Raw genomic sequence first — 57,671 nt, forward strand, 5'->3', positions numbered from 1 at the left:
CCCACATGACCGCTTTCTGACTGTCTGTATAGTAGATCCGCCGCCTCTGTTTCATTGCAACACTCCTCGCTGCTATGCAGCTTCAAGTGTGTTGCATCGACGGGTTGAATCCGCAGTGGTTGTCGGTCAGTCTCAGCAACCAGTCGGCGATCTGTTCGTTCTCTGCATTGCGCTTTCGCTCAGCGGTAGCACGTCTGGCTTACGCCAAATGCCTCGCATGCAAGCCGGATCGACACCCCCCGGCGTGCTACTGCGTCCCTGGCCATCTCGCGGCGAGAAGATGGCCTCAGTCTTTTTTTGCCAGCGCCTCTGCGACGATCTCCGCCTTGATCTTCTCTTCGACGTACATCTTGCGCAGTCGTGCGTTCTCCGCCTCCAGTTCCTTCATGCGAGCCATCAGCGATACGTCCATGCCGCCGTACTTGCCGCGCCAGTTGTAAAAGGTCGCCGTGCTGATACCCAGCTCCCGACAAATCTCCGGCACCGCCAGCCCGGACTCCGCCCGCTTGAGCTCATCCATGATCTGGCTATCCGTGAACTTCGACTTCTTCATTGCGTAGAACTCCCTTTGCTGGAAATTCTACTTCCGATCCCGCTTACTGGCCGGGGGTATTACCCAAAGATGCCCACCCCAAAAAAAATACCAATAACCAATTGAATTTATTGATTTTTTTAAACCCGCAACGGTCAAACATCCGGATCCGGAATCCGCGCCGACTGGATCACGACCAGCGTATCCCCTGCCTCGATCCTGCACGGCGGATCCTCGTAGAACGAAAAGATCTTCCCGCACCGGTCGAGCCCGACGACGATCGCACCCGGCACGACGTTCGTCATGCAGCCGACCTCTTGCGGCATCGCCTCGCGCTCCAGCAGCGTCGCGCGCCCGCGTGTCGACAGCATGTCGTTCACGAACGGCACGATGTAACGGCTGTGCACGGCGTCCGCGAGCAGCAGCGCGCCGATTTTCGTCGACGAGACGATCACGTCCGCGCCCGCCTGCCGCAGTTGCCGCTGGTACAGGTTCTCCTGGATCCGCACGACGATCTTCGTGTCGGGCGCGATGCTGCGGACCGACAGCGTCAGCAGGATCGCGGTCGGATCGTCGGTCACCGAAATGATCACGGCCTTCGCCGAGCGCACCTGCGCCTGCTGCAGCAGATCCTCGTGGGCGGGATCGCCGAGCAGCCCCGTCACGCCCAGCGACGTCGCGGCCTCGAGCGCCTGCTGCTGCGAATCGATCACGATGACCGTCGCGGGATCGACGCCGCTCTCGAGCAACTCGCGTACGGCGATCGATCCCGACAGCCCGTAACCGCAGACGACGATGTGATCGGACAATTGCTTCTGCAGGCGTTTCATGCGGAATTCCTCGACGACGCGCTGGATCACGAACTGATATGCCGTGCCCAGGAAAATGAACCAGATGACGATGCGGATCGGCACGATGAAGAACGCATCGATCAGGCGCGCCCGCGCGGTGACGGGCACGATATCGCCGTAGCCGACCGTCGCGACCGTGACCATCGTGAAGTACACGAGATCGGCGACGGTCATCGGCGTGCTCTTGGTCGAATCGCGCAATCCGTCGCGATCGAGATACAGCACGAGGAACGCGAGCGTGCACAGCAGCACGACCGCGCCGAGACGGAACAGCAGCGTGCGCCGCGGCGATGTCGCGGGACGCGTGAACAGTGTCTGCGCACGCGGCGCCTGCCACGGGTTGCGGGCGCGACGCAAGCGTGAACGCAACGAGCGGCGCTTGTCGGAAGGCGTGGCCAACGGGGAAATCTCCTGAAGGATGCGGGCTCGATTCTACGATGGGCCGGCCGCGACGGGCCGGCGTTTCTGCGTCGATTGCTCCGTTACAGCATGCTGCGCGGCCGCACCATCGTGCCGTCGACGAAACGCCGCGCACGAAACGCCGACAGGTCGAGCGACGGCGCACCCGTGTCGATCCATTCGGCAAGCAGCCGGCCGACGATCGGCCCCATCGCGAAACCGTGACCGCAAAACCCCGTCGCGATCGCCAGCCCGGACGGCGCGCCCGGCGCGTCGATCACCGGAATGCCGTCGGGCAGCACGTCGATCAGGCCGGCCCACGCCTCGACGATCTGCGCGTCCTTCAGCGCGGGAAAGATCGCCTTGAGCTTCGCAAGCGCGCGCGGCGCATGCGCGCGATTCGGCTGCGGCTGCGGATCGCGCGGCTCGATCGGCCCGCGCGCGCCGCCGATGCGCGCCAGCGCATCGCGCCACGCGGATGCGTCCAGGTGCAGCCGGAACTTGTCGCGCTGCGACCAGAATTCCGGCCAGAACAGGCTCAGCCCGCGCAGGTGGCCGAGCGTGAGGTCGACGTCGACCTGCATGTCGTCGGCAAGATTGATCGTGCCGTTGCTGCGCTGGCGGATACCGAGGCCGTGCCCCCACACCGTCGACGCGGAAACCGGCGGCACCACATTGGTGCGCATGCAGGTGCCGCGCACGGCCTGCTGCGGCAACCGGATGCCGACGCCGTCGAGCAGCCGGAAACTGGTCGCGCCGGCCGCGCAGATCGCGCGCCGCGTGCGAATCGTGCCGCGCTCGGTCACGACGCCGACGACCGCGCCGCCGGCGGTCTCGATCGCGGTCACGCCGCAGCCTTCGAAGAAACGCGCGCCGGCCTCGACGGCACGCGCGGCGAACGCCGCGGCCACGCGGCGCGGCTCGGCCTGCCCGTCGCTCGCGGTGTACAGCCCGCCGAGCGTGCGCGCCTGCGGCGAAAGGCCGCTGACGCGCTCGTCGATCTGAGCGCGCGTCAGCGTGCGCGTGTCGAGCCCGTACTCGCGCGCGACGACGAGCCACGCGTTGAACGACGCCCAGTCCGTTTCGTTGTCCGCAATATAGAGACAGCCGCCCTGCCGCCATTCGAGATCGAAACCGAGCGTTTCCTCTAATGCTTCCCAGATCCGCATGCCGGCCATCATCAACGGCACCTCGGCGGCCTCGCGGCCCTGCTGCCGTACGAAGCCCCACGCGCGCGTCGACTGCTGTCCGGCGATGCGCGACTTGTCCAGCACGACGGCCTTCAGGCCGCGCAGGCCCAGGTAGTACGCGGCCGCGCAGCCCATGATGCCGGCGCCGGCGATCACGACATCGGCTTCGAGCGGGAACGCATCCCCGGCGCGGGTCAAGGTGTCATGCAACGGATAGGTTGTCGTCATTGTTTCCTGTCGGGCGTTAATGCGGGTGGATACGTCCATTACGGTAACGGGATGACACACCTTTCACACAAAACGCACCGTTCTCGACATGGAATAACGACCATTTTGCGGTAAAGTTATCTTTTCCGCGCGTGGCCGGTCGGCTCGCCCCTGGACGTCATGAAGACTGTCCGTCGAGACTGCCGCAAGGCGTCGTTCTGAACGTCACGATCCGTTCCCGTAGCATGACCACTGAAGCAATCACCACGGATTCCCTCGCGGTTGCCGAGCGCGTGCGCGAGCTGATGACCCGCAACGGCATCGGCAAGCGCCAGCAGACCACCGAGCTGTGCCGCATCCTCGACCTGAGTTTCTCGCAAGGCCATCGCAAATTGCGCGGCAGCAGCCCCTGGACGCTCGCGCAGATCAAGAAAGTCGCCGAAGCGTACGGCGAACCCGCCGCGCAGCTGTTCGGCGCACAAACGCTCGACCCCGGCATGGTCGGCGCCTATTCGCAGGAAGCCGTACTTTATGCGGGCGTCGCCGAGATTCCGTGCACCGCATGGATCGGCGCGCCGCTCGAGGCCGGCGCGCGCCCCGAATTCGTCGCGTATGAGCAGAACGGCCGCTGGCGCGTGCTGCGCCATACCGGCGTGCTGTACCAGAACGCGTACGACGTGCACAAGATCGAGATCTATCCTCGCCGCGCGGAGAGCGACAAGCTCGTCGTCGCGGTGATCGACCCCGATGGCGTCAGCGCGACCGAGCTGTGCCGCTATCTCGAACGGCAGGGTTTCGCGACGGCCGCGTTCGACGGCCTCGCGCCGTTCGTCGATGCACTGCAGGGCCAGGCGTTCGACGCGGTCCTGACCGAATGGCTGTTCGACGACGGCACGGCCGCCACGGCCATCAAGGCGGTGCGCACGTCCGACAACCCGGGTGCGCCGATCTTCGTCCTGACGGGCGACCTGCTCACCGGCCGCGCGAGCGAGGCCGACATCAGCGACGTGATCCGCGCGTTCGACGTCGTCTGCTACGAAAAGCCCGCGCGCATGGCGATCCTCAGCGCCGATCTCGCGAAACGGCTCGCACGCGGGTAATCGCCGCCGCGGCGCGTCGACGGCCGCTCGGCATCGCGGCCGTGTCGTAAAACGGGGGCGCGGCTCAGTACAATAGCCGCTCCCGTTCACGCCACGCCGGCTTCCGCCGCCCGACTCCATGGCCCGCCTCATCCCCGACGACTGGAAAAGCCTCGCCGCGACCGGCGCGGCCGAACGCGAGCGCGAAACGCTCGCCGCGCTCGAACACGCGCTGCCCGACGACTACACCGTGTATCACGGCGTGCACTGGACGCGCGCCGAGCACGCGTTCTCGGTGTTCGGCGAGGCCGCGTTCGTCGTCGTGAGCCCGGCCGGCCGCGTGCTGCTGATCGAGCAGAAGGCCGGCTTCCTGCGCGAAACGCCGAAGGGGCTCGTCAAGGTCTATCTGCAGAAGGAGCGCAACGTCCCGATCCAGCTCGCGCGCACGCAGGAAACGCTGCACCGGCGCCTGACGGCCGCGCTCGGCGCGGGCGTCTACGGCGTCGAGGCGCTGCTGTATTGCCCCGATTATTCGATCCGCGACGCATCGATCGCCGGCGTCGCGGCCGACCGCATCGTCGATGCGTCGCGCAAGGCGCAGCTCGCCCAGGTGATCCTGCGGGTGCTGCCAGAGGACGACGAACCCGTTCCGAACGCATCGAAGCTGCACCACTTCCTCGCGGACGAACTGGCGCTCACGCCCGACACCAGCGCGCTCGTCGGGCAGGCCGGGACGCTCGTCACACGGCTGTCGGGCGGGCTCGCCGCGTGGGCGCGCCAGCTCGAATTCGCGCCGTTCCGGCTGCGCGTGACCGGCACGGCCGGCTCGGGCAAAACGCAGCTCGCGGTGCAGGCGATGCGCGACGCGGTCGCGGCCGGCAAGCGCGTGCTCTACGTGTGCTTCAACCGGCCGCTGGCCGACTACATCGCGCGCATCGCGCCGCCGGGCGCGCAGATCGCGAACTACCACCAGCTGTGCGACTGGGTCGCGCGCGACGGCGGTTATACGCCCGACTTCCAGGTGCCCGGCGAGTTCGAACGGCTCGAAACACGTTTCGCCGAAGCGCCGATCCCCGAGCGCTGGCGCTTCGACGTGCTGGTCGTCGACGAAGGACAGGATTTCCATGCGTCGTGGGCGGCGGCGCTGGCGCGTCTGCTCGCGCCGGACGGCGCATGGTGGTGGCTGGAGGATCCGCTGCAGAACCTGTACATGCGCGAGCCCGTCGCGCTGCCGGGCTGGGTCACGCTGAAGGCGCTCACGAACTACCGCAGCCCGCGCGACCTGCTCGAATTCGTGCGCGACGTGGTCGGCCGGGTCGAGCCGCTCGCGGCCGAACTGCGCTCGGGCAGCCCGTTCGACGGGTCCGATCCGGCGGTATCGGTCTACGGGGAGGCCGGCACTTCGGGCGACGCGCTGGCCGAAGCCTGCATCGACGCGACCAAGCGCGCGATCACGCAGGCGCTGTCGCTCGGCTTCCGCAAGCAGGACATCGCGTTGCTGTCGTATCGCGGCCGCGACGGCTCGGTGCTCGCCCCGCTCGACCAGCTGGGCCCGCACCGGCTCAAGCGCTTCACCGGCAAGTACGACCTGTTCGGCAACCCGGAATATCGCGAAGGCGACGTGCTGCTCGATTCGATCTATCGCTTCAAGGGCCAGTCGGCGCCGTGCGTGATCCTCACCGAGGTCGACTTCGACACGCTCGACGCGCGTGCCGCGCGCAAGCTGTTCGTCGGCGCGACGCGCGCGACGATGAAGCTGCTGATCGTCGCGTCGTCACGCGCGGCCGCGCACCTCGCGGCCGGCTGACGCAAAAGGGCGGCTGGCGTGCGCGCCGCCGCCCGCCACCGGTCAGGCGACCCGGAACGCGCCCACCGCGCGGCGCAGCCCGTCGGCCTGCTCTTCCAGCGACGACGCCGCCGCCGCGGCCTGTTCGACGAGCGCCGCGTTCTGCTGCGACACCTGATCCATCTGCGACACCGCGCGGTTCACCTGCTCGATCCCGTCGCGCTGCTCGTTCGACGCGGCCGCGATCTCGGTCATGATGCCCGTCACGCGCCCGATCGCCTGCTGGATGTCCTGCATCGTCGCGCCGGCCATGCCGACGAGCCGCGAGCCGTTCGCGACGCGCTCGACCGATTCGCCGATCAGCGTGCGAATTTCCTTCGCCGCGGACGCCGAACGCTGCGCCAGCGTGCGCACCTCGCCCGCGACCACCGCGAAGCCGCGGCCCTGCTCGCCCGCACGCGCGGCCTCGACGGCCGCGTTCAGCGCCAGGATGTTGGTCTGGAACGCGATGCCCTCGATCGTGCCGATGATGTCGGCGACCTTCTGCGAGCTCTGGTCGATCTCGTTCATCGTGCCGATCACCTCGCCGACCACCGTCGCGCCGCGCGTCGCGATCTCGCTCGCGCTGTCCGCGCACGCCTGCGCCTCGAGCGCATTGTCGGCGTTCTGCTTCACGGTCGCCGTCAGTTGCTCCATGCTCGCGGCCGTTTCCTGCAGCGCGGACGCCTGCTCTTCCGTCCGCTGCGACAGGTCGGTGTTGCCCGCCGCGATCTGGTGCGTCGCGGTCGAGATCGCCTCGGAGCCCTGGCTGACCTGGCGCACCGTGTCGGCGAGGCTGCGCTGCATGCCCGTCACGCCCTTGACCAGCTCGGCCATCTCGTCACGCGACGACCAGCGCACCTCCGACGTCAGGTCGCCGTCCGACAGGCGGCGGAAATGCGACAGCAGCCGGTTCACCGGCTGCGTGATCGCGTAATGCAGGCCGATCGCGCAGCCGAGGCAGGCGGCCAGACCGAACGCGATACCCGCGATCGCGCCCGCGCGCATCCAGCCGTAATAGGTCTGCGCGGTGTCGTAGACGTCCTTGCCGCGCGCGACCTGGTACGCGTCGAGCGCATCGGTCGCCTGCGTGAGCGCGACCGACAGCGACGGCGCCACCGACATCAGCAGCCGGTCGGCCTCGTCGCGCCGGCCGTCGCGGACGGCATCGATCATCGGCTTCAGCGCCTGCCCGATCAGCGCCTGGCGCGCGGCGTCGACACGGCTCGCGAGCGGCGCTTCGTCGCCCTCGTGCGGCATCGACGCGTAGCCGCGCCACGCCGTATCGGCCTTCGCGAGATAGTTCTCGGCCTTCTTGACGAGATCGGGTACTTCCGGCGCTTCCGGGTGCAGCAGCGCGCGATCGATCGTGGTGCGCACGATCGTCAGGTTCAGGCTGGCCGCCGACAGCGCGGTCTTCGCGGCCAGTTGCTGGTTATAGGCCTCGTCGAGTGCGCGGTTCGAGCTCTGCATGCCGGCCAGGCCGATCAGCCCCGACACGACAAGCAGCGCGGCGACGAGGCCGAGCGTGGAGAAGATCCGCGTACGGATCGAGAAACGGGAAAACAGGACGTTCAGGTTCATGTCGGGACGTGAGCGGTGAAGTACGCCGCGGCAATCGGCGCGCGGCACTCTGGATTACGGTTTCCCTGCAGAAAACTTGAGTCCGTCCCCGCTTTTCCGCTGATCCCGGTCAAATTTTCGCGCCGGCAATCTCCTGTTACCTCTGCAACATATCGAGCCTCGGCAGAAGTTGACTGGTCAATCATTGGTCGCTATATTTCGATGCAATTCCCTGCCACGGCAGATATATCGATGACTACCGATACCCTCCCGACCCCGCCGGCCGCCGAAGCGGCCCGCCGCGATGCACCGACCGGGCTGATCATCGCCGCGCTGCTGCTCGTGATGCTGCTGTCCGCACTCGACCAGACGATCGTGTCGACCGCGCTGCCGACGATCGTCGGCGAGCTGGGCGGGCTCGACCAGTTGTCGTGGGTCGTCACCGCCTACCTGCTGTCGTCCACCGTCGTGCTGCCGCTGTACGGCAAGCTCGGCGACCTGTACGGCCGCAAGATCGTGCTGCAGGCCGCGATCGTGCTGTTCCTCGCCGGCTCCGCGCTGTGCGGCGTCGCCCAGGACATGACGCAGCTGATCGTGCTGCGCGCGCTGCAGGGGCTCGGCGGCGGCGGCCTGATGGTTGTCACGATGGCGGCGATCGGCGATCTGATCCCGCCCGATCGCCGGGCGCGCTACCAGGGCATGTTCGGCGGCGTCTACGGGCTGGCGACGATCATCGGCCCGCTGCTCGGCGGCTTCCTGGTCGAGCACCTGTCGTGGCGCTGGATCTTCACGATCAACCTGCCGCTCGGCTTTCTCGCGCTCGCCGTGATCGGCGTCGCGTTCCCGCCGCACGCCGCGCACGTGAAGCACCGGATCGACTACATGGGCGCCGCTTTCCTCGCAACCGCCCTCACCTGCGTGATCCTGTTCACGAGCGAAGGCGGCTCGCTGCTGCCGTGGACCTCGCCGCAACTGTGGATGACGCTCGCGCTCGGCCTCGTGGCGATCGGCGGCTTCATTTATGAAGAGCGGCTCGCGGCCGAGCCGATCATCCCGCTCGAACTGTTCCGCCATCGCACGTTCGTGCTGGTCAGCCTGATCGGCTTCGTGGTCGGCACCGCGCTGTTCGGCTCGGTCACGTTCATCCCGCTCTACCTGCAGGTCGTGAAGGGTTCGACGCCGTCGCAGGCCGGGATGCAGTTGCTGCCGATGATGGGCGGGATGCTCGCGACGTCGGTGGTCAGCGGCCGGCTGATCTCGCGGCTCGGCTCGTACCGGATGTTCCCGATCGCGGGCACGCTGATCGGCGGGATCGCGCTGGCGCTGCTGTCGACGCTGACGCTCGATACGCCGCTGCATACGATGTATGCGTACATGGCGCTGCTCGGGATCGGCCTCGGGATGGTGATGCCCGTGCTCACGCTCGCGGCGCAGAACACGGTCGAGTTCCGGCACATGGGTGTCGCGACGTCGGGCGCGACGCTGTTCCGCTCGATCGGCAGCTCGATCGGCGTCGCGGCGTTCGGCGCGCTGTTCTCGCACGGATTGCAGACGCGGATACTGCAGGCGCTGCCGGCCGGCACGGAACTGCCGCCCGCGCTCGGCCCGGGCGCCGTGCACCAGTTGCCGGATGCCGTGCGCGACGTGTACCTGCATGCGTTCGCGGGCTCGCTGCACGTCGTGTATCTGGCGGCGGCGGTCGTGGTCGCGATCGCATTCGTGCTCGCGTGGTTCGTCGAGGATGCGCCGCTGCGCTCCTCGCGTGCATGATCAGGCAAGCCGCCGGCGCTTGCTCCCTCGGCCGGCGCTGCCCGTTCCGGAATCGGGTGGTCTCGCGGCGCCCCGCCGCGCAGCGTCGCCGCTCGCACCCGCCGATTATTCCGGCTGCGTAAGCCGCCGACGGTGTCATTGGCGCCAGGAATGGCGGGTACAATCCGACCGGCACGAACCGCTTGGCCTGATCCCGAGCACGCGATGACCGCCGCTTTGCGACCGCCGGCAGTCGCGCTCGACCGGACAAGCGCGCTCGACCGGACAAGCGCGCCCGACCCATCAAGACACTGCCGGCCACACCTGCCCACTCATGACATCCCGAGACGACGAAACTGCGAAGGCCCCGGCGCCGACACGTTTTTCACTGGCATACATGGGGTTTTCGAACATTCCGAGCCGCTGCACCATTGCGATGGCGGCGCGCGGCGACGACACGCTGACCATCGTGTGCGGACAACCGAAGGACTACACCGGCACCAGCGTGACGAACGGCGTCGAGATCATCAGCACGCACTTGATCCTGAACGTCTGGAATGGAAAAGACGCCCCCGAGTACCAGGCGTTCTTTCGTCGTTACTTCAAGGACGCGATGCTTCGATCGAAAGCGGAAAAACGGATAGTCAACGAGCACTTCTTCAGCACCAAGGGATTTACCTGGATCGAGTTCTATCCGGCAGGCACCGGGCTGTCCGATAACGACTCGTTTCGCCGCGTGACATTCACGGACAGCAGCCCTGTCTGGCACTCGGCGATGTCCATCGACAAGGTGATCAATCTGATCGGCACGTCCTTGTTCCAGCAAATCCTCGGCAGCGCCGAGTAATCCCGAGCCGCATGGACAACAACCGCCCCGCACCCGTCGCGCTTTCGGTCGACTGGTTTCCGAATCTCACGCTCATTATCGAGTCCTACATGGATGTGCTGCGCTACGAAATGGGCGCAACCCGCTCGAGCGTCCCGACTGGCGAGAACGGCGAGACCACGTCGTCGGAAACGCTCGAAGCGCTGCTGCACGGCGAGATGATCAAGATCCTGAACCGGGACTTCGATACCCGGCATATCGTCAGCGAATTCCAGATCCGGTCGTTTTTCGCGAAACAACAGTATGCCCCCGGCAAGCCGGTCGGCAACATTCGATGCGACATCCTCCTGACCAAGCCGTGGAAAGCCCCATGGCCTCGCGGCAATTCATGGCCGCAGGGAAGCGACCTTGCGCTGGCGGCGATCGAAATCAAGCGATCCGGTGTCAAATCCGGCATCGTCGACGATATTTACCGCCTCGCCGTGCTGTCGAAGAAGCTGGAATGCGCGTGCTATTTCGTCATTGCCGCCCCCACCCGGCAACTGGTCGGCCATGCAACCCGCGTCCAGGAGGTACTCCCCAAGTTGTCGGTCACCGACAACCACATCGTCGCGCTGTCGCATGAAGTCCTGCAAAAGGCAGCCCTGTACGACAGCGCGGACAATATAGACACGTTCCATGTTTCAACGCAGTTCATCAGCGAATCGTTCAAAGAGCTTTACAAGCACTACGACCCCAAGAAAAAAGACGATCCCGATTTCGAAATCCTGTTGAAGCTGCAGGAGCCCAAATACCGCGTCATCATTCTCGGCGTATCGACCGATCGCGACCGGCTCGCCACGGCGAACGGGCATCGGACGTTTTCGCTGGCCGTGTCGCTGGCCGAAGCACCGCCCGCGCCCCCGCAACCCGACATCAGCAGCGTCGAGGTCTGACGCGGCGCGGATGCGATCGACGCGCCGCGCCGCGCGCCGTCACGGCACCAGTATCACCGCCCCCGTCGTCGCGCGCGACTCCAGCAGCCGGTGCGCGTCGGCCGCCTGTTCGAGCGGCAGCCGCGCGCCGATCTCGACGTGCATCCCGCCCGCCAGCCGTTCGAGCGTCACGCGCGCCGCTTCGCGATACCCGGCCACGTCGCGCGCGATGAAGCCGAGCACGCTCGGCCGCGCGAGCGCGATCGAGCGCGCCGGCCCCAGTTCGTCGAGATCGAAGGTCTGCCGCGCACCGATCGCGGCCACCTGCCCGATGCTCGCGACCATGCCGAACGGACGGATCGCGCCAAGCGTGCGCGTCAGCACGTCGCCGCCGATCCCGTCGATCGCGTAGTCGACCCCCGCGCCGCCGCCGAACGCACGGGCCGCCGCGACGAAATCCGCCTCGCGGTAGTCGACCACCTGCTCCGCACCCTGAGCCCGCGCCAGCGCCGCCTTCGCGGCCGACCCGACCGTACCGATCACCCGCGCCCCGAGCGCGCGGGCCCACTGCGTCGCGAGCATTCCGACGCCACCCGCCGCCGCATGCACCAGCACCGTGTCGCCGGCGCCGACCTGCCGGACGCGATGCAGCAGCATGTAAACGGTGATGCCTTTCAGCAGCCCGGCCGCAACGGCATCGTCGCTCAGGCCATCGGGGATCGGCATCACGCGCGCGGCCGGCAGCGTGCGCACGCTCGCATAGCTGCCGGTCGGCATTCCCGCATACGCGACCCGCTGGCCCGGCGCGAGATCCGTCACGCCGGGCCCGACCGCGTCGATCACGCCGGCGGCCTCGACGCCGAGCGCATCCGGCAGCGCAGGCAATGCGTGCGCGCCCGTCCTGAAATAGATGTCGACGAAATTCACGCCGACGGCGGTCTGGCGAATCCGCACCTCGCCCGCGCCGGGCGGCGCAACAGGCGCATCGACGCGGCGCAGCACGCCGGCGTCGCCGTAACGGTCGATCCCGATCCGGACGGCGGTGGTGGTTTGGGTCATGACGTTCCTCGCAATCGAATGATGTGACACGATCATCCCATCGTGCATAATCGATCGGAATTCCCGCTTTCCACCCATCTACTGTGCAAAATTCGACCGACCAGACTCCATTGCCCGCCTCCGTGCCGCCGATGAGCTGGGACGACATCCGCTACTTTCTCGCGGTGATGCGCGGCGGCAGCCTGTCGGCCGCCGCTCGGGCGCTGCAGGTCCAGCATTCGACGGTGGCACGGCGCATCGACGCGCTGGAGTCCGCGCTCGGCATCCGGCTGTTCGACCGGCTGCCGCGCGGCTGGCCGCCGACCGACGAAGGGCTGCACCTCGCCGAGCATGCGGGCCGCCTCGAAGCCGACGCGCATGCGTTCGCGCGCGCCGCGCAAGGCGCGGCCGCGCTGGACGGCGTCGTGCGCGTGTCGGCGTCGCCGGTGTTCGCCAGCCATTTCCTCGCGCCGCGCCTCGCCCGTGCGCAGCGCGCATGGCCGGCGCTGCGGATCGACCTGATGGGCGAGATGCACGCGGCGAACCTGTATGCGCGCGAGGCCGATCTCGCGGTGCGGCTGTCGCGGCCAAGCGAACCGGGGCTCGCCGCGCGCCGGCTCGGCACGATGCGCTTCGCGCTGTGCGCGGCGCCCGAGTGGGCGGACGCGCCGCCCGACACCTGGACCTTCGTCGGCTACGACGATGCGCTCGCGCAAACGCCGCAGCAGCAATGGCTCGAACGTTTCGCGGCCGGGCGCCGCTTCGCGTTCATCGCGAACGACCTCGCCGCGCAGCATCGCGCGTGCGCGGCAGGCGCCGGCGTCGCATTGCTGCCGCGCTTTCTGGTCGACGATCCGGCCGTGCACGCCGGTGCGCCGCTCGTCGAACTGACGGCCGCGCCGCATTGCGACATCGAGCGCGAAATCTGGCTCGTGGTCCACCCGGACGTGCGGCGCTCGCCGCGCGTGCAGCGTGTCGCGGATGCGATCGCCGATGCGGTTCGCGCAGCGGACGGACAACTCTGACGCCACTGCTTCGTCGGAACCGCTTCGACCGTCCGGCCGCGATCCGCGGCGGGTTCCGTCCCGTGCCGACCGCCCCGCCGGCGGCGACCGCGTTCACTGCCGGCGCGCTTTGCGTCGCATGACACCGCGCGGCCCAAGCGCGCGGCGGCGCATGCGACGCGTGCCGAATATGGCCGGCCTGCGTGCGGATTGTCCGGCCCCCGCCCCACGCAGCCGTTAGCCGAAGGCACGGCTGGCCCGGCGGCATGCCGCTCAGGACTGCCGGGCGGCCGACACCGGCCGTTCGGCGGCAGCCGCCGCCGGGCCATGATGCGTCGCCGAGCGCCGATGATCGATCAGGCCGACCGCGACAGCCGCCACCAGCGCGGGCAACCCGATCGCCATGAAGTTCTGCGCCAGCGGCAGGTCGATGCCGACCAGCGCGCCGATGACGATCGGCGCCAGGATCGCGCCGCTGCGGCCCACGCCCAACGTCCAGCCGATCCCGGTCGAACGGATCGCCGCGGGATAGAACTGCCCCGCATACGCGCAGTTGACGATCTGGGTGCCGATCGTCGACGCGCCCGCGAGGCCGACCAGCACGAACAGCAGCGCGGTCGGCATCGGATAGCCGAGCAGCGTGATCGACACGGCGGCGAGGAGATACATCGACACGAGCACCGTCTTGATCGGAAAGCGATCGGCCAGCCAGCCGCCGCCGATCGCGCCGACCATCGCGCCGGCGTTCAGCACCAGCACGAACGTCAGCGCCGAGCCGAGGCTGTGGCCGGCGTCCGCCATCAGCCGCGTCAGCCACGAACTGAGCGCGTACACCATGAACAGGCACATGAAGCACGCGATCCAGAACATCGCGGTGCTGAATCCGCGGCCGTCGTCGAACAGCTGCCGGACCGGCGCGTGGCCCGTGCGGCCCGCATGATCCGCTCGCCCAACGACGTAGCGGTCGCCCGGCTGCCGCCGATAGTCGGGATCGAGCCTCCGTGCAATGCGCGCAAGCTCGTCCGTCCTGCCGTGCCGGATCAGGAACGGCAGCGATTCCGGCATCCATTTCATGAGCAGCGGCACGAGCAGCACCGGCGCGCCCGCGGCAACGAACACGGATTGCCATCCATGGGCGTCGATCATCGCCTTGCCCATGACCGCCGCCAGCATGCCGCCGACCGAATAGCCGCTGAACATCAGCGTCACCAGCGTGCCGCGCACGCGGCGCGGCGCGTATTCGGTCATGTGGGCGATCACGTTCGGCATCACGCCGCCGATGCCGATGCCGGCGAGGAAACGCGCGGCGCCGAACAGCACGGGCGTCGGCGCGAGGCCGGCCGCCGCGGTAAAGACGCTGAACAGCGTCAGGCAGGCCGCGATGGCCCGGCGGCGCCCGATCCGCTCGGCGACGGTCCCGAACACGATGTTGCCGAACATCATGCCGAACAGCGCCGAGCTGACCATGAAACCGGCCTGGGCCGGATTGACGCCCATCTCGCGCATGATCGCCGGCAGCGCGATGCCGGCCACCGCGAGGTCGTAGCCGTCGAACACGACGATCAGCGCGCACCAGAACAGCACGGCGCCTTGCAGCCGGCCCGGCCGCGCATCGTCCGAGAGCGCCTGCAGGTTGATTTCACGCATGGACCTTCCTTGTTTCAGAGGAGACTCGGGGCCGGCGGCAGCCGCCGCATCGCGCGCGTTCGAGACAGTACGATCGACAGGCCGGTCAATTTGGAAGTTGTCCGAAATACTGCCTTCGCGAGATGCACCGCTTTCCGTCCGGATGCCGGCGCAGTGTAGAAAGCCACAATGCGCGTCACTATCCGGTATTTGCGCGCGGCACGCGATTTCAGTCCGTTTTTTCCGGCGCCGCGCGCGGTGCGCTATCCGGATCCTTCCCCGGCCGGATCGCGTTTATCCGATTCTTGCGCGACCTTGGACAAGCCCGGCGAAGATCAATATCATCCGTTCAGGATATTCGGTACCCCATAGAAACCGATGTGGCACGACGCGCATCCGCAGCCAGCCGGATGCGCCGTACGAAAACCGCCGCACTGGAGACGCCCCATGCCCCTCACCCCGAATGCGGAAGTGCTGTCCGCGCTCTATCGGAATTGCGTGTTCCGATCCGGATTGCGCATGGATGCGCACGAGCAGGTCTCCGTGGAGCTGGCCGAGCATGCGCTGCGCTGGAAGCCGGGCGTGCCGGACGCGGCGCTGTTCAAGGGGCAACTGAACCACCTGAGCGTCTACGCGCTGCAGTACGGCGCCGAGGTCGAGGTCGCCCCGCGCCCGTTCGACGGCTTTTCGCTGGTCCATACGTCGCTGGCGGGCGGCGCCGAGATCGAATGCGACGGGCACGTGATGGACGTGTCCGGCGGACGCACCGCCGTGCTCGCGCCGAGGGCGCGCGTGCGCCTGCGCTGGCGGCCCGGCACCCGGCAACTGATCGTCAAGGTGCCCGATGCGCTGCTGCGGGCGGTGGCGGGCCGCCCGCCCGGCGACGCGGCGCCCGGCCTCGCACCGGGTTTCCTGTTGCCGGCCGCGCTCGCGTCGCAATGGGATCTGATCGCCCAGTCGCTGCTCAACGTGCTCGCCGTCGCCGACGACGGCGGCATCCGGGCCGAATGGCGCGACCACTTCGAACGCAGCCTCGCGCTGTTCCTGCTCGCGCATTGCCCCACACCGCCCGCCGCCGCGCACGTCGGCCCGGCACCCCAGGCGCGCGGCGGCACGACGAGAGCCGGATCGCGCGGCGGCATCCGGCAGATGGATGCGTTGCACGAGTTCATCCACGCGCGGCTCTGCGCGCCGATTTCGCTCGAGGATCTCGCCCGCGCGGCCGGCGTCGGCCAGCGCACGCTGAACGTCCTGTGCCGGCGCTACCACGGCGCGACGCCGATGGAGCTGCTGCGCAACATCCGGCTCGACGCCGCGCGCGTGCAATTGCTGACCGACCCGTCGACCAGCATCACCGATACCGCGCTCACGTTCGGCTTCGGGCACCTCGGCCGCTTCTCCGGTTACTACTTCGCCCGTTTCAACGAGCTGCCGCGCGACACGCAGAAGAAGCGGCCGCCGAACTGAGCGCGGCCGCGCCGGGCGCACGTCCGCTTTACGCGACCGGCAATCGCCCGCATAGTAGCGGCTTGCCCGCATCCCCGCCCTGTCGCTTCGCCATCATGTCCGCCCCGCCAGCCGCCTGCGTCGTTCGCGACGCGACCGACGCCGACCTCGCCGCGATCCACGCGATCTATGCACACCACGTGCGCCACAGCGTCGCCTCCTTCGAGGAAACGCCGCCCGACGTCGCCGAATTGCGCGCACGCCGCGACGCGGTGCTGCGCCACGGGCTGCCGTACCTCGTCGCCGAATGCGACGGCCGCGTGGCCGGCTACGCGTATGCGACGCCGTACCGCACGCGCAGCGCGTATCGCTTCACGATCGAGGATTCGATCTACATCGACGACGCGCAACGCGGGCGCGGGATCGGCCGTGCGCTGCTCGCGGCGCTGATCGAGCGCTGCGAGGCCGGCCCGTGGCGGCAAATGATCGCGGTGATCGCCGACGGCGGCGCCGGCGGCTCGACGTCGCTGCACCGCGCGTTCGGCTTCGAGCCGGCCGGCATGCTGAAGGCGGCCGGTTTCAAGCACGGCCGCTGGATCGACACGGCGCTGCTGCAGCGCCCGCTCGGCGACGGCGCGCGCACGCCCCCCGTCTCGCCCGAGCCTGCCGCGTCGCGCTAGAATGGGCGCATGTCAAAACAGACTCCTTCCACCCCCGACGAGGCAGCGCCGGACGCCCGCAACGAGTACACGGTCGACGAGCTGGCGCGCGTGTCCGACACGACCGTGCGCAACGTCCGCGCCTACCAGGATCGCGGGCTGCTCGCGCCGCCGGAGAAGCGCGGCCGCGTCGGCATCTACGACGACACGCACGTCGCGCGCCTGAAGCTGATCAACCACCTGCTCGCGCGCGGCTATACGCTGTCGAACATCCAGGACCTGATCAAGGCGATCGACGAAGGCCACGACCTGCGCTCGATCCTCGGCCTCGAGAACGCGATCGGCGGCCGCTGGTCGCACGAACTGCCGAAAACCTATTCGATCGCCGCGCTCGCGCAGATGTTCGGCCCGCAGGCGACCACCCAGCTGTCGCGCGTGACCGAGCTCGGGCTGCTCGAGCGGCGCGGCCTGTCGTTCGTCGCGAAGAGCCCCGCGCTGCTCGAGGCGGCGGCCGCGATGACGAAGGAAGGCATCCCGCCGCGCGAGCTGCTCGACGTGATCAGCCTCGCCCGGCCGCACTTCGACGCGATCGCGCGGCTGCTGGTGGATCTCGTCGTGAAGCGGCTCGACCGCTACGACGCCGATACGCTGCCGCCCGCCACCGACGTGCCCGAGCTGGTCGACGCGATCTGGCGCCTGCGCCCGCTCGCGGCCGTGTTCGTCGAAGGCGAGACGAACCGCGCGCTCGAAACCGCGGCGAGCGCCTATCTCGGCGGCCGCGTCGCGACGATCCTCGACAGGAAGCTCAGCGACGAGGCCGCGCGGCAGTCGGGCCCGGGCGATTCGTCAGGGCCGCAAGGCGACGGCGACAAAGCGTAGGGCCGCCGCCGTCATATTCATATCGGCAATGCTTCGTTTGCGGGCGCGATCGTCCGTGCGACGATTCTTCCAACCGAGCGGCGCCGGCCGCTCGCCCGAAGACGTTTCGCATGGAGTTCGATCGATGACTCGTTTCACCCGCTGGATCACCCGCACCGCCGCCGTCACGCTTGTTGCGCTTGCCGCAACGTCGGCCTTCGCGCAAGGCGCCGCCGACAAGGTCGTGCGTATCGGCTATCAGAAGGCCGGCCTGCTGTCGATCGTCAGGGCGCAGGGTTCGCTCGAGGCGCGGCTCAAGCCGCTCGGCTACAACGTGCAGTGGTTCGAATTCCCGGCCGGCCCGCAACTGCTCGAAGCGCTGAACGCGAACAGCATCGACTTCGGTTATACGGGCGCGCCGCCGCCGGTGTTCGCGCAGGCGGCCGGCGTGCGCTTCGTGTACGTCGGCGCGGAACCGCCGGCGCCGCACAACGAAGCGGTGTTCGTGAAGGCCGATTCGCCGGTCCGCTCGCTCGCCGACCTGCGCAGCAAGAAGGTCGCGCTGCAGAAGGGTTCCAGCGCGAACTACCTGCTGCTCGAAGCGCTGAAGAAGGCCGGCGTGCGCTACGACGAGATCCGCCCCGTGTACCTGCCGCCCGCCGACGCGCGCGCCGCGTTCGAGAGCGGCAACGTCGACGCGTGGGCCGTCTGGGATCCGTACTACGCAGCCGCGCAAAGCTCGCTGAAGATCCGCACGCTGTCCGACTACACGGGCCTCACGCCCGCGAACAATTTCTACGAGGCGACCCGGGATTTCGCGGAACAGCACGCCGACCTGGTCGGCGCGATCCTGAAGCAGGCCCGCGAAACGGGCCTGTGGGTGAACGGGCATCCGGCCGAAACCGCCGCGCTGATCGCACCGAAGGTCGGCCTGCCGCTGCCGCTCGTCGAGGCCTGGATCAAGCGCGTGCCGTTCGGCGCGGTGCCCATCGACGAGAAGATCGTCGCGGTCCAGCAGGGTGTCGCCGATGCGTTCCATGCCGCGAAGCTGATTCCGCAGAAGCTGAACGTGGCGGACAACGCGTGGAGCGACAAGCGCGTGGCTTCGGCGCTGGCGGCCAAGTAACGCGCGGCGCGCACCTGCTCCGGACGGAGCCGGCGAGCGTCCTGCCCGCCGGCTTTTCCCGCACGCGCCACACATTCGCGGAACGCGCGGCGCGCAGCCCTCGCGCCGCCGCTAACGCCCCCGCTCCGCACCGCCATTGACCTGAACGATCTGCGCGGTCACGTGCCGCGCGGCGGGCGACGCCAGCCAGCCTATGGTGTCGGCGATATCGGCGGGCGTGGCCGCCCGGCCGTTCATCGCCTCGGCCTTCTTCGCGTCGCGCTGCGCGTCCGAAAGCGCCGTGCCGAAGAACGCCGTGTCTTCCACATACCCCGGCGCGACCGCGTTCACGGTGATGCCGCGCGGCCCGAGCGCCTTCGCCAGATCGTGACAATACGGGTGCAGCGCCGCCTTCGCGGCCCCGTAGCAGCCCTGCCCCGAGCCGCGATATGCCGCGATCGAGCTGACGAAAACGATCCGCCCGCCCGGCGCCCTCAACCGGTCGACCAGCGCTTCGGTCAGCAGGACCGCCGACAACGTGTTGAGCGCGAAATTGTCCGTCCATCTGCGTGCGACGCCGGCCAGGCCATCCGCATACGCACTGGCCGGGCGTTGCCGCAGCACATGCCCGCCGGCGGCGTTGACCACGACGTCGAGCGTCCCGAAACGCCGGCCGAGCGTATCCCCGACCCGCTCCACCTGCTCGGGCACGCTCAGGTCGGCGGCCAGCGTCACCACCGGGGGAGCCTCGGGAACCGCGCCGCCGATCGCTCCGGCCGCGTGCGCCAGCACGTCCGCGCGCCGTCCGACGATGACGACCTGCGCCCGGCGCCGGGCGAAATACGTTGCCGTGGCCAGGCCGATTCCGGTCCCGCCGCCACTCACCACCACCACCTGATTCATCGCGCCTCCTCAAAGCCGCTCGTTCGACGGCAACCACTCGGGTTCGAATGCGCCCAGTGCGCGGGCCGAATGGAACCAACGCAGCGGCGCGCCATCGATCCGCACGGGAGAATGCAGCCGGGTCGCGGGCCCCCACGACGTCGGCTCGACAGGCTCCGCGTGATCCTGCGGGCCTTCGGCCGCCAGCGCGACCACCTCGTCGATGGGCGACGACCGCCGTTCCAGCACGGCCGCCGTGCGCGCCAGCGACGCGCGGACTTCGGTGCCGACGCCTTCCCGCATGCGCGTCGTCAGCCCGCGAATGGCGGCCGTCGCCATCAGGTAGCCCGTCGCATGATCGACGGCCTGGACGGGCAGGTTCAGCGGTTCGTCACGCCCCGCGGCGCGCATGCCCGCCTCGGCGATCCCCGTGCTCATTTGAATAAGGGTGTCGAAGCCGCGCCGGCAACGCCACGCGCCGGTCCAGCCGTACGCGTCGAGCGACACGTCGATCAGCGCAGGATTCAGCGCGCGCCGTTGCGCGGCGTCGAGACCGAGGCGCGCCAGCGCATCCGCCCGGTAACCGTGGACGACGATATCCGCGTCGCGCAGCAATTGCCTGAGCGTATCGAGATCCCCGGCCTCCTTCAGGTTCAGCCGCGCGCACCGCTTGCCGAGGACGACTTCGGGCACGACGCCCGGCTCCTCCCAGCCGTACGGATCGATGCGCAGCACGTCGGCGCCCAGGCCCGCGAGAAATCGCGTCGCCACGGGGCCGGCGAGAATGCGCGTCAGATCGAGCACGCGAATGCCGCGCAACGGCCGGTCCCCCGCCGGCCGCCACGCATGCGCGACGCCGTCGGTCGCGGCATGGACGTGCAGCAGCGGTTCGGTGGCGACCGCCTTGCCCTGCGGATGCCCGGCCCATTCCTGCGCCGAGTACATCGCGGCGGCACACCCGCCGCGTTCGACGATCGCCGTTTCGAGCGCACCGGCGTCCCAGCGGCTCACCGCTTGCGCGACCGATTGCGCGTCGGCAGCGCAGTCCAGTACGGACAACGCGGCCAGCCGGTGATGCGGCGCATTGGTGTGCAGCCTGATCCAGCGATCGCGCGCCCGATAGTTGCCGGCCACCGGATCCCATAGAGGCGGCATCGTCCAGCCCTGCGGCCGCAGCGACGTGCCGAACCACAGCGACGCCATGCGCCGGTCGACCCGAACCGCCGGCAACGTTCCGGACGACGCATGCAGCAATTCGGCCACCGCCGTTCCCGCCGCGCCGATCGCCGCGGCGGCCAGGTCGGTGACGTGAAACGCGGAGATCAGCTCTCCCGATCCGCTGAAACCGCACGCGTCGAGGTACGCATCGGGCCCGCCCGCCGCCAGCCAGAAATCCCGCAGATGGCGCGCCACCCGCTCTTCACCGGCCGTGGCCGGCTCTCGCGACAATCGATCGACCGACATGTTTGCCTCGCATGAATTGGGTGCGGCAAAGATCGTCTCGCTCGCCTTTATTGTCAACGTTGATTATCCTGATCAACCTGTCGAACGACTCCCTCCGCGCACGATGTCGAACTACCTGAATTCGACCGAAGCCGCCGCCCGGCTCGGCGTCTCGCGGCAAACCCTTTATGCGTATGTCAGCCGCGGCCTGCTGCGTGCGGAACCCGGCGGCAGCCAGCGCGAAAGCCGCTACCTCGCGGCCGACGTCGACCGGCTCGCGGGCCAGCGCGCACGGGGGCGCAAGCCGAAGGAAGTCGCGAAGGCCGCGCTGCACTGGGGCGCTCCCGTGCTCGAATCGGGCATCACGCTGATCGACGGCGGCCGGCTGTTCTATCGCGGGGTGGATGCGCTCGATCTCGCGGCCCGGGCGAGCCTCGAGGAAGTGGGCGCGCTGCTGTGGCGCTGCGACGAAGGCGCCGCGTTCGGCCGTCGCGTGCCCGCCACGCCCGCGGTGCTGCGCACGCTGTTCCGGCACTACGCCGGCCAGCGCGCCGAACAGGCGCTGCTGCCGCTCTTCGCGGTCGCAAGCGAGGACGCGCCCACGGCGATCTGGCAACAGGCGGCCGATCGCCAGGCGCAGGGCTGCGGCGACCTGGTCCGCATCCTCGCCGCATGCCTGCTGCGCACCCGGATCGATACGGCGCCCATCCATGTGCAATGCGCGCGGGCCTGGGGCGTGGGGCCCGCGGGCGCCGAGCTGATCAGGATGGCGCTCGTGCTGTGCGCGGACCACGAACTGAACGCATCGAGCTTCACGGGCCGATGCATCGCCTCGACGAACGCCAGCGTGCGGGCCGTCGTGGTCGGCGGCCTCGCCGGCCTGTCGGGCGAGCGGCACGGCGCCACCACCGCGCGCGTCGAAGCGCTGTGGGACGAACTCGGCAATAAGGATATCGAACAGAAAATGCGCGAGCGGCTCGCCAGGGGGGACGGCTTGCCGGGCTTCGGACATTCGCTCTACCCCGACGGCGACGTGCGCGCGACGTACCTGTTGTCGCGCATGCTGCCGCGTCATCCTCAATGGAAACGGATGATCGATGCCGGAAGCGCGCTGGTCGGCCAGAAGCCGTCAGTGGATCTCGCGCTGGCGGCGTTGCGCCGGCACTTGCGCCTTCCCGTCGGCGCCGCGTTCGGCCTGTTCGCGCTGGGCCGCTCGATCGGCTGGATCGCGCACGGGCTGGAGCAGCGCGAGCAGGCCGATCTCATCAGGCCGCGCGCGGTCTATACGGGCGCGCGCCCCGAAGGCAACGACGCCGGGCCGGATCGCCCGCAGCCGCGCGGACGATCCGGCAAGCGGCAGACATCGCCGCGTGCGGCGCCGGACGACGACATGCTCGCCGCTTTTTTCAGGCGTCGATAGCATTCCAGACGATGCCGGCACGCGGCACGCGCGAGCCCGCTTACTTCCGCGTCCCCGCCACTTTCCTCTGCCGCCACAGGCACAGCAGGTCGCACGCGACATGCGCGGCGGCGATCGCCGTGATGTCCGCGTGGTCGTACGCGGGCGCGACCTCGACCACGTCCGCGCCGACCAGGTTCACCGCGCCGAGCGCGCGCACGATCGCGAGCGCCTGCGCGGACGACAACCCGCCCGCCACCGGCGTCCCCGTACCCGGCGCGAACGCCGGATCGAGGCAGTCGATATCGAACGTCAGATACGCGGGCCGCGCGCCGACGATATCGACGATCCGCTCGACCGCCGCGCGCGCGCCGTGGTCGTGCACCCACGCCGCGTCCAGCCGCTCGATGCCGAGAAAATCGTCGTTCCACGTCCGGATGCCCACCTGCACCGACGTCGCGGGATCGATCAGCCCTTCCTTCACCGCCTTGTAGAACATCGTGCCGTGATTGAGGCTGTCCGGATCGTCGTCGGCCCATGTGTCGCAATGCGCGTCGAAATGGATCAGCGACAGCGGCCTGCCGTAGCGCTCCGCGTGCGCGACCAGCAGCGGATACGTGATGTAGTGGTCGCCGCCGAGCGTCAGCATCTTCGCGCCCGAGCGCAGGATCGTGCGCGCATGCTCGACGATCGCGGGCTTGATCGTCAGCGGGTTGTGCGCGTCGAACCAGCAATCGCCGTAATCGACGGCCGCGAGATCGTCGAACGGGTTGAAACCCCACGGATACGGGTTGAGCTCGGCGAGCTGCACGCTCGCCGCGCGAATCGCGGCCGGGCCGAGCCGCGCGCCGGAGCGGTAGGTCGTCGCGAGATCGAGCGGCACGCCGGAGATCGCGACATCGACGCCGTCGAGCGCGCGCGAATAATTGCGACGCATGAACGACAGCACGCCCGCATAGGTGTTTTCGATCGAGGAGCCGTATGGCGTCGTGCGACGGATCGCGCCGTCGCCGTGAAGCAGTTCGGTCATGTCGAACCTGTATTCGTTGGGGAGCCGGCCCGCCGCCGCGCCGGATGCGCGGGCCGGACCGGCACGGATTCATTGAATACGCGGCGGCACGCCGTGACCGGGCGCGGCCGCCGCGCCGGCCTGCGAACCCTGTAGCGCGGCCGGGCGGAACAACGTCGATACGCGGCGATGATAGCAAGCCGAAATGGCGGCGTTGCCCCGGTTCGGCCGGGGCAGACGCATCGGCAACGCCCGCCCGCAACGCACCGCCGCGCCCGGGGCGCGAACGCGCGCTAGAAGGATTCGCCGGTTTCCGCGCGCCCTTTCTTCCGGATAATGGCCGCAGCCGCGCCGCCGACGGCGCGCCGTCAGCCGCAGAACACACGACAACAATCCGGAGACACCCGCCTTGATCGCCACGCATCCCGCTCCCTACCGCCGGCTCTGGCCGCTCGCCGTCGTCGCCGCGCTGCTGTACGGGCTCTCGCTCGCCGCGGCGCCCTATCCCGGCCAGGCCGCCGCAAAAGCCGCGATGGGCATCCTGCTGCTCGCGGCGGGCAGCGCCTGCGGCGCGGCGCGCGAGCGCACGTGGCTGTGCGCGGCGCTCGTGACGGCGGTGCTCGGCGACGTGCTGCTCGCGCTGCCCGACTGGCCGCTGTCGTTCGTCCTCGGCCTCGGCGCGTTCCTGCTCACGCACCTGTGCTATTGCGCGATCTTCATGCGCTGGCGCGCGCGGCCGCACGGCTGGCGCGTCGTCGCGCTCGTCGGGCTGTGGATCGCCGCGCCGGCGTTCTATCTGGCCTTCCTGCCGCACCTCGGCCCGCTGCTCGCGCCGGTCGCCGTCTACATGCTCGTGCTGTGCGCGATGGCGAGCTTCGCGCTCGCGGCCCGCACGCGCGGCCCGCTGGTGGCCGTCGGCAGCCTGATCTTCGTCGGCTCCGACACGCTGATCGGCGTCGGCCGCTTCCTCGGCGGCTTTCCCGGCATCGACTACCTGATCTGGGGCCTCTATGCGCTCGCCCAGGTCACGATCGTCGCCGGGGTTTTCCATGAGACCGCTGCCCAGGCGATCCGTCCCTGATACCGTTTCAAACAGGCCGCCGCGCGCCGGCGGCCTGGTCCGCTCCCGCTCTCGCCCTGTAGACGGCCCTTCCCGCGCATCCCGCGATGCGGAAACCGGCCCGTTCCAAACCCCGCTCAGCCTTTCCCCGCCTGGCTTCCGGCCCTTAGAGCACCGCTTCTAGCCTCTTGCGGTTTCCGGGTTCACCCACTATCGTTACATCAACCAATGTAACATTAAAAAATGAGCCAAATCGGAGACACCCGGATGAATGCTCGCACGTTGCCTTTCGGTCCGCCCGGCCACGACGGCCTGGACGAAACCATCGACATCGCCATCATCGGCACCGGCTTCGCCGGCCTCGGGATGGCGATCCGCCTGCGTCAGACAGGCGTGACCGACTTCGTCGTCCTGGAGAAGGCCGCGTCGGTCGGCGGCACGTGGCGCGACAATCATTACCCCGGGTGTGCATGCGACGTGCAATCGCACGTCTACTCGTTCTCGTTCGCGCCGAACCCGCGCTGGACGCGCATGTTCGCGCCGCAGCCGGAGATCCGCGCGTACCTGGAAGACTGCGTGCAGCGCTTCGGGATCGGCGCGCACCTGCGCCTGAACCACGAACTGCAGCGCGCCGAGTACGACGAGGCCGCGCAGCGCTGGCGCCTCACGTTCGCGAACGGCAAGCGGCTGTCCGCGCGCGTGCTGGTGTCGGGGATGGGCGGCCTGTCGCGCGCCGCGCTGCCGTCGATTCCCGGCGTCGAGCATTTCAAGGGCCGCGCGTTCCATTCCCAGCAGTGGGATCACGACTACGCGCTCGAAGGCAAGCGCGTCGCGGTGATCGGCACCGGTGCGAGCGCGATCCAGTTCGTGCCGCAGATCGCGCCGCGCGTGAAGACGCTCGCGCTGTTCCAGCGCACGCCGCCGTGGATCATGCCGAAGCCCGACCGCAACCTGACCGGGCTCGAGAAGTGGCTGTTCCGCACGCTGCCGTTCACGCAGAAGGTCGTGCGCAGCAGCATCTACTGGATGCTCGAATCGCGCGTGCTCGGCTTCGCGATCCATCCTTCGCTGATGAAGAACGTGCAGAAGCTCGCGCTGCGCCACATCCGCAAGCAGATTCCGGATCCGGAACTGCGCCGGGCCGTCACGCCGGACTACACGCTCGGCTGCAAGCGCGTGCTGATCTCGAACGACTACTACCCCGCGCTGTCGCGCAAGAACGTCGACGTGATCACCACCGGCATCGACCATATCGAGGCCGACGCGGTCGTGACGACCGACGGCCGGCGTCATGAAGTCGACTGCCTGATCTACGGCACCGGCTTCCAGGTCGCCGATCCGTTCCCGCGCGGCGCGATCGTCGGGCGCGGCGGGCTCGACATCGTCGACGCCTGGCGCGACGGCGCACACGCGTATCTCGGCTCGACGCTGCCCGGCTACCCGAACCTCTTCATGATCGTCGGCCCGAACACGGGCCTCGGCCACAACTCGATGGTGTTCATGATCGAGTCGCAGATCGAATACATCCTCGGTGCGCTGCGGGCGATGCGCCGCGAGCGCGCGGATGCGATCGAGGTGCGCCCGCTCGTCGAGGCGCAGTTCAACAGCGACCTGCAGGGCAAGCTGAAAAAGGCGATCTGGTCGACGGGCGGCTGCAAGAGCTGGTACCTCGATCCGCGCACCGGCAAGAACACGACGCTGTGGCCGGGCTTCACGTGGCGCTTCCGCCAGGCGACCGCGCATTTCTCGATCGCCGATTACCACGCGTATCGCGCCCCGCACGACACGGCCGCGCGGCCCGTCGCCGCGCCCGCCGCTTCCGCCTCCACTTCCGCCGAAGCGGCCTGAGCCAGACAAGGAGCAACCGACATGAGAGATTTCGCCAACAAGGTCGCCGCGATCACGGGCGCGGGCTCGGGCATGGGCCGCTCGCTCGCGATCCAGCTCGCGCAGGCCGGCTGCCACGTATCGCTCGCCGACAAGAACGGCGTCGGTCTGGCGGAAACCGAACGGATCGTCCGCGCGATCGCGCCGAACGTGCGCGTGTCGACGCGCGTGCTCGACGTCGGCGACCGCGACGCGATGTTCGCGTGGGCCGACGAGACCGCGCGGGAACACGGCAAGGTCAACCTGATCTTCAACAACGCGGGCGTCGCGCTGTCGAGCACGATCGAGGGGATGGAATACAGCGATCTCGAGTGGATCGTGAACATCAACTTCTGGGGCGTGGTGCACGGCACGAAGGCGTTCCTGCCGCACCTGAAAGCCTCGGGCGAAGGCCACGTGATCAACACGTCGAGCATCTTCGGGATCTTCGCGCAGCCGGGCATGAGCGGCTACAACGCGACCAAGTTCGCGGTGCGCGGCTTCACCGAATCGCTGCGCCAGGAACTCGACATGATGAAGTGCGGCGTGTCGGCCACCTGCGTGCATCCGGGCGGCATCCGCACGAACATCGCGCAATCGAGCCGCGTCGCGAAGAACATGGTCGGCTTCATCGTCGAGAGCGAACAGCAGGGCAAGGACAGCTTCGAGAAGTTCTTCATCACGACCGCCGACGACGCCGCGCGCACGATCCTTGCCGGCGTGCGCAGGAACAAGCGCCGCGTGCTGATCGGCCGCGACGCGAAGGGGGCGGACTGGATGGCGCGCATCCTGCCGGCCGCATACCAGGCGCTCGTCGTGCTCGCGACGCGCCGCGAGGCCGCGAAGGCCCGCCGCCATGCCGCGCGCGGCACGCCGGCGCCCGCCCCGCTGCACGCCACCTACAACAATGCAGGCAACCAGGGAGGAGAACAATCGTGACGACCCCCAACATGATGCCCGTGCGGCGCGACATCCGTTTCGCGCTGCCCCCCGAACGCGCACGCGACTGGCACGTGCAGGGCGTGCCGGTCACGCACTTCATGAACGCGCTGTCGCTGCTGTTCCCGGCCGGCGAACGCTTCTTCATGGATTCGGTGCGCAACTACCGCGACCGGATCGAGGACCCCGAACTGAAGAAGCAGGTGCTCGGCTTCATCGGGCAGGAAGCGATGCACACCCGCGAGCACATCGAATACAACGACCTGCTGCAGGCGTCGGGCCTGCCCGCGCACAAGCTCGACAAGCGCCTCTGGACGATCCTCGGCTGGTTCAAGAAGGTGCTGCCGCACTCGATGCAGCTCGCGATCACGATCGCGCTCGAGCACTACACGGCGATCCTCGCGAACCAGCTGCTGTCGGGTCACGAGCACCGCATCGACGGATCGGTGGAAGGCTACCAGCAGATGTGGATGTGGCACGCGATGGAGGAAACCGAGCACAAGGCGGTGTCGTACGACGTATGGACCACCGTGATGAAGCCGGGTCTCGGCAGCTACCTGCTGCGCACGGGCACGATGCTGACGACGACCGTGTTCTTCTGGCTGATCGTGTTCGACTTCCACGTGCGCCTGATGCGCGCGCACCGTCGCGAACACGGCCGGTTCGGCGGCATGTGGCGCCTCGTGAAGTACCTGTACGGCCCGAAGCACGGGGTGTTCCCGAGCATCGCGCGCGAATGGCTCGACTACTTCCGCCCGGGCTTCCACCCGTGGGATCACGACAACCACCAGTACCTGCAGGGGCTCGACACGCTGCTCGCGAACATCGACGCGACCAACGCGCGCTATGCGGCGCAGGCGGCCCCGCGCCGCGTGCCGCTGCACCCGGTTGCGCAGGCATGACGCCATGACGCGCCCCCACGCGATGCTGACCGTCCCGTCCGGCGACGTGAAACTCGCCGTCTACGTCAGCGGGCCGCGTCGCGCGCCGCCGCTGATCCTCGTGCACGGCTACCCCGATTCGGCGGCCGTGTGGGCGCCGATCCGCGCGCGGCTCGCGAAGCGCTACCGCGTGATCGCCTACGACGTGCGCGGCGCCGGCGCGTCCGACGCGCCGCGCCGCCGCGCCGACTACACGCTCGCGCGCCTCGCCGACGACCTGAAGGCGGTGGCCGACGCGACCTGCGGCGACCAGCCGTTCCACCTCGTCGGCCACGACTGGGGCTCGATCCAGTGCTGGGAGGCCGTGACCGACCCCGCGTTCCGCGGCCGGATCGCGTCGTACACGTCGATCTCCGGCCCGTGCCTCGATCACGTGTTTCGCGCGAAGATGCGGCTCAGGCAGAGCCTGAAGTCGTGGTACATCGCGTTCTTCCACCTGCCGCTCGTGCCGTCGCTGGTGTGGCGGCTCGGCGGCGCGGCCTTGTGGCCGCGCTGGCTGCAGCTCACCGAACGCGTGCGCGCCGAGCGCGATCCCGTACAACTGAAGAATGCGCTGAACGGCATGCAGCTCTACCGCGCGAACTTCCTCGCGCGGGCGCGCAAGCCGCGCGAGCGATACGCGCAGGCGCCGGTGCAGTTGCTGGTGCCGGTGCACGATCGCTACGTGACGCCCGAGATGTCGGTCGACCTCGACCGCTGGCTCGGCGAGCACGTGCGCGAGGAAATCGACGGCACGCACTGGATCGTGCTGCGCCACCCCGACCTGATCGCGGCGCGGATCGACCGCTTCGCGTCCGCGCACGCGCGGCCGGCCGCCGCCCCCGCCGCGGCCCGGGTTCAGCCTTCCGTCGGCGCGGGCAGGCGTCTGAACAGCGTCTCGTAATCGACGACGAGCCCGTCGTCGTCGATATCCATCTCGGCCGTGAAATCGCGGAAGATCCCTTCGTAGCGGTAGCGCCGGCCCGGCTCGATGCACGTGTAGGCCTGCCTGACCGGCGCGACCTTCAGGTCCGGCGTCGAGATGTACACGACGTCGATCGGCCGCCGCTCCCCGCGCGCGAGCCCGAGGCGGCCGATCGGCAGCGAATTCGTGAACGGCGTCGCCGCGATGTCGATGTCGATGCAGCCGTCGAGCTCCGGCAGCGCGAGGCCCGCGCCGTCGCGCCAGTGGCCGGCGCCGTCGCCGCGCAGTTCGAGCGTGCCGCCGCCCATCACCTTGAGCACCGCACGCGTCACGCGCCAGTGCGGATCGCACTCGACGCGATACGCGAGCCCGTATCCGCGGCCGTATCGCTGGCCGACCACCGCGCTTTCGACGACGATCCCGTCGCCGCTCCGGTCGAACGTCAGATGTTCGACTCCGTCGCCCTCGAGCGACGCCCACCGCACTTCACGCATCGTTTCGTCTCCTGGTTGCCCCGATGCGGGGCATCGTCGCACAGATTGCCGAACGAAACGGCTGGCCGGCGCACACTGGCGCGAAAAGACCGGCGCCTGGCCGATTTGCGGATCGAACCGGCCAGGCGCCGGCAACGCCGACGCGGCCGCCCGCATCAGCATGCCCCCATCCGGCGCACCGGAGACAAATCCCGACTATCCAGGATTCCCTATTCCGGTGCATGGTTTTGTGTCCTATGCTCGCGGCTCGTCCTGTTTCGTCGCCGCCATGCCTACCGCCCGCTCCGCCCCGCCGTCCGTCGACCTGCGCATCCTGCTGCGCGGCCTCGGGCAGATCGTCCTGCAGGCGAATGTGCTCACCGGCGCGCTGCTGCTCGCCGCGCTGGCGCTGACCGACCTGCGGCTCGCGAGCGCGGCGCTGGTCGGCTCCGCCGCCGCCAGCATGACCGCCGTGCTGACCGGCGCCGAACGCCGCGACGTCGAACAGGGGTTGCACGGCTTCAACGGCGCGCTCGCCGCGCTGATCGTCGTGCTGTACGCGCCCGCCGCGCTCACCGCCGTCGTGCTGGTCGTGCCGGCCGCGATCGGCGCGGCTCTGGTGCAGCGCGCGATGCGGGGGCCGCTCGCCCGCTGGCGCCAATGCCCGTATTCGAGCCCCTGCCTCGCCGTCACCGCGCTGTGGCTGCCGTTTGTCGCGCTGCAGCATGCCGGCGGCGTGACGGCCGGGCCCGAGCTGACGCCGGCTGCCGCGGCCGACGCGCTGCTGTCGGGCGTCGCGCAGACCACCTTCGCGCAAGGCGCATGGGCCGGCGCGCTGATCGTCGCGGGCATCGCCGCCGCATCGCGCCGCGCGGCCGCGATCGCGCTTGGCGGCGCGCTCGTGTCGACCGTGCTGCTGGTCGCGCTCGGCGCGAACGACCCGTCGTTCGCCGGCGGGCTGCTCGGCTTCAACGGCGCGCTCGCCGCACTCGCGCTGAGTGCGCGCGGCCCGCGCGCGGCGTTCACGGCCGCCGCGCTCGCCGCCCTGATCCAGTGGCTCGCGACGCGCGCGGGCATCCCCGCGTTCACGGCCCCGTTCGCGCTCGCGTCGTGGCTAACCGTCGCCGTCGCGCGCCGCTTCACCCTCGGAGAACCCGATGTCGTCATTCGCACACCGTCCTGACACCGTGAAACCCGGCGGCCCGGTCTCGGACGCCGAGCGCCGGCTGCGCGTCGATCTCGCCGCCGCCTATCGGCTCGTCGCGCTGAACGGCTGGGACGACCTGATCTACACGCACCTCTCCGCGACCGTGCCCGGCGAGCCCGGCCACTTCCTGATCAACCCGTTCGGCCTCGCGTTCGACGAGGTCCGCGCATCGAACCTCGTGAAGATCGACCTGGCCGGCAACCGCATCGGCGACGGCGACCATGCGGTGAACGTGACGGGCTTCGCGCTGCACGCGGCCGTTCACGCCGCCCGCGCCGACGCCGTGTGCGTGATGCATCTGCACAATACCGCCGGCATCGCCGTGTCGATCCAGCGCGACGGCTTGCTGCCCGCGTCGCAGCACGCGCTGCGGTTTCACGGCGACCTCGCGTACCACGACTACGAAGCGCTCGCGTTCTCGCCGGCCGAAGGCGCGCGGCTGACGGCGAGCCTCGGCGCGCAATCCGCGATGCTGCTGCGCAACCACGGTACGCTGACGGTCGGCCGCACCGTGGCCGAAGCCTATGTGCTGATGGATACGCTGATCAAGGCGTGCGACATCCAGATCCGCGCGCAGGCAGGCGGCGGGCCCCTCGTGCTGCCCGAGCCCGCCGTCGCGCGGCGCACGGCCGAACAACTGCGCGACGGCGGCGCGATCGAAGGCGAACTGGAATGGCCGGCGCTGCTGCGCCGGCTCGACCGGCTCGATCCGTCCTATCGCGACTGACGCCGCGATCCACCTCCCGCCGAATCGTTCAACCCCAACCGGAGCATTACCATGCCGACTTTCAATATCCAGCTGTTCGAAGGCCGCACCGTCGACCAGAAGCGCGCCTTCGTCGAGGCCATCACGCGCGTCACGTGCGAGACGCTCGGCTGCGCGCCGGGCTCGGTCGACATCATTCTCACCGACGTAAAGAAGGAGAACTGGGCGACGGCCGGCAAGCTGTGGAGCGACGAGCGCTGAACGCCCCGGGCGGCGTCGCCGCGACGCTGCCGGCCCTGCGCCGGGGCATGCGCCGCGGCGCCCGCGACAGGCGCCGCATACGGGCTCGCCGTGCCGCCCTCGTGGTGCCCCGCACATCGCTTTGTCGCGCAATCGGCGCATAATGCCCGACAGACGCAGCAGCCGATGGCCACCCGACGAGGAGACCGCCATGGAAGCGAAGAACGAGGAAGTCGTCGCACACCTGCTCTCCGACGTCGTCGAATTCGCACGCGGGCGTCTGCCCGAAACCACGTTCCGGATCGTCGAACCGTTCCTGCGTCACTACTACGATTTCGTCGACGCCGACGATCTGCAGGACCGCAGCATCGCCGATCTCTACGGCGCCGCGATGGCGCACTGGCAAACCGCCCAGAAATTCGTCCCCGGCAGCGAACGGCTGCGCGTGTACAACCCGATCCTCGAACAGCACGGCTGGCACTCCGACCATACGGTGATCGAGATCGTCAACGACGACATGCCGTTCCTCGTCGACTCGGTGACGATGGCCGTCAACCGTCTCGGGCTCGCGCTGCATTCGGCGCTGCACCCGGTGTTCCGCATCTGGCGCGGCGCGGGCGGCGGCATCGAGCGCGTCGACGCGGGCGGCGCGACGCCCGGCGACGGCCAGTCGCGGCTTGCCTCGTTCATCCATTTCGAAGTCGACCGCTGCGGCGACGCCGCGCTGCTCGACACGCTGCGCGACGACATCGCGCGCGTGCTCGGCGACGTGCGCGCCTCGGTGGAAGACTGGCCGGGCATCGTCGAGATCGCCCGCGCGACGATCAAGGAGATGAAGGCGCGCGAATCGAGCGCGGAAGACCTCGAGGCGCGCGCGTTCCTCGAATGGATGACCGCCGATCACTTCACGTTCCTCGGCCAGCGCGACTACGCGCTGGTATCGGACGGCACGGGCTTCGGCCTGCGCGGCATCGAGGGCTCGGGCCTCGGCATCCTGCGCGAATCGCTGCGCACGTCGGGCGCGCCCGACGTCACGCCGCTGCCGCCGGCCGCCGCCGCCATCATCACCGGCGCGTGGCCGATCTTCCTGACCAAGGCGAATTCGCGCGCGACCGTGCACCGGCCCGGCTACCTCGACTACGTCGGCGTGAAACTCGTCGGCGCGGACGGCAAGGTCACCGGCGAGCGCCGCTTCATCGGGCTCTACACGTCGACGGCCTATTTCGGCTCGTATGCGGATATCCCGATCGTGCGCCGCAAATGCGCGAACATCGTGCAGCGCGCGGGCTTCCTGCCGAAGGGGCATCTCGGCAAGTCGCTCGTGACGGTGCTCGAAACCTATCCGCGCGACGAGCTGTTCCAGGCCGACGAAGACCAGCTCTACGACATCGCGCTCGGCATCCTGCGGCTGCAGGAACACCAGCGCACCCGGCTGTTCGTGCGGCGCGACCGGTTCGACCGCTTCGTGTCGTGCCTCGTGTTCGTGCCGCGCGACAAGTACAACACCGACCTGCGCCGGCGCATCGCGAAGCTGCTGGTCGACGCGTACAACGGCGTGAACGTCGAATTCACGCCGCTGCTGTCGGAATCGGCGATCGCGCGCATTCATTTCGTGGTCCATGCGGAACCGGGCACGATGCCCGACGTCGACACGCGCGAGCTCGAAACGCGGCTCGTGCAGGTGACGCGCCGCTGGCAGGACGATCTCGCCGGCGCGCTGCTCGACACCTTCGGCGAGGAGCAGGGCAACCGCCTGCTGCAGCGCTACGCCGACTCGTTCCCGGCCGGCTATCGCGACGACTATCCGGCGCGCACCGCCGTGCGCGACATCGAGCTGATCGAGCGCGTGAAGGCGTCGGGCCAGCTCGCGATGAACCTGTACCGGCCGATCGAGGCCGAGCCCCGCGCATTCCGCTTCAAGGTGTATCGCGCGGGCGACCCGATCGCGCTGTCGCGCAGCCTGCCGATGCTCGAACACCTCGGCGTGCGCGTCGACGAGGAGCGGCCCTACCGGATCCAGACGCAGGACGCCACCCATGCGTGGGTGCACGACTTCGGCCTCGAACTCGCCGACGATACCGAATTCGACATCGAGCGCGTGAAGGACCTGTTCGAGGATGCGTTCGACCGGATCTGGAGCGGCCGGATCGAGAACGACGACTTCAACCGGCTCGTGCTGCGCGCGCAGCTGAGCGCGCGCGAAGTGACGATCCTGCGCGCCTATGCGAAGTATCTGCGGCAGGTCGGCTCGACCTTCAGCGACGCGTATATCGAACGTGCGCTGACCGGCAACCCGGCGATCGCGCGGCAGCTCGTCGCGCTGTTCCTGCTGCGCTTCGACCCGGCCACCGGCGACACGCGCGACGTGCAGGCCGAGCGGCTGCTGAAGGCCATCGAGGGCGCGCTCGACCAGGTGCCGAACCTCGACGAGGACCGCATCCTGCGGCAGTTCCTCGGCGTGATCAGCGCGACCGAGCGCACGAACTACTTCCTGCTCGATGCGAACGGCGAATCGAAGCCCTACCTGTCGTTCAAGTTCGACCCGGCGAAAGTGCCGGGCCTGCCCGAACCGAAGCCGATGTTCGAGATCTGGGTGTACTCGCCGCGCGTCGAGGGCGTGCACCTGCGCGGCGGGCGCGTCGCACGCGGCGGCCTGCGCTGGTCGGACCGGCGCGAGGATTTCCGCACCGAGGTGCTCGGGCTGATGAAGGCGCAGATGGTAAAGAACGTCGTGATCGTGCCGGTCGGCTCGAAAGGCGGCTTCGTCGTGAAGAACCCGCCGCCGCCGAGCGATCGCGAAGCGTGGATGCGCGAAGGCATCGCGTGCTACCAGACCTTCCTGCGCGGCCTGCTCGACCTGACCGACAACCTGGCCGGCAGCACGATCGTGCCGCCGCCCGGCGTGGTCCGCCACGACCCCGACGATCCGTACCTGGTCGTCGCCGCCGACAAGGGCACGGCCACCTTCTCCGACTACGCGAACGCGATCTCGCGCGAATACGGCTTCTGGCTCGACGACGCGTTCGCGTCCGGCGGCTCGGTCGGCTACGACCACAAGAAGATGGCGATCACCGCGCGCGGCGCGTGGGAATCGGTGAAGCGGCACTTCCGCGAAATGGGCATCGATACGCAGACGACCGATTTCACCGTGGTCGGCGTCGGCGACATGTCGGGCGACGTGTTCGGCAACGGCATGCTGCTGTCGCCGCATATCCGGCTCGTCGCCGCGTTCGATCACCGGCACGTGTTCCTCGATCCGAACCCCGATCCCGCGACGAGCTTCGCGGAGCGCGAGCGCCTGTTCGCGCTCGAACGCTCGAGCTGGGCCGACTACGATCCGGCCGCGATCTCGGCGGGCGGCGGCGTGTATCCGCGCACCGCGAAGACGATTCCGCTGTCGCCGGCCGTGCAGGCCGCGCTCGGCATCGACGCGCATGCGCTGCCGCCGACCGAGCTGATCCGCGCGATCCTGCAGGCGCCGGTCGACCTGCTGTACAACGGCGGCATCGGCACCTACGTGAAGGCCGCGCGCGAAACCCACCTGCAGGTCGGCGACCGCGCGAACGACGCGGTGCGCGTAAACGGCGCGGAGCTGCGCTGCAAGGTCGTCGGCGAAGGCGGCAACCTGGGCTGCACGCAGTTCGGCCGCATCGAGTTCGCGCAGCGCGGCGGCCGCATCAACACCGACGCGATCGACAACTCGGCGGGCGTCGATTGTTCGGATCACGAAGTCAACATCAAGATCCTGCTCGGGCTCGTCGTCTCCGACGGCGAGATGACCGAAAAGCAGCGCAACGCGCTGCTCGCGGAGATGACCGACGAAGTCGGGCTGCTCGTGCTGCGCGACAACTACTACCAGACGCAGGCGCTGTCGATCGCCGGCCGCCATTCGGTCGCGCTGCTCGATACCGAGGCGCGCCTGATGCGCTGGCTCGAACGCGCGGGCCGCCTGAACCGCGTGATCGAATTCCTGCCGACCGACGACGAGCTGGCCGAGCGCCAGGCCGCGAAGCTTGGCCTCACGTCGCCGGAACGCGCGGTGCTGCTCGCGTACAGCAAGATGTGGCTGTACGACGCGCTGCTCGAATCCGACGTGCCGGAGGATCCGCTGGTGGCCGCGATGCTCGTCGACTACTTCCCGACGCCGCTGCAGCAGCGCTTCAGCGAACCGATGCGCCGCCATCCGCTGCGCCGCGAGATACTCGCGACGCACCTGACCAACGCGCTCGTGAACCGCGTCGGCTGCGCGTTCGTGCACCGGCTGATGGAGGAGACCGATGCGCGACCGGGCGACATCGTGCGCGCCTGCATCATGGCGCGCGACGTGTTCGACCTCGATGCGGTGTGGCGCGACATCGACGCGCTCGACAACCGCGTCGCCGACGACGTGCAGGCGCGCATGTTCGTCGACGTCGCCCAACTGCTGGAGCGCGCGGCGCTGTGGTTCCTGCGGCACCTGCAATCCGGCGCGGCGGCCGACGGCGGCGTCGCCGGGCTGATCGCGCGCTGCCGCGAAGCGGCGCAGCGGCTCGCGCCGCAACTGCCGTCGCTGCTGCCGGCCGACGATCTCGACGCGCTGTCCGGGCGGCAGCGCGTGCTGGTCGACGCCGGCGTCGACGGCGCGCTCGCGCTGCGCGTCGCGAGCGGCGACCTCTCGGCCGCGCTGCTCGACATCGCCGAGGTGGCCGCGACCTGCAACCGCAGCCTCGAACTCGTCGCCGGCGTGTATTTCTCGCTCGGCACGCTGCTCAATTACGGATGGATCGGCGAACGCGCGGCGACGCTGCCCACGCCCACGCACTGGGACATGCTGGCGCGCGCGGCCGCGCTCGCCGAAGTCGCGCGCCTGAAGCGCACGCTCACGACGAGCGCGCTCGCGGAATCGCCGGATTCGACGGCGCCGGACCCGATCGTCGGCGCGTGGCGCGCGCGCCGCGAAACCGCGCTGGACCGCTACGCGCACCTGCTCGCGGACCTGCGCGCATCGGGCGGCGCAAGCCTCGCGGTGCTGCTGGTGGTCGTGCGGGAAATGGCCGTGCTCGAACGCGCGTGACGGCGACGGTTCGGACCGCCGCGGCCGGCGGCGCTTCCGCGTGGTTCGGCGGTCGCAGGCCGTTGGTGCGATCGGCGAAATAGCGGCGCGTCAGTTCGCGCCGCCGGCGCCTGCCCGGCTTGCGCGAAGCCGCACCTCGCGCGCAAGCGCCACGACCGCTTCGCGCCGACATCCATCGGCGTCAACCGCAACCGGTCGGGCATGCCGAAGCCGCACTCGATCGGGCCGCGCCGCTTGCATGCCTGTGGCGCGAGCGGATCGACTTCGAAGACGGTCATGCACAACGCCAAGCCGGGCCGGCACGGCGTGAAGCTGCACCGCCCGCGCGCGGGCCGTGCTCCACCGTCGCGCGTACGTCCGCGCTAGGTCGCGGCGCGCGCGGCCAGCCGCGCAAACAGCGCGTCGAGGTCGAATCCCGTCGTGTCGACGCCGATCGTATCGCGCAGGCACGCGCCCCACGCGGCCGCATCGTCGAACGTGACGGCGCGCCCGGCGCCCGTCGCATCGCGAATCGTCAGCGTGGTGTTGCGCAACGCGGCGCGGCCGTCGGGCAGCACGCGGCACGCGATCAGGTTGTGCAGGAAGATCGATTGGGGATACGTCGACGTGAACCAGTTCGCGGCGTCGTAATCGATCCATTCGGCCCGCTTCGGCTGGAAGCGGTAGGTGGTCTGCCAGCCGTCGGGCGTCTCGAGCTGCACGTCGAATTCGCCGTCGACCGGCGCGGCGGCGATGCGGAACGTGCCGTGCGGCGTCGCTTGCGGCTCGTCCGGCACGAAACGCAGCGGCGCGGTCAGCGTCGCGCTGCCGAAGCCGATGTCCGCGAGCCACGCCGCGCCGTCGAGGTCGACCCGCAGCAGCATGTGCGTATGCGCGGACGTCGCTTCCGGCGGCAGCATCCAGCGCACGCGCGCGATCAGCGGCGTCACGCGAAAGCCGATCGTCGTGAGCGCGGCGTAGAACAGCTTGTTGAGTTCGAAACAATAGCCGCCGCGGCGATGCGCGAGCACCTTGTCGACGATCGCGGGCAGGTCGAGCGCGACGCGCGCACCGGTCAGCGGGTTGAGGTTTTCGAACGGAATCGCCTGCGGGTGCAGCAGATGCAGCCGGCGCAGCACGTCGAGCGTGGGCTCGGCCGGGCCGTCGTAGCCGATGCGGGAGAAATAGCGCGAGAGGTCGAACGAGTCAGTCATGAACCTGCACCGAAATAAGGGACACGCCACGATAGCATCGCGCGCCGCCCCCATGTTGCACGGGGTGAAGGTTGGGCGTCGCGCGCGATGCCGGCGGCCCGCCGCGCACGGCCTCGCGTGACGTTACGGCAGCAGCTTCAGCGCGGACGACGCGACCGACGGCACCGGAATACCCTGGCTCGTCGCGAACTGCACGGCCTGACTGAGCGTCGTCGCGAGCGACTGCAACTGGCCCGGCGCGCTTTGCGCGATATACGACGCGGCCTGCACGTTCTGCGCCGTCAGGCCCGACTGCAGCAGCGACGCCGCGCGGGCCGAGCCGAGCTCGCCGAGCCCCGGCTGCAGTTGCGAATACTGCGTGAGCCCCTGCCCGAGCGACGCGAGGCCGTCGCTGAACGCCTGCCGGTCGATCGGGCCGTGGGTCGCCCCGCCGCTCGCGAACGCCTGGCCGAGCGCCTGCGACACCGATTGCTGCGCGCCGCCCATCTGCGACAGCGCCGCCGGCGTCAGCGCGGCGCCGCCGCCGAGCTCGCTCTCGGCCTGCTGCGCCTGCCCGGCGGCGCCGGTGAGCCCCATCGCCGACGCGAGCGACGACTGGCCGGCCAGCACCTGGCGGTTCGCGCCGACGTACGCCTGCAGCAGTTGCGCGACGCCGCCCTGCCCGGACGCCGCCTGCTGCTGCCCGCCGTCGAGCAGCGCCGCGCCGACCGAGCGCAGGTCGAACTGCGCGTGCGCGGCGCCGCTCGCCAGGAGGCCGAGCGCGATGCCTGCCGAGGCCAGGTACCGGCCCGTCGCGCGAATCTGCTTCATGTGTTTCCCTCGTGCCCGATTGATTGAGGCAGATATTGTCGAAGCGCGTCGCGCGCCGCGGCAACGACTGAAACACATCGAAACGAAATCGCGCCTCGCGGCCGCTTGCCATTCGGCGGCCGGCGGGCGCGGGCGGGCGGATTCGGTCATGCATGCGCGGCGATATGCCGAAATCCGCCCGAATTCGTTCCCAAACAGCATCAATCTCGACGGACACAGGCCCACGCAGTACAGCTCGGCCGGAAATCACCGCCGGCCGTCGCGCGCCGTGTCCGTGTCCGTGTCCGTGTCCGTGTCCGTGTCCGTGTCCGTGTCCGTGTCCGTGTCCGGGACCGGGGCCGGGTCAGATGTCCGGGTCAGGCGTCACGCGGCCATCCAGGCCGGCAGCCGTCGGCCAGCCGGCCCGACCGCCTGCTCGTAGCCGTGCGCGAGCTGCAGCACCGCGAGATCGGCGCGCGGACGCCCGATCAGCTGCATCCCCATCGGCAGCCCCGCCTCGTTGAAGCCGACCGGCACGCTGACCACCGGGCAGCCGGCCAGCGTCCACGGCACGACCGTTTCCATCCAGCGGTGGTAGGTGTCCATCGTGCGGCCCGCGATCGCCTGCGGCCAACGCTGGTCGACGTCGAACGGAAACACCTGCGCGGTCGGCGCCGCGATGAAATCGTAACGGTCGAAGAAGCTCAGCACGGCCTGATACCACGCGGTGCGCTCGACGCTCGCGTCGAACACCGCCGCGCCCTGCAGCGCGAGCAGCCCTTCGACCTCGTAGATCGCCTCGGGCTTCAGCAGCGCACGGCGCGCCGGGTCGCGATAGTGGGCGAGCAACCCGCCGCCGGACAGCAGATGGCGGTGCGTGAGCCACAGCCGCCAGATCCGGTCTGGTGCGAACGCCGGCAGCGCGGCCTCGACGTCGCAGCCTGTCTCGCGCAGCGTCGCCAGCCCCTGCTCGCACAGCGCCAGCACGCCGGGCTCGGTCGCGAGATAGCCGTTCCAGTCGCCGACCCAGGCGATGCGCTTGTCGCGCAAATCGGCGTCGAGCGGCTGCGCGAACACGCCAGGATCCTCCGCGAGCGACAGCGGATCGTTGCGGTCATGCCCGGCCTGGATCGCGAGCAGTTGCGCGACGTCGCCGACCGTGCGGCCCATCGGCCCCTCGATGCCGAGCTGCTGGACGAACACGTCGACGCCCGGCCAGCGCGGCACGCGGCCCTGCGACGGGCGGAAGCCGTAGATGTTGCAGAACGCGGCCGGATTGCGCAGCGAGCCGCCGAAATCGCTGCCGTCCGCCACCGGCAGCATCCGCGACGCGAGCGCCGCCGCCGTGCCGCCGCTGCTGCCGCCCGCGCTTTTCGTCAGGTCGTACGGGTTGCGCGTCGCACCATATACCTCGTTGAACGTATGCGAACCGAGCCCGAACTCCGGCGTATTGGTCTTGCCGATGAAGATCGCGCCGGCCGCGCGCATCCGCGCGACGCCCACGGAATCGGCCTGCGGCACGTTCTCGCGAAAGATCGGCGAACCGTAGGTCGTGCGCAGCCCCTTCGTCATCGCCAGATCCTTGGGCGCCTGCGGCATCCCGTGCATCCAGCCGTGATACTCGCCGCGCGCCAGCGCGGCATCCTTTTCCGCGGCTTCGGCCAGCAGCGCCTCCCGCTCGCGCAGCGCGACGATCGCGTTGACCGCGCCGTTCACGCGCTCGATGTGGTCGAGATACGCGCGCATCGTCTCGACGCACGACACCGCCTTGCCGCGGATCGCCGCCGCGAGCTCGCCGGCCGACAGGCGCACGATCGGATCGACGGAAATGGAAGCGGGAGCGAGAAACTGCGGGGCGCCGTGCGGCATGCGAGGTCTCCTGGAGGCGAAATGGAATGGCGGGCCGCGTGGCGGCGGCCGCTCCCGAACCGCCCCGGAGCGGCCGCGCCGCGACCGACGCTCTACTCTACGCGACGCCGGATCGGCGACCTCCGATATTTTCCGTCGCGATTCATTGCGGAACCGACTGAATCGGCGCGAGGCGCGCCGGGCCGTTCGCGCCCTCCGCCCGGTCGATGAAATCGTTTATGCGCATAAACTTAAATTTCTTATATTTCAAACAGGCGTGTCATGCGGCGGCGCCCGTTAACAACATTTTTACGCGGCCGCCCGATCTCTTTAGGTCGGGCGCGCCGGCCGCGCGCTACGCTGGAAGCATATCGTTCCCTGGACAACATTCATGCTCAAGCTGCTGGTTCCGGTCGGTCACTCGCCCCGCTCGCTCCAGGCCGTTCGCCACGCGACGTTCCTGTATCGCGAACGCTGCGCGTCGGAAATCGTGCTGATCAACGTACAGGCGCCGCTCGAGTCGACGCGGCTCGAGGCCTATCATCCGCTGTCGCGGCTGCGCTCGATCGAGGAGAAGTTTGCGTCCGACGATCTGACCATGGCCGAGCGGATCCTGCGGGAAGCCGGCGTCAAGTACAGCGTCGTGATGAAGGTGGGCCCGGTGGCCGATACGATCGCGGCCGTGGCCGCGGAGACGGGATGCGACGAAATCGTGGTGGTCGCGCCGAGGCACGATCCGCTGCACGCGCTGATGTCGCTGTTCCGTCGCAGCGTGATGGACCGGCTGGTGCGGATCTCGAATGTGCCGGTAACGGCCGTGCAATGACGGGAATGACCGGCTGCCGCGCGGCGGCAGCCCGCCGCTGACGGACCCGAGGCAGGCCCCGGATCGGCGCTGGCGACGGCACCCGACGGCGCGCCACATGTGCGCGGTGCCGTTCGCACGCGCACCGGCGGCGGCTGCGACGCCTACTTGACGGCCTTGCGCCAGAACACGAAATACGCGGCCGCGGACGACGCAACCAGCAGGATGGCCCACATCGGGGCGAGACTGATCAGAACCGAAGAGACGTTAAGCATTTGGATTCCTCACTATTTCGATAGCGATATTCAACGCACACCTGCTTGCCGGAACCGATGCGTTCTTCCGCGTTCCCGTTCCGTCAAATCATGCATTCATGCTATCGCCCCGAGCGGCCCCGCGACCGCCCGGCCCCGCCCGGACCCTGACATTCGTCAACCTCGCGTGAATCGCCCGCCTGCCGCGCCGAAAACCGCCGCGCGATCGTCGCACCGCGCATCCGGTTGCGGGCGCCGAACGCCTTGAAACCGCCGGCCGCCCGCCTGAAGAGCGCCCGCCCCTTTCGCTCGCGATTCGCCAAAAAAACGGGACAGGATCACCCTGCCCGGCCCCGTTTCAGCAGACGTTTACCGGGGGAACCCCCAAGTGCCACGTCGAACGTGTCCGCGTTACGCTTGAGCGACGAGGAGACGAACCATGAGACGAGCCGTACATATCGCTGTTTTCGCGCTGCTGGCCTATCTCATCGCGGATCGCGCGATCCTGCATGCGCAGGGGCATGACGCGAGCCCGCTGGCCTGCGAACAGGGCGCCGCGCAGGTGAAGGCCGACGCGCTCGGCCGCGGTTTCGGCGACGCAGCCGCCGGCAGCCAGAGCGAGGCATTCATGTCGGGTTGCCTCGTGACGGGGCGCGGCAACCAGGAGGTCGCGCTGGCGAACCGCTGACGCGCGTCCGGCGGCGCGTCGCTCGGGTTCGGGCCGAACCGGCCGAACCGGAGCCGCACCCCTCCACGTCAATCCCCGCTGTTCACCGTCATTTTCTCGATCGACGTCGCGACCGATGTGACGGCCCGCACGCCGTTCACGGTGAACGTCTGTTCGCGATCGGTGTCGCTGCCGGGCACGCGCATCGATATCTGCGCGAACAGGCCGTCCTTGCCGTATCCGCCGAACCAGTCGATCAGCCGGCCGATGTAGCACGTGCCGCCGACCCGGACCGGCATGTCGCCGACAATCTCGAACGTGTAGTGACCGGGCCCGTAGCTCATGTACTCGCTGCGATCGTCGCCCTGCACCGAAGCCGGAATCGGACACAGCGGCGTGTCGGAGCCGGCATCGCGCGCGGTGCTGTCGCTCACGTCGCGCAGCGCCCGTTCGAGGGCCGCGTGCAGCGTGCGGTCGAGCGTCGTCGCAGCGGCCTTGCCGTCGTCGCGCTGCTCGATCGGCACCGACAGCCGGTAGCGATAGTGGACCGTCAGCTTCGGCACCCGGTCGACGACGGTAAACGGCCGCAGCAGGTAATACTCGTCCACGCCGTAGTGGCTGTCGCGATACAGCGCATAGACGCGCCCGCGCAGTCGCACCCAATCGGCCGCCTGATTCGCTCCGCGGCCGTTCGTCGTGTACAGGTTGCGATCGAGCGCCTCGTTCGAGCTGGCGGGCACCTCGAACCGGCCACCGTTGCGCCGCCATACGTCGACCGACGACCACAGGCCGGTCCCCTCCGCCGCGGATTCGACGACGAGGTCGCGCTGCCCGTCGCCGTCGAGGTCGATCAGCGTGTAGAACGCGCGCGTCGTGGTGTCGCCGGCGTCGATGTGCGACGCGTGCAACGCCTTCCATTCGTCGACCGTCACGTCGCGGGGCCGGGCCGTCGGAAACGCCGCGTCCTGCCCGTCGTCGGACGCGCTGGAGAACTGCGCGACCGCCGTCCTGACCCGCAGCCGCTCGATGACCTGCTCGACCGGCGAGACCGGATCCGTCCGGCGCGCCTGCTCGACGAGCGCACGCAAATCGTCGAGCGCGGCCCGGTCCTCGGCGTCGGGGCGGTACGCGAACACCGCCACCAGCCGTGTCTGCAGATCGCCGATCCGCGACCGATAATGCTGTTCGATACAGCCTCGATCCGCGCCGCACTGGTCGCGAGCCTTCAGCCAGCCGAGCTGTTCGGTGCGCAACGCGGCGCGCGGCCCCTGCGGCAACGCATCGGACAGTTTCCGGTAGAAGGCCGACAGTCTGCCGTCATCCAGGTGCAGGTCGCTCGACGCGCACACGGCCTGTTCCGTCGGGCTGCCCGCGTGCGCGCAGTCGAGCCCCGCAGCGGGGGTACGGGATGCAACGGCGAGCAGCACGGGCAACAACGCGCGCCGGAACGGCGCTTCAATGCGGAAGGTCATGGATCGGTCTCGACGGTCGACGCGGGCTCTGCGGACGAGGCGCGGGCGGCCTCCCGCGCCGGATTGTCCACCAATTGACCGGCCAGCGAAACAGCCGGCCGCGGTCGTCGCGCGCGAGCGACAGCCTGGGCGATTTCCGCTACAGTGGCTTGCCCGCCATCGGGCCGCCGCGACGACTCGCCGCCGCATCGACAACGAAAGCCAATCGACAGATGAGCCACCCGAACACCGCGTTGATCCAGCGCTTCTACACGGCATTCCAGCAGCGCGACGTCGACGCGATGCTCGCCTGCTATGCCGACGACATCGTGTTCAGCGATCCCGCGTTCGGCGAGTTGCGCGGCGAACACGCACGCGACATGTGGCGCATGCTGGTGGCGCGCGCGCAGGAGTTTTCACTGACGTTCGGCGACGTCGACGCAGATCAACGGGCCGGGCGCGCCGAATGGATCGCCCACTACCGGTTCAGCCCGACCGGCCGCATGGTCGTCAACCGGATCGACGCGCGTTTCCGGTTTCTCGACGGCCGCATCGTCGAGCATCGCGACAGCTTCGACCTGTGGCGCTGGTCGCGTCAGGCGCTCGGGCTGAAAGGCGCGCTGCTCGGCTGGACGCCGTTCGTGCAACGCGCGATCCGCGCGCAGGCGCGCAGGAATCTCGACGCGTATCGGGCCAAACGACGCTAGCGCACGCGCCGCGCGCGGCTGCATCGCCGCACCGGCCATGCCGGACGGACGCCATCGCCTGCGGCATGCCGCCCGGGATCGATCGCACCCGCTTCCCCACCCGAATTTGACAGCCCTCCGTCGCAACCTTGCCCGGCCGGCAAGGGCTCCCGGGCGCGCGGGCGCACCACGCCCGCACCCGCCGCCGCCTCGTCCGGCCATCCGTCGCCGCATCGCCCGCCTCAACTCTTATATAAGACATAAGACATTTGACGTTAAAGAGCATTGGGATTAGAATCCCGCTCAAAGCAGTGCCTGGAACAGCCCGGAGTGCCGGCAAGGCCTTCCCCTCAAACGCAATATCAGCAGGTCTCCCCATGCTTGAAAACTTTCGTGCTCACGTGGCCGCCCGCGCCGCGCTCGGTATTCCTTCCCTGCCGCTGACGGCTCAGCAGACCGCCGAACTGGTGGAACTGCTGACGAACCCGCCCGCCGGCGAAGAGCAGACGCTGCTCGACCTGATCACCCACCGCGTGCCCGCCGGCGTCGACGAAGCCGCCCGCGTGAAGGCCGGCTTCCTGGCCGCCGTCGCCAAGGGCGAGACCGTCAGCCCGCTGATCTCCCGCGCGCGCGCGACCGAGCTGCTCGGCACGATGCTCGGCGGCTACAACATCCAGCCGCTGATCGAACTGCTGTCCGACGAGGCCGTCGCGGCCGTCGCAGCCGACGCCCTGAAGAAAACCCTGCTGATGTTCGACCAGTTCCATGACGTGAAGGAACTCGCCGACAAGGGCAACGCGCACGCGAAGGCCGTGCTGCAAAGCTGGGCCGACGCCGAATGGTTCACGAGCCGTCCGGAAGTGCCGCAAAGCCTGACCATCACCGTCTTCAAGGTGACGGGCGAAACCAACACCGACGACCTGTCGCCGGCCCCGGACGCCACCACCCGCCCGGACATCCCGATGCACGCGCTGGCGATGCTGAAGAACGCGCGCCCGGGCATCACGCCGGAAGAAGACGGCAAGCGCGGCCCGGTCAAGTTCATCGAATCGCTGAAGGAAAAGGGTCACCTGGTCGCGTACGTGGGCGACGTGGTCGGCACCGGCTCCTCGCGCAAGTCGGCCACCAACTCCGTGCTGTGGTTCACCGGCGAGGACATCCCGTTCGTTCCGAACAAGCGTTTCGGCGGCGTGTGCCTCGGCGGCAAGATCGCCCCGATCTTCTACAACACGATGGAAGACGCCGGCGCGCTGCCGATCGAGCTCGACGTGTCGCAGATGGAAATGGGCGACGTGGTCGAACTGCGCCCGTATGAAGGCAAGGCGCTGAAGGACGGCAAGGTGATCGCCGACTTCCAGGTCAAGTCCGACGTGCTGTTCGACGAAGTGCGCGCCGGCGGCCGCATTCCGCTGATCATCGGCCGCGGCCTGACCGCGAAGGCGCGCGAAGCGCTGGGCCTCGCGCCGTCGACGCTGTTCCGCCTGCCGCACCAGCCGGCCGACAGCGGCAAGGGCTTCTCGCTCGCGCAGAAGATGGTCGGCCGCGCCTGCGGCCTGCCGGAAGGCCAGGGCGTCCGTCCGGGCACGTACTGCGAACCGAAGATGACCTCGGTCGGCTCGCAGGACACCACGGGCCCGATGACCCGCGACGAACTCAAGGATCTCGCCTGCCTCGGCTTCTCGGCCGATCTCGTGATGCAGTCGTTCTGCCACACCGCCGCGTATCCGAAGCCGGTCGACGTGAAGACGCACCAGACGCTGCCGAACTTCATCAGCACGCGCGGCGGCATCGCGCTGCGCCCGGGCGACGGCGTGATCCACTCGTGGCTGAACCGCATGCTGCTGCCCGACACCGTCGGCACCGGCGGCGATTCGCACACGCGCTTCCCGATCGGCATCAGCTTCCCGGCAGGCTCGGGCCTGGTCGCGTTCGCGGCCGCCACCGGCACGATGCCGCTGGACATGCCGGAATCGGTGCTGGTCCGCTTCAAGGGCAAGATGCAGCCGGGCGTCACGCTGCGCGACCTCGTCAACGCGATTCCGCTGTACGCGATCAAGCAGGGCATGCTGACGGTCGCCAAGCAAGGCAAGAAGAACATCTTCTCCGGCCGCATCCTCGAAATCGAAGGCCTGCCCGACCTGAAGGTCGAGCAAGCGTTCGAGCTGTCGGATGCATCCGCCGAACGTTCGGCCGCCGGTTGCTCGGTGCACCTGAACAAGGAACCGATCATCGAGTACCTGAACAGCAACATCACGCTGCTGAAGTGGATGATCGCGCAGGGCTACCAGGATCCGCGCAGCCTGCAGCGCCGTATCGCGGCGATGGAGCAATGGCTGGCCGACCCGCAACTGCTGTCGCCGGACGCCGACGCCGAGTACGCGGCCGTCATCGAGATCGACCTCGCCGACATCCACGAACCGATCGTCGCCTGCCCGAACGACCCGGACGACGTGAAGACGCTGTCGGACGTCGCCGGCGCCAAGATCGACGAAGTGTTCATCGGCTCGTGCATGACCAACATCGGCCACTTCCGCGCCGCGTCGAAGCTGCTCGAAGGCAAGCGCGACATCCCGGTCAAGCTGTGGGTCGCGCCGCCGACCAAGATGGACCAGAAGCAGCTGACCGAGGAAGGCCACTACGGCGTGTTCGGCACGGCCGGCGCGCGTACGGAAATGCCGGGCTGCTCGCTGTGCATGGGTAACCAGGCACAGGTTCGCGAAGGCGCGACGGTCATGTCGACGTCGACCCGCAACTTCCCGAACCGCCTGGGCAAGAACACCAACGTGTACCTCGGCTCGGCGGAGCTGGCGGCAATCTGCTCGCGTCTGGGCAAGATCCCGACCAAGGAAGAGTACATGGCCGACATGGGCGTGCTAAGCGCCAACGGCGACAAGATCTACAAGTACATGAACTTCGACCAGATCGAAGACTTCAAGGAAGTGGCCGACACCGTGCAGCTGTAAGCACGCGCATCGGGCTGCGACGGGCGGTCGACGTCGCAGCATCGCGCAATGGCGCCGCAGGCATTCAGCCGGCGGCGCCATTTTTCATGCGGCGCCGGCAGGCGGCCGCGGCCCGCTCAGTCGTACAGCGCGTAGAGCCGCTCGGCCACGTCGAACGGCAAGCCTTCGTCGTACCCTTCCGCTTCGTCGAGATCGACGTACACGCTGCCGCTCGTCGGCTGCAGCATCAGCGCCGGCACCGGCCGCACAACCGGCACGTCGGGATAGTCGTCCGGGCCCGCGCCCTCGAAGTCGTGCGGATCGAACCGGATGCCGTGATCGGCGTAATGGCCGTCGGCATAGCGCCGCTCGATTTCGCGCAGCAGCCGGAACGTGTCCAGGTGAATCGACCCGTCGCCCAGGTCGCTTTCGTTCGCGTACTGCACGTACCAGGCGGCGCCGAGATTCCAGTAGATCAGCAGCGCGGTGGCGCGATCGACCTGGCGATTGTCGAGCAGCCAGCGCAGCTCGCAGTCGTTGCCGTCGTAATTGGAGCGCGCGGCGAACCGGTGCCACTGCTCGGGCGTCGCGCCCTCGAGCCAGGTGCGGACGATATCCCACGCTTTCTGTTCGATTTCCGGATCGTCCATGGATGGTGCCCTCGTGGAATGGTGGATAGCGGGAAAGCCCCGAACGACCGGCGATTCTACCGCCGCTCGCGACGCTCACGCGCGCTCGCCGCCCGGCTCGCGGCGGATCACCAGTTCGTTGAAGCCGGTGCGCGGGTCGGGTTCGCGAGCGAAGCGATGCGCGGGCAGCAGCGCGAGCAGGATCTCGGCCGTCGTGCGCACCACGCAGCCGCTCGCGACATGGCCGCCCGACACGCGCCCGCTCCCGTCGGAAACGGCCATGTGCAGATGCGCGCCGTCGGGCGATACCGAACCGGCCAGTGTCAGGATTTCGAGATCGCAGCGCAGCTCGGTCGGCGCGTCGGCGCCGGCAACGCGCAACTGCGCGACGCTCAGGCTGCCGATGCCCTGGATCACGAATGCCGCGTTCGCGCCGAGACGACGCAACGCCGCTTCGATGGAGGCGCGCAGATCGTCGCCGGGAGACAGACGCAGGGGATGGGCTTGCATGGTCGGGCACCTGCCGATGGAGGGGGATCGACCAAGCGTACGTTCGCCTCGCGAATCCGGCAAGCCGCCCGCACCCGCTGGCACCGCGCGGTTGCGGCGGTGCCTGCACCGGCACCGGCATCAACCGGTAAAACACTCGCTCACGAACTGTGCGTCCGGCACGCCCGCCGCCGCGGCCGCTTCGCGTGCTCCCTGCACGAGCGGCGGCGGCCCGCACGCGTAGAGATCCGGCAGCGCGCCCGTCTGTGCAAGCGCCGCGCGCAACGCGTCGACCGGCGTGCCGCGATACCCCGCCCATGCCGCGCCCGGCCGCCACACGCACAGATCGACGTGCAACCGCGGCAAGTCGGCCTGCAATTGCGCGAGCGCATCGAGCATGAACAGTTCGTTTTCCTGATTGACGCCGAAGAAAAGCCGCGCGTCGACCGTCTCCTGAAACTCCGCCATGCGCCGCAGCATCGACAGGATCGGCGCGAGGCCCGTGCCGCCCGCGACGAACCAGCGCGGCCGCAGGCTGTCCGCGAAAAGCCCGAAGCCGCCCATCGGCACGCGCACGGTCAGCGGATCGCCGGGCCGCGCGCGCTCGCCCAGGTATGTCGAGAACCCGCCGTCCGGCCGCAGCCGGATCACGAATTCGAGGCGACCGTCCCAGTTGCTCGTGTTCGCGAGCGAATACGGGCGGCGCCGGCCGCTGCCGGGCACCTCCAGCTCGGCGAACTGGCCGGGCTCGAACTCCACCGCCGAGCCGAATGCGTCGTCGGGCTCGACCTGCAGCTCGACCCGCATCGTGCCGGCCGCGATCGGCTCGAGCGTCGCGATCCGCGCGGTGCGCACGGGCACCGGGTGCAGCAGCACCTTGGCTCTGTCGTACGGCGCGGCGATCCGCAGGTCGCCGCGCGGCAGGGTCCGGCACAGCAGCACCTCACCGCGCTCGCGCGGGCCCGGCGGCCGCACGCCGGCGCCGTCGTCCCGACTCTCGTACGGGCCGTCGACGACGGTCGCCCGGCACACGCCGCAACTGCCGCGCCGGCATTGCGACGGCAGCGTGATGTCCGCGTCGGCCGCCGCCGACAGCAGATCCTGCCCGGCATCGCAGCCGAAGTCGAACCGCGCGCCGTCGCGCGTCGTGATGTCGATCCGGTAGGTCATCGGTCGATCCCGTTCAGGCCGCCGGATGCGCCAGCGACTCGGCCAGGTCGGCCGCTGCGTCGCCGATCGGCCGGATGCCGAACTGCTCGACCAGCACCGCGAGCACGCCCGGCGTGACGAACGCCGGCAGCGTCGGCCCGAGCCGGATGTTGCGCAGGCCGAGCGCGAGCAGCGTCAGCAGCACGGCCGCCGCCTTTTGCTCGAACCACGAGATCACGAACGACAGCGGCAGGTCGTTCACGCGGCATTCGAGCGCATCGGCGAGCGCGGTCGCGATCCGGATCGCCGAATAGCTGTCGTTGCACTGCCCGATGTCGAGCAGGCGCGGCAGGCCGCCGATCTCGCCGAACGCGTGCCGGTTGAACCGGTACTTGTTGCAGCCGAGCGTCATCACGACCGTATCGCCGGGCGTCTGCTCCGCGAACGCGGTGTAGTAGTCGCGGCCCGGCGCCGCGCCGTCGCACCCGCCGATCAGGAAGAAATGACGGATCTGTCCGGCCCGGACCGCGTCGACGACGCGATCCGCCACGCCGAGCACCGCGTGGCGGCCGAACCCGACCGTGATCGTCTCCGCCGGCGGCGTGGCCGGGAAACCGGGCAACGCCTGCGCGGCGCGGATCAGCGTCGAGAAATCGCGATGCTCGAGATGGCGCACGCCCGGCCAGCCGACCGGCCCCGTCGTGAAGATCCGCTGCCGGTACGGCGCCAGCGGCTCGACGATGCAGTTGGACGTCATCAGGATCGGCCCGGGGAAACGCGCGAAGTCGGCCTGCTGGTCCTGCCATGCGCCGCCGTAGTTGCCGACGAGGTGCGGGAACGCCTTCAGCACCGGATATGCGTGAGCCGGCAGCAGCTCGCCGTGCGTGTACACATGGAGGCCCGTGCCGGCCGTCTGTTCGAGCAGCGCGTGCAGATCGCCGAGATCGTGGCCCGACACGAGGATCGCCTTGCCCGCCACCGGCGACACGCGCACGGCGGTCGGCTGCTGTGCGCCGAAACGGCCGGTGTTCGCGCTGTCGAGCAACTCCATCACCGTCAGGTTCAACCGGCCGAGTTCGAGCGCCTGCGCGAGCAGCACGTCCATATCGACGGGCGCGCGGGCGAGCAACGCGAGCGCCGTCTCGATCCCGTCGTAGACGTCGTCGCGCTCGTAGCCGAGCACCCGCGCATGATGCGCGTACGCGCACACGCCCTTCAGCCCGTACAGCACCAGCGCGCGCAGGCCGACGATGTCCTCGCCCACCTCGTCGAGGTCCGCGTCGATGCCGGCGCCGGCGGCCTGCTCCAGCAGGCCGGCCAGATCGTCCGCCGGCTGCCACATCGCCGGCCCGTGCTGCGCCGGGAGAATCGAGCCCGCCGCCCGCACGCTCGCCTCGCACGCGGCCTTCACGCGATCGCGCACCTGCGCCGCCTCGCGCAGCAGCGCGACGAAACGCGCCGCATGGAAATTCACGTTGGTCAGCGTCGTGAACATCGCATACAGCATGAAGCGGTCGGCGTCCCGATCGGGCACGCCCATCGCCCGCGCGATCGCGCCGTATTGCGCGATGCCCTTCACCGCATGGACCAGCAGGTCCTGCAGGCCGGCCGTCGTCGCATCCTTGCCGCAGTTGCCTTTCACCGACGCGCAGCCGGGCCGTGCGCCGGTGCGGTCGGTCTGTTCGCATTGATAGCAGAACACGGTGCTCTCCTTTCTCGATCATGGGGGCGCAGGTCGGCGCGAACGGCGGCGGAACGCGGGCTCCGGGCCGCCGGGCATCCCGCCCGTTCAACGATGCCGGCTGCATGAATCTTTTTCATGATGTTTCCGCGCGCGTTGCGCCACCGTGATGCAGATCAAGAAGCGGCAGGCGCACCGGTGAGGCAACTTGTCGCCATGACGGCTTGCCGGCGTCGGCCGCGCGAACGTCTCCGGGTGGGCCTGCATGGCCGGGATCCGCGCATTCGAAGGCCTGCCCACCGTCGCGATGCCCGTCGTCGCCCGCCCGTTTCCCCGTTTCCCCGTTTCCCCGTTTCCCCGTTTCCCCGTTTCCCCGTTTGCCCGTTTGCCCGTTTGCCCGTTTGCCCGTTTGCCCGTTTGCCCATTCGCCCATTCGCCCATTCGCCCGGTTGCCGCATGCGGCTAGAGCGATTGCCTCCCCGTCGCGTTCATCGCGCCGGCTAGGCACGCGCACGCGATTGGTCTAGTCTGCACGGTGTTTCGCGACGCAAGCCGCCAACCCGAACCGCTTCCGATGACAACGATTCCAAACCGACGATCCCGCCTGCGCGGCGGCCTGCTGGGCCTGCTGATCGGCGACGCGCTGGGCGTCCCGTACGAATTCCACGACGCCGCGTCGATCCCGCCGCCCGCCGCGATCGACATGACGCCGCCGCCGGGCTTTGCACGCGCGCACGACGGCGTGCCGCCCGGCACCTGGAGCGACGACGGCGCGCAGGCGCTCGCGCTGCTCGACGCGCTGTCGGACGACCGCGACCTGAATCTCGACACGTTCGCCCGCAACCTGCAGGACTGGTTTCATCGCGGCGCCTTCACGCCGGACGGCCGCGTATTCGACGTCGGCCTGCAGACGCAGCGTGCGTTCCACGCGCTGGCAGCCGGCGCGGCGCCCGCCGTTGCCGGCCCCGGCGGCGAGCAAGACAACGGCAACGGCTCGCTGATGCGCTGCTTCCCGGTCGTGATGGTCGCCGCCTCGCGCGACGAAACGATCCGGCTCGCGTGCAAGCAGAGCGTCGTCACGCACGGCCACGTGCGCTCGCAGCTGTGCTGTGCGCTCTATGGCCTGACCGCAATGGGCATCGTCGAAGGACAACCGGCGCCCGATGCGGTGCGCGCGGCCGAAGACGAGTTGCTGACGCGCTACGCGGGCACCGCCGACGAGGTCGAACTGAAGGTCGTGCTCGACGGCCGCTTCGACGCGCCGCAAGGGTCCGGTTACGTGGTCGACAGCTTCTGGTCGTCGATCCATTGCCTGCTGTCGACGCGCAGCTACGAAGACTGCGTGAAGCGCGCGATCGCGCTCGGCAACGACACGGATACGACGGCGGCCATCGCCGGCAGCCTCGCCGGCGCGCTGTACGGCGAGCACGCGTTACCCGGCCGGTGGGTCGCGGCGCTGCGCGGGAAAGAACAGGTCGAGGGCCGGCTCGCGAAATCGTGAGCGCTCGAAGAGAATACGCAGCCAACAGCAGACGGAGACCGGATGGGGCAGTACGCAGACGAAGACTGGTACGAACAAGGCGTGGCCGACTACACCGCGCAGTACGGCACGGTTCCGCCACCGTGGGTCATCGCGCCCGATTCGCACCCGTACAGCATGGGGTGGCGAATGGGGGGCGGCGAAACGTTCATGATGGTGTTTCAGGAATGGTGGGAGCAGCGTGCGTGGCAGGCGAGCGAACGCGTGACCTACTTCCTGAAATGGCCGCCTCCGCCGCGCTGGATTCCGTGGATGGCCGACGCGATCTGGAATCTCGAACCGTGGGAAGCGGACGGCGAATTCGACTACACGCGCTACTACGCACGGCTCGAGCAGCTGGGCTTCGGCGGAACCGCCGACGTGGAGGCCGACATGGACGACAGCCGCTGGGAATGACATGACCGGGCCCTCACCGGCCCGGCCGCGTCACGCGCGCCGGTCGCTTGCCAGCAACCCGTACAGCGCGCTGTCCGACACTTCGTCGCCGACGATCCAGCGCTCCCGCAGCAACCCTTCCCGTGCGAATCCGAGCCGTTCGAGCAGCCCCGCCGACGCGACGTTGCGCGGATCGATATCGGCTTCGAGCCGGTTCAGCCGCAGCGTGCCGAACGCATGATCGATCACGGCCGAGGCCGCTTCGCGCATGTATCCGCCGCGCCAGAACGTGCGCCGCAGGCTGAAGCCGATCTCGGCGCGCCGGCATTGCTCGTTCGCATGGAACAGCGCGCATTCGCCCAGCGCTTCACCGGTTTCCCGCAGTTCGAGCACGCAGATCAGGTCCTGCCCGCTCGCCGACGTCTTCAGGTTGCGCGCGACGCGCTCGATTGCCTGTTCGATGTGCGTCATCGGCGAGAACGAGAAATAGCGCATGGCTTCCGCATCCGACCAAATCTCGAAGAAGGCGTGCGCGTCGGCTTCGCGCAGCGGCCGCAGGACGAGGCGGGAAGTTTCCAGCGTGACGGGTTCGAACAGGGGCATGGCGACAGTCGGTCGAAAAACGGGATCGTGAATTAGAACACGCAAGCCGCCAGTCGGCCATCGCGCGCGTTTGCACGGCGCGGCCCGCCGCGGCAACCGGCGCGCCGCACGACACAAGGCCCGGGCATCGCCCGGGCCTCGTCACGTCATCCGCTACCGCCGGCCGCGCTTACGCCTCGAGCGCTTCGAGCACCTTCCCCTTCGTCTCGATCCCGACGAAATGCACGGTCGCCGCCGCGATCAGCGGCACGACGCCGATCAGGTAGAACGCCGGCGCGAGATTCCCGCCGATGATCGCGTGCGGCACCACCATCGGCGCAACGAACGACGCGATCTTCAGCCAGGCGCTGCCGAGCCCGCAGCCCGACGCGCGGATGCTCGTCGGATACTGTTCCGGCGTGTACACGTAGGCCGTGATGAAACCCGACGCCATCAGCCCGAGCGACAGCGAGCAGAAGATCGCGACGACGTACACCGACGACGCGTGATAGATGCCCGCGAACCCGAGCGACAGCGCGCACAGCACGAACGACCACACGATCACCGGCTTGCGGCCGAGCTTGTCGACCAGCAGCGCCGACGCGAGCGACCCGAGCACGCCCATCACCGAGCCGATCACCGCGAGGTTCAGCGCGAGCTGCAGCGGCGCGTGATAGAAGTTCTTGTAGATCGTCGGCAGCCACGTCGACAGCCCGTACTGGATGAACCCGCAGGTCGCCCACAGCGTCGCCACCGCGAGGGTGCGCTTGCGATACGCGGCGCTGAACAGGTCGCTCATCCTGCGCTTCGGATGCTGGCGCACCATCTCGTCGAATGCGGCCGCCTGCGTGACCGGCGGCAGCTCGCCGCGCACCGACGCCTCGAACGCGCTCACCGCACGCCCGGCTTCCGGAAGCCGCCCGCGCGACGCGAGCCAGCGCGGCGATTCCGGCACGAGGCGCGTGAGCACCAGCGACAGGATCAGCGGCAGCCCGCCGACGAAGTACATGATCTCCCAGCCGAAGCGCGGCACGAGCCACGCGCCGAGCGCCATCGACACGAGCAGGCCGATCGGGAACACGATCTCGTACAGCAGCACGAACCGGCCGCGGCCATGCGCGCGCGTGATCTCGTTGATGTAGGTCGCCGCGACCGGCAGCTCGCCGCCGAGGCCGAGGCCCTGCAGGATCCGCAACAGCACGAAGACCTCGAAGGTCGGCGCGAACCCGCAGGCGATGCTCGTGACGCCGATCACGGCCGAGCTCCAGGCGATCGCCCTCACCCGGCCATGCTTCTCGGCCAGCGCGGGAAACAGGAATGCGCCGACCAGCTGGCCGATCGCGCCGGATGCGATCAGCAGGCCGATCTGCGTCGGCGACAGCCCCCATTTGTGAATCAGCAGCGGCAGCGTCGCCGCGATCGTGATCACGTCGAAGCCGTCGAAGAACGTCGCGGCGCCGATCAGCACGCGCGCGCGAATCTGCATCGCGTTGGCCGGCAGCCGCTCGAGCCGCGCGATGATCGTGCCGGGCGTGGCGGCGGCGGCGTCCATCGTGGCGCGGCCGGCCACGACGTTGTCGAAAGTGCTCATGCGGGGTGTCTCCTTGGTCTCGGCGCCCGGTCAGGCCAGTGCCTTGCTCGTGTCCGCCAGGGCTTCCGTATCCACTGCCCGGCCCTGGTTCATCCACTTGCGCGCCAGCTTCAGCTCGCGCGCGTTGTTCACGGCGATGACACCTCTCACGTGCCCGTCGCCCAGGAAAAACAGCGTCGCGCGGCGCGCGGCGAGCTCGCCGCGCACGACGAGCTGCGCATCGGCCGGCAGATCGCCGAGGATCTGCAGGTTCACGTCGTACTGATCGGACCAGAACCACGGAATCTCCGCGTACGGCGCGCGCTCGCCGAGCACGGCCTTCGCGGCCGCGATCGCCTGGTTCTGCGCGTTGGCCCACGATTCGAGCCGCACGCGCCGCTTCAGCCAGCCGTTGTGATGGTTCGCGACGTCGCCGCACGCGAAGATCGCCGGGTCGCTCGTCGCGCCGAACTCGTCGACGACGATGCCGTCGTCGACGGCCAGCCCCGCGTCGCTCGCCAGCGACGCGTTCAGCGCGAGGCCGATGCCGGCCACCGCGAAATCGGCGTCGATCGTCGTGCCGTCGGCGAGCGTCGCGCGCACCTTCGACGCGTCGCCCGGCTGCGCGTCGAGCGAGGCGAGCGCCGCGCCGAGCCGCACGTCGACGCCGTTCGCGCGATGCAGGTCGAGCAGGAAATCCGACACGATCTGCGGCACCGAGCGGCCGCACAGCCGCGGCGCGCCCTCGACCACGACCGCGTCGACGCCGAGCTTGCGCGCGGTCGCCGCCACTTCCAGGCCGATCCAGCCGCCGCCGATCACGAGCACGCGCCGGCTGGCGCGCAGCTTCTCGCCGAGCGCGGCCGCCTCGTCGAGCGTGCGCAGGTAATGCAGGTGCGGCGTCTTCACGAGCGCGTCCGGCAAGCGGCGCGACGTGCCGCCGGTCGCGATCACGAGGCGGTCGTATTCGATCTCGCGGCCGCTATCCGTGCGCACGACGCGGCGCGCCCGGTCGATCGATGCCGCGCGTTCCGGCTGCCAGGCTTCGACGTTCAGCGCGTCGAATTCGTCGGGATGCACGACGCGCACGGTCTCGATGTCGGCGTCGCCGGCCAGCACGGCCTTCGACAGCGGCGGGCGCTCGTACGGCAGGTGCGGCTCGTCGGCGATCATCACGAGACGGCCCGCATACCCTTGCGCGCGCAGCGTCTTCAGCACCCAGCCGGCGGCCTGGCCGCCGCCGATCACGACGACCGTGCCGGGCGCGGCCTGCGCCTGCGTGTTCGCTTCGCTCATGATTTGCGCTCCGTCATGAACTTGCCTTCCGGCGCCTTCGCGTCCTTCTGCCGGCGCGTGTTGCCGTCGAGGCCGCCGTCGACGGCCCACTCGGCGAACACGGTCGGGCCCGGCTCGAATTCGCGCGGCTGCCACTCGGGCGTCAGCATGTCCTCGTCCGCGTAGTATTCGATCAGGCCGCCGGCCGGGTTCTGGAAGTACCAGAAGTACGCGGACGACACCGGGTGGCGACCCGGGCCGAGTTGCGTTTCCCAGCCGCAGCGGTCGATGTGCATGCCGCCGCCGAACACTTCGTGGATGTCGCGCACGGTGAACGCGACGTGGTTCAGGCCGCGCTTGGCCGTAGGCAGCGCGAGCAGGAACAGGTCGTGGTGGCCGCCGTGCGGCGCGCAGCGCATGAACGCGCCGCGGCCCGGATAGCGGTCCGACGTCTCGAAGCCGAGCAGGTCGTGATAGAACGTTTCCTGCGCGTCGAGGCAGTTCGTGAAGAACACGACATGCCCGACCTCGACCGGCTCCGCACGCGCATAGATCGGGCTCGGCTGGTCGACGCGCAGCGTACGGCCCCACACGTTCGACGGCGAGCCGGTAATGTCGAGTTCGCGCTTGCGCGTGACTTCGACGCGGATCGCCATCCCGTTCGGATCGGTGCAGCCGAGCGCATCCTTCCGGGCGTAAAAACCGGGCTGGCCCGCGAACTTGCCGCGCAGCGCGTCGAGTTCCTGCTGCGTC

General features: G+C 69.2%; 47 protein-coding genes and 1 pseudogene (1 of these 48 running past the window's edge). 26 read left to right on the forward strand and 22 right to left on the reverse strand.

Features of this window, described 5'->3' with window-relative positions; all coding sequences use genetic code 11:
* Positions 1 to 118: 118 nt before the first annotated feature.
* The 3 genes and pseudogenes from GQ57_RS43635 to GQ57_RS08940 form a co-directional block, all read right to left on the reverse strand.
* A pseudogene (locus GQ57_RS43635) lies at positions 119 to 553 on the reverse strand (transposase); the annotation flags it as partial.
* Between the two features lie 134 nt (positions 554 to 687).
* Entirely contained in the window at positions 688 to 1,782 is a 1,095-nt protein-coding gene (locus GQ57_RS08935) for a potassium channel family protein (protein ID WP_031403108.1), read from the reverse strand.
* An 83-nt stretch (positions 1,783 to 1,865) separates the two neighbouring features.
* A complete protein-coding gene (locus tag GQ57_RS08940) occupies positions 1,866 to 3,200 on the reverse strand; it encodes an NAD(P)/FAD-dependent oxidoreductase (protein ID WP_034197667.1) in 1,335 nt (444 codons plus the stop codon).
* Positions 3,201 to 3,424: 224 nt separating this feature from the next.
* Here GQ57_RS08940 and GQ57_RS08945 point away from each other — a divergent pair, with 224 nt between their 5' ends.
* Entirely contained in the window at positions 3,425 to 4,279 is an 855-nt protein-coding gene (locus tag GQ57_RS08945; RefSeq protein ID WP_034197668.1) for a helix-turn-helix domain-containing protein, read from the forward strand.
* Positions 4,280 to 4,397: 118 nt separating this feature from the next.
* Positions 4,398 to 6,065, forward strand: coding sequence for an ATP-binding domain-containing protein (locus tag GQ57_RS08950; RefSeq protein ID WP_031403105.1), 1,668 nt, complete (start codon positions 4,398 to 4,400; stop codon positions 6,063 to 6,065).
* Between the two features lie 42 nt (positions 6,066 to 6,107).
* Here the strand turns inward: GQ57_RS08950 and GQ57_RS08955 are convergent, their stop codons facing one another.
* Positions 6,108 to 7,667, reverse strand: a complete 1,560-nt coding sequence (locus GQ57_RS08955; protein WP_031403104.1) for a methyl-accepting chemotaxis protein — start codon at positions 7,665 to 7,667, stop codon at positions 6,108 to 6,110.
* A 231-nt stretch (positions 7,668 to 7,898) separates the two neighbouring features.
* On the opposite strand from GQ57_RS08955, the gene GQ57_RS08960 reads away from it, so the two are divergent.
* The 3 genes from GQ57_RS08960 (at position 7,899) to GQ57_RS08970 (ending at position 11,156) form a co-directional block, all read left to right on the forward strand.
* Positions 7,899 to 9,416, forward strand: a complete 1,518-nt coding sequence (locus tag GQ57_RS08960; protein ID WP_034197669.1) for an MDR family MFS transporter — start codon at positions 7,899 to 7,901, stop codon at positions 9,414 to 9,416.
* A 313-nt stretch (positions 9,417 to 9,729) separates the two neighbouring features.
* Positions 9,730 to 10,242, forward strand: coding sequence for a hypothetical protein (locus GQ57_RS08965; RefSeq protein ID WP_152603223.1), 513 nt, complete (start codon positions 9,730 to 9,732; stop codon positions 10,240 to 10,242).
* Between the two features lie 11 nt (positions 10,243 to 10,253).
* Entirely contained in the window at positions 10,254 to 11,156 is a 903-nt protein-coding gene (locus GQ57_RS08970; protein WP_034197671.1) for a hypothetical protein, read from the forward strand.
* A 39-nt stretch (positions 11,157 to 11,195) separates the two neighbouring features.
* On the opposite strand, the gene GQ57_RS08975 is transcribed toward GQ57_RS08970, so the two are convergent.
* Positions 11,196 to 12,194, reverse strand: a complete 999-nt coding sequence (locus GQ57_RS08975) for a quinone oxidoreductase family protein (protein WP_034197736.1) — start codon at positions 12,192 to 12,194, stop codon at positions 11,196 to 11,198.
* Positions 12,195 to 12,325: 131 nt separating this feature from the next.
* Between GQ57_RS08975 and GQ57_RS08980 the strand changes: the two genes are divergently transcribed.
* A complete protein-coding gene (locus tag GQ57_RS08980; protein ID WP_052001177.1) occupies positions 12,326 to 13,198 on the forward strand; it encodes a LysR family transcriptional regulator in 873 nt (290 codons plus the stop codon).
* A gap of 252 nt (positions 13,199 to 13,450) precedes the next feature.
* Here the strand turns inward: GQ57_RS08980 and GQ57_RS08985 are convergent, their stop codons facing one another.
* Positions 13,451 to 14,824 carry an MFS transporter gene (locus GQ57_RS08985; RefSeq protein WP_034197673.1) on the reverse strand — a complete coding sequence of 458 codons (1,374 nt, stop codon included), beginning with the start codon at positions 14,822 to 14,824 and terminating at the stop codon, positions 13,451 to 13,453.
* Between the two features lie 426 nt (positions 14,825 to 15,250).
* Here GQ57_RS08985 and GQ57_RS08990 point away from each other — a divergent pair, with 426 nt between their 5' ends.
* The 4 genes from GQ57_RS08990 (at position 15,251) to GQ57_RS09005 (ending at position 18,892) form a co-directional block, all read left to right on the forward strand.
* Positions 15,251 to 16,270, forward strand: coding sequence for an AraC family transcriptional regulator (locus GQ57_RS08990; RefSeq protein ID WP_034197674.1), 1,020 nt, complete (start codon positions 15,251 to 15,253; stop codon positions 16,268 to 16,270).
* Between the two features lie 95 nt (positions 16,271 to 16,365).
* Positions 16,366 to 16,929, forward strand: coding sequence for a GNAT family N-acetyltransferase (locus GQ57_RS08995; RefSeq protein ID WP_031403098.1), 564 nt, complete (start codon positions 16,366 to 16,368; stop codon positions 16,927 to 16,929).
* 9 nt (positions 16,930 to 16,938) lie between these two features.
* Positions 16,939 to 17,787 carry a MerR family transcriptional regulator gene (locus GQ57_RS09000; protein ID WP_031403097.1) on the forward strand — a complete coding sequence of 283 codons (849 nt, stop codon included), beginning with the start codon at positions 16,939 to 16,941 and terminating at the stop codon, positions 17,785 to 17,787.
* 124 nt (positions 17,788 to 17,911) lie between these two features.
* Positions 17,912 to 18,892, forward strand: coding sequence for a sulfonate ABC transporter substrate-binding protein (locus GQ57_RS09005; RefSeq protein WP_034197675.1), 981 nt, complete (start codon positions 17,912 to 17,914; stop codon positions 18,890 to 18,892).
* Positions 18,893 to 19,003: 111 nt separating this feature from the next.
* Here the strand turns inward: GQ57_RS09005 and GQ57_RS09010 are convergent, their stop codons facing one another.
* Positions 19,004 to 19,774: an SDR family oxidoreductase gene (locus GQ57_RS09010; protein ID WP_034197676.1), complete on the reverse strand. Its 771-nt coding sequence runs from the start codon at positions 19,772 to 19,774 to the stop codon at positions 19,004 to 19,006.
* 9 nt (positions 19,775 to 19,783) lie between these two features.
* Entirely contained in the window at positions 19,784 to 21,217 is a 1,434-nt protein-coding gene (locus GQ57_RS09015; protein WP_052001179.1) for a CoA transferase, read from the reverse strand.
* A gap of 103 nt (positions 21,218 to 21,320) precedes the next feature.
* Here GQ57_RS09015 and GQ57_RS09020 point away from each other — a divergent pair, with 103 nt between their 5' ends.
* Positions 21,321 to 22,616 carry a citrate synthase family protein gene (locus GQ57_RS09020; protein WP_034197677.1) on the forward strand — a complete coding sequence of 432 codons (1,296 nt, stop codon included), beginning with the start codon at positions 21,321 to 21,323 and terminating at the stop codon, positions 22,614 to 22,616.
* 40 nt (positions 22,617 to 22,656) lie between these two features.
* Here GQ57_RS09020 and speB read toward each other — a convergent pair whose 3' ends face one another.
* Entirely contained in the window at positions 22,657 to 23,625 is a 969-nt protein-coding gene (gene speB, locus GQ57_RS09025; RefSeq protein ID WP_034197678.1) for an agmatinase, read from the reverse strand.
* Between the two features lie 388 nt (positions 23,626 to 24,013).
* Here speB and GQ57_RS09030 point away from each other — a divergent pair, with 388 nt between their 5' ends.
* From GQ57_RS09030 to GQ57_RS09050, 5 genes are all read left to right on the forward strand, one after another.
* On the forward strand, positions 24,014 to 24,685 hold the full coding sequence (locus tag GQ57_RS09030; RefSeq protein ID WP_031403091.1) for a lysoplasmalogenase: 672 nt from the start codon (positions 24,014 to 24,016) through the stop codon (positions 24,683 to 24,685).
* A 246-nt stretch (positions 24,686 to 24,931) separates the two neighbouring features.
* Entirely contained in the window at positions 24,932 to 26,512 is a 1,581-nt protein-coding gene (locus tag GQ57_RS09035) for a flavin-containing monooxygenase (protein WP_031403090.1), read from the forward strand.
* 21 nt (positions 26,513 to 26,533) lie between these two features.
* Positions 26,534 to 27,469 (forward strand): SDR family NAD(P)-dependent oxidoreductase, encoded by a 936-nt coding sequence (locus tag GQ57_RS09040; RefSeq protein ID WP_034197679.1) that lies wholly within the window; start codon positions 26,534 to 26,536, stop codon positions 27,467 to 27,469.
* Complete coding sequence (locus tag GQ57_RS09045) at positions 27,466 to 28,371, forward strand: metal-dependent hydrolase (protein WP_031403088.1); 906 nt, start codon at positions 27,466 to 27,468, stop codon at positions 28,369 to 28,371. Before GQ57_RS09040 ends, GQ57_RS09045 begins: the two co-directional genes overlap by 4 nt.
* Before the next feature lie 4 nt (positions 28,372 to 28,375).
* Positions 28,376 to 29,293: an alpha/beta fold hydrolase gene (locus GQ57_RS09050; protein WP_034197680.1), complete on the forward strand. Its 918-nt coding sequence runs from the start codon at positions 28,376 to 28,378 to the stop codon at positions 29,291 to 29,293.
* On the opposite strand, the gene GQ57_RS09055 is transcribed toward GQ57_RS09050, so the two are convergent.
* Complete coding sequence (locus GQ57_RS09055) at positions 29,248 to 29,808, reverse strand: putative glycolipid-binding domain-containing protein (RefSeq protein WP_031403086.1); 561 nt, start codon at positions 29,806 to 29,808, stop codon at positions 29,248 to 29,250. The genes GQ57_RS09050 and GQ57_RS09055 overlap by 46 nt on opposite strands.
* A gap of 268 nt (positions 29,809 to 30,076) precedes the next feature.
* Here GQ57_RS09055 and GQ57_RS09060 point away from each other — a divergent pair, with 268 nt between their 5' ends.
* The 4 genes from GQ57_RS09060 to GQ57_RS09075 all read left to right on the forward strand — a co-directional run bounded on the left by GQ57_RS09060 (position 30,077) and on the right by GQ57_RS09075 (position 36,993).
* Positions 30,077 to 30,970, forward strand: a complete 894-nt coding sequence (locus GQ57_RS09060; RefSeq protein WP_034197681.1) for an urea transporter — start codon at positions 30,077 to 30,079, stop codon at positions 30,968 to 30,970.
* Positions 30,945 to 31,721 carry a class II aldolase/adducin family protein gene (locus tag GQ57_RS09065; RefSeq protein WP_034197682.1) on the forward strand — a complete coding sequence of 259 codons (777 nt, stop codon included), beginning with the start codon at positions 30,945 to 30,947 and terminating at the stop codon, positions 31,719 to 31,721. The genes GQ57_RS09060 and GQ57_RS09065 overlap by 26 nt, the downstream gene beginning before the upstream one ends.
* 51 nt (positions 31,722 to 31,772) lie before the next feature.
* Positions 31,773 to 31,961, forward strand: a complete 189-nt coding sequence (locus GQ57_RS09070) for a 4-oxalocrotonate tautomerase (protein ID WP_006487223.1) — start codon at positions 31,773 to 31,775, stop codon at positions 31,959 to 31,961.
* A 190-nt stretch (positions 31,962 to 32,151) separates the two neighbouring features.
* Positions 32,152 to 36,993 (forward strand): NAD-glutamate dehydrogenase, encoded by a 4,842-nt coding sequence (locus GQ57_RS09075; RefSeq protein WP_034197683.1) that lies wholly within the window; start codon positions 32,152 to 32,154, stop codon positions 36,991 to 36,993.
* 362 nt (positions 36,994 to 37,355) lie between these two features.
* Here GQ57_RS09075 and GQ57_RS09080 read toward each other — a convergent pair whose 3' ends face one another.
* The 3 genes from GQ57_RS09080 to GQ57_RS09090 form a co-directional block, all read right to left on the reverse strand.
* A complete protein-coding gene (locus GQ57_RS09080) occupies positions 37,356 to 38,186 on the reverse strand; it encodes an arylamine N-acetyltransferase family protein (protein ID WP_034197684.1) in 831 nt (276 codons plus the stop codon).
* A gap of 123 nt (positions 38,187 to 38,309) precedes the next feature.
* On the reverse strand, positions 38,310 to 38,996 hold the full coding sequence (locus GQ57_RS09085; RefSeq protein WP_031403081.1) for a hypothetical protein: 687 nt from the start codon (positions 38,994 to 38,996) through the stop codon (positions 38,310 to 38,312).
* Between the two features lie 363 nt (positions 38,997 to 39,359).
* Positions 39,360 to 40,844, reverse strand: a complete 1,485-nt coding sequence (locus tag GQ57_RS09090) for an amidase (protein ID WP_034197685.1) — start codon at positions 40,842 to 40,844, stop codon at positions 39,360 to 39,362.
* Positions 40,845 to 41,214: 370 nt separating this feature from the next.
* On the opposite strand from GQ57_RS09090, the gene GQ57_RS09095 reads away from it, so the two are divergent.
* Together GQ57_RS09095 and GQ57_RS09100 are read left to right on the forward strand one after the other, a co-directional pair.
* Positions 41,215 to 41,649: a universal stress protein gene (locus tag GQ57_RS09095; RefSeq protein ID WP_031399087.1), complete on the forward strand. Its 435-nt coding sequence runs from the start codon at positions 41,215 to 41,217 to the stop codon at positions 41,647 to 41,649.
* A 672-nt stretch (positions 41,650 to 42,321) separates the two neighbouring features.
* The gene (locus tag GQ57_RS09100; protein WP_031399088.1) at positions 42,322 to 42,570 is read left to right on the forward strand and encodes a hypothetical protein; all 249 of its coding nucleotides are present in this window, start codon (positions 42,322 to 42,324) and stop codon (positions 42,568 to 42,570) included.
* 68 nt (positions 42,571 to 42,638) lie between these two features.
* Here the strand turns inward: GQ57_RS09100 and GQ57_RS09105 are convergent, their stop codons facing one another.
* Positions 42,639 to 44,021: a lysozyme inhibitor LprI family protein gene (locus tag GQ57_RS09105; RefSeq protein WP_052001181.1), complete on the reverse strand. Its 1,383-nt coding sequence runs from the start codon at positions 44,019 to 44,021 to the stop codon at positions 42,639 to 42,641.
* A 212-nt stretch (positions 44,022 to 44,233) separates the two neighbouring features.
* On the opposite strand from GQ57_RS09105, the gene GQ57_RS09110 reads away from it, so the two are divergent.
* Both GQ57_RS09110 and acnB read left to right on the forward strand, forming a co-directional pair.
* Entirely contained in the window at positions 44,234 to 44,707 is a 474-nt protein-coding gene (locus GQ57_RS09110; RefSeq protein ID WP_034197686.1) for a nuclear transport factor 2 family protein, read from the forward strand.
* Between the two features lie 356 nt (positions 44,708 to 45,063).
* The gene (acnB, locus tag GQ57_RS09115; protein WP_031399091.1) at positions 45,064 to 47,649 is read left to right on the forward strand and encodes a bifunctional aconitate hydratase 2/2-methylisocitrate dehydratase; all 2,586 of its coding nucleotides are present in this window, start codon (positions 45,064 to 45,066) and stop codon (positions 47,647 to 47,649) included.
* Between the two features lie 116 nt (positions 47,650 to 47,765).
* Here the strand turns inward: acnB and GQ57_RS09120 are convergent, their stop codons facing one another.
* The 4 genes from GQ57_RS09120 to hcp form a co-directional block, all read right to left on the reverse strand.
* Complete coding sequence (locus GQ57_RS09120) at positions 47,766 to 48,278, reverse strand: DUF4274 domain-containing protein (RefSeq protein ID WP_031399092.1); 513 nt, start codon at positions 48,276 to 48,278, stop codon at positions 47,766 to 47,768.
* A gap of 75 nt (positions 48,279 to 48,353) precedes the next feature.
* Positions 48,354 to 48,767 (reverse strand): PPC domain-containing DNA-binding protein, encoded by a 414-nt coding sequence (locus tag GQ57_RS09125; RefSeq protein ID WP_034197687.1) that lies wholly within the window; start codon positions 48,765 to 48,767, stop codon positions 48,354 to 48,356.
* 120 nt (positions 48,768 to 48,887) lie between these two features.
* Complete coding sequence (locus GQ57_RS09130; protein WP_031399094.1) at positions 48,888 to 49,916, reverse strand: 2Fe-2S iron-sulfur cluster-binding protein; 1,029 nt, start codon at positions 49,914 to 49,916, stop codon at positions 48,888 to 48,890.
* A gap of 13 nt (positions 49,917 to 49,929) precedes the next feature.
* Entirely contained in the window at positions 49,930 to 51,597 is a 1,668-nt protein-coding gene (hcp, locus tag GQ57_RS09135) for a hydroxylamine reductase (RefSeq protein WP_034197688.1), read from the reverse strand.
* Between the two features lie 553 nt (positions 51,598 to 52,150).
* Here hcp and GQ57_RS09140 point away from each other — a divergent pair.
* Together GQ57_RS09140 and GQ57_RS09145 are read left to right on the forward strand one after the other, a co-directional pair.
* On the forward strand, positions 52,151 to 53,077 hold the full coding sequence (locus GQ57_RS09140) for an ADP-ribosylglycohydrolase family protein (protein ID WP_031399096.1): 927 nt from the start codon (positions 52,151 to 52,153) through the stop codon (positions 53,075 to 53,077).
* Positions 53,078 to 53,119: 42 nt separating this feature from the next.
* The gene (locus GQ57_RS09145) at positions 53,120 to 53,512 is read left to right on the forward strand and encodes a hypothetical protein (RefSeq protein ID WP_031399097.1); all 393 of its coding nucleotides are present in this window, start codon (positions 53,120 to 53,122) and stop codon (positions 53,510 to 53,512) included.
* A 30-nt stretch (positions 53,513 to 53,542) separates the two neighbouring features.
* Here the strand turns inward: GQ57_RS09145 and GQ57_RS09150 are convergent, their stop codons facing one another.
* The 4 genes from GQ57_RS09150 to GQ57_RS09165 form a co-directional block, all read right to left on the reverse strand.
* Positions 53,543 to 54,094 carry a GNAT family N-acetyltransferase gene (locus tag GQ57_RS09150; protein ID WP_034197689.1) on the reverse strand — a complete coding sequence of 184 codons (552 nt, stop codon included), beginning with the start codon at positions 54,092 to 54,094 and terminating at the stop codon, positions 53,543 to 53,545.
* Positions 54,095 to 54,263: 169 nt separating this feature from the next.
* Positions 54,264 to 55,664, reverse strand: coding sequence for an MFS transporter (locus GQ57_RS09155; RefSeq protein ID WP_034197690.1), 1,401 nt, complete (start codon positions 55,662 to 55,664; stop codon positions 54,264 to 54,266).
* 30 nt (positions 55,665 to 55,694) lie between these two features.
* Complete coding sequence (locus GQ57_RS09160) at positions 55,695 to 56,939, reverse strand: NAD(P)/FAD-dependent oxidoreductase (RefSeq protein WP_034197691.1); 1,245 nt, start codon at positions 56,937 to 56,939, stop codon at positions 55,695 to 55,697.
* On the reverse strand, positions 56,936 to 57,671 hold the 3' portion of the coding sequence (locus GQ57_RS09165; protein ID WP_034197692.1) for a VOC family protein. It continues 227 nt past the right edge of the window; 736 of the gene's 963 nt are visible here — the last part of the coding sequence; its start codon lies beyond the right edge, outside the window; it ends in the stop codon at positions 56,936 to 56,938. Before GQ57_RS09165 ends, GQ57_RS09160 begins: the two co-directional genes overlap by 4 nt.

Origin of the sequence: Burkholderia sp. MSh2 (assembly GCF_000731655.1) — a bacterium.
Lineage (GTDB): Bacteria > Pseudomonadota > Gammaproteobacteria > Burkholderiales > Burkholderiaceae > Burkholderia > Burkholderia paludis.

Coding starts and splice junctions, on each gene's coding strand:
- GQ57_RS09035 (WP_031403090.1), top strand. CDS start 24,932: ATGAATGCTCGCACGTTGCCTTTCGGTCCGCCCGGCCACGACGGCCTG.
- GQ57_RS08945 (WP_034197668.1), top strand. CDS start 3,425: ATGACCACTGAAGCAATCACCACGGATTCCCTCGCGGTTGCCGAGCGC.
- GQ57_RS08985 (WP_034197673.1), bottom strand. CDS start 14,824: ATGCGTGAAATCAACCTGCAGGCGCTCTCGGACGATGCGCGGCCGGGC.
- GQ57_RS08950 (WP_031403105.1), top strand. CDS start 4,398: ATGGCCCGCCTCATCCCCGACGACTGGAAAAGCCTCGCCGCGACCGGC.
- GQ57_RS08960 (WP_034197669.1), top strand. CDS start 7,899: ATGACTACCGATACCCTCCCGACCCCGCCGGCCGCCGAAGCGGCCCGC.
- GQ57_RS08970 (WP_034197671.1), top strand. CDS start 10,254: ATGGACAACAACCGCCCCGCACCCGTCGCGCTTTCGGTCGACTGGTTT.
- GQ57_RS09040 (WP_034197679.1), top strand. CDS start 26,534: ATGAGAGATTTCGCCAACAAGGTCGCCGCGATCACGGGCGCGGGCTCG.
- GQ57_RS08990 (WP_034197674.1), top strand. CDS start 15,251: ATGCCCCTCACCCCGAATGCGGAAGTGCTGTCCGCGCTCTATCGGAAT.
- GQ57_RS09000 (WP_031403097.1), top strand. CDS start 16,939: ATGTCAAAACAGACTCCTTCCACCCCCGACGAGGCAGCGCCGGACGCC.
- GQ57_RS08940 (WP_034197667.1), bottom strand. CDS start 3,200: ATGACGACAACCTATCCGTTGCATGACACCTTGACCCGCGCCGGGGAT.
- GQ57_RS08995 (WP_031403098.1), top strand. CDS start 16,366: ATGTCCGCCCCGCCAGCCGCCTGCGTCGTTCGCGACGCGACCGACGCC.
- GQ57_RS09060 (WP_034197681.1), top strand. CDS start 30,077: ATGCCTACCGCCCGCTCCGCCCCGCCGTCCGTCGACCTGCGCATCCTG.
- GQ57_RS09070 (WP_006487223.1), top strand. CDS start 31,773: ATGCCGACTTTCAATATCCAGCTGTTCGAAGGCCGCACCGTCGACCAG.
- GQ57_RS09100 (WP_031399088.1), top strand. CDS start 42,322: ATGAGACGAGCCGTACATATCGCTGTTTTCGCGCTGCTGGCCTATCTC.
- GQ57_RS09075 (WP_034197683.1), top strand. CDS start 32,152: ATGGAAGCGAAGAACGAGGAAGTCGTCGCACACCTGCTCTCCGACGTC.
- GQ57_RS09150 (WP_034197689.1), bottom strand. CDS start 54,094: ATGCCCCTGTTCGAACCCGTCACGCTGGAAACTTCCCGCCTCGTCCTG.
- GQ57_RS09125 (WP_034197687.1), bottom strand. CDS start 48,767: ATGCAAGCCCATCCCCTGCGTCTGTCTCCCGGCGACGATCTGCGCGCC.
- GQ57_RS09105 (WP_052001181.1), bottom strand. CDS start 44,021: ATGACCTTCCGCATTGAAGCGCCGTTCCGGCGCGCGTTGTTGCCCGTG.
- GQ57_RS09095 (WP_031399087.1), top strand. CDS start 41,215: ATGCTCAAGCTGCTGGTTCCGGTCGGTCACTCGCCCCGCTCGCTCCAG.
- GQ57_RS09140 (WP_031399096.1), top strand. CDS start 52,151: ATGACAACGATTCCAAACCGACGATCCCGCCTGCGCGGCGGCCTGCTG.
- GQ57_RS09005 (WP_034197675.1), top strand. CDS start 17,912: ATGACTCGTTTCACCCGCTGGATCACCCGCACCGCCGCCGTCACGCTT.
- GQ57_RS09090 (WP_034197685.1), bottom strand. CDS start 40,844: ATGCCGCACGGCGCCCCGCAGTTTCTCGCTCCCGCTTCCATTTCCGTC.
- GQ57_RS09120 (WP_031399092.1), bottom strand. CDS start 48,278: ATGGACGATCCGGAAATCGAACAGAAAGCGTGGGATATCGTCCGCACC.
- GQ57_RS09050 (WP_034197680.1), top strand. CDS start 28,376: ATGACGCGCCCCCACGCGATGCTGACCGTCCCGTCCGGCGACGTGAAA.
- GQ57_RS09155 (WP_034197690.1), bottom strand. CDS start 55,664: ATGAGCACTTTCGACAACGTCGTGGCCGGCCGCGCCACGATGGACGCC.
- GQ57_RS09055 (WP_031403086.1), bottom strand. CDS start 29,808: ATGCGTGAAGTGCGGTGGGCGTCGCTCGAGGGCGACGGAGTCGAACAT.
- GQ57_RS09080 (WP_034197684.1), bottom strand. CDS start 38,186: ATGACTGACTCGTTCGACCTCTCGCGCTATTTCTCCCGCATCGGCTAC.
- GQ57_RS09010 (WP_034197676.1), bottom strand. CDS start 19,774: ATGAATCAGGTGGTGGTGGTGAGTGGCGGCGGGACCGGAATCGGCCTG.
- GQ57_RS09065 (WP_034197682.1), top strand. CDS start 30,945: ATGTCGTCATTCGCACACCGTCCTGACACCGTGAAACCCGGCGGCCCG.
- GQ57_RS08975 (WP_034197736.1), bottom strand. CDS start 12,194: ATGACCCAAACCACCACCGCCGTCCGGATCGGGATCGACCGTTACGGC.
- GQ57_RS09020 (WP_034197677.1), top strand. CDS start 21,321: ATGTCGAACTACCTGAATTCGACCGAAGCCGCCGCCCGGCTCGGCGTC.
- speB (WP_034197678.1), bottom strand. CDS start 23,625: ATGACCGAACTGCTTCACGGCGACGGCGCGATCCGTCGCACGACGCCA.
- GQ57_RS09085 (WP_031403081.1), bottom strand. CDS start 38,996: ATGAAGCAGATTCGCGCGACGGGCCGGTACCTGGCCTCGGCAGGCATC.
- GQ57_RS08955 (WP_031403104.1), bottom strand. CDS start 7,667: ATGAACCTGAACGTCCTGTTTTCCCGTTTCTCGATCCGTACGCGGATC.
- GQ57_RS08965 (WP_152603223.1), top strand. CDS start 9,730: ATGACATCCCGAGACGACGAAACTGCGAAGGCCCCGGCGCCGACACGT.
- GQ57_RS09110 (WP_034197686.1), top strand. CDS start 44,234: ATGAGCCACCCGAACACCGCGTTGATCCAGCGCTTCTACACGGCATTC.
- GQ57_RS09130 (WP_031399094.1), bottom strand. CDS start 49,916: ATGACCTACCGGATCGACATCACGACGCGCGACGGCGCGCGGTTCGAC.
- GQ57_RS09160 (WP_034197691.1), bottom strand. CDS start 56,939: ATGAGCGAAGCGAACACGCAGGCGCAGGCCGCGCCCGGCACGGTCGTC.
- GQ57_RS08980 (WP_052001177.1), top strand. CDS start 12,326: ATGAGCTGGGACGACATCCGCTACTTTCTCGCGGTGATGCGCGGCGGC.
- acnB (WP_031399091.1), top strand. CDS start 45,064: ATGCTTGAAAACTTTCGTGCTCACGTGGCCGCCCGCGCCGCGCTCGGT.
- GQ57_RS09015 (WP_052001179.1), bottom strand. CDS start 21,217: ATGTCGGTCGATCGATTGTCGCGAGAGCCGGCCACGGCCGGTGAAGAG.
- GQ57_RS09145 (WP_031399097.1), top strand. CDS start 53,120: ATGGGGCAGTACGCAGACGAAGACTGGTACGAACAAGGCGTGGCCGAC.